Consider the following 47,727-nt stretch of genomic DNA (forward strand, 5'->3'; position numbering starts at 1 on the left):
GCGGGCCCGGAGGATGTCCTCCGGGCCCGCCCCGTTCCCGTACGCCCTACCGCTCGTCCAGCTCCTTGGCGGCCTCCGTCAGGTCCTTCGCGGTGTCGATCGCCCGCCAGTACGCCCCGTGCGGCAGCGGATAGCCGGCCAGCCGGCGTTCGCGGGCCAGCCGGGGGAACGTCGTCCGCTCGTGGTCGCCCAGGTCCGGCAGCATTCCCGTGAACGCGGGAGAGAACACGTACACCCCCGCATTGATCAGATACGGCGACGGCGGCGCCTCGATGAAGTCGGTGATGTGCCCGAACGCGTCCGTCTCCACCGCGCCCCACGGAATCCGGGGCCGCGCCAGCGCCAGCGTCGCCGTCGCGTCGCGCTCCGCGTGGAACGCCGCCATCTCGCGCAGCGAGAACCGCGTCCAGATGTCCCCGTTGGTCGCGTACCACGGCTCGTCCGGCTCGGGCAGCCGCGCCGCCGCGTACTTCAGGCCGCCGCCGCGTCCCAGCGGCTCGGACTCCACCACCGTCGTCACGCGCAGCGGCAGCACCGCATCGGCCAGCCACTCCTGGAGCACCTCGGCCAGATGCCCGCAGGACACCACGGCGTCGGTCACGCCCTCGGCGGCCAGCCAGGAAAGCTGATGGCCGATGATCGGCGTCCCGGTACCCGGGATCTCGACCATCGGCTTGGGGCGGTCATCGGTATACGGGCGCAGCCGTGACCCCTGGCCACCCGCCAGGATCACGGCCTGCGTCGGAAACGTATGCATGCCAGGCACGATAAGCCGTGCCCGGCAGCGGGGAGGGGTGCGTCGGTCAGCTGAACTGGGCGACGCCCGAGGCGAACGAGGTGTCGCAGACGGGGCGCGAGAAGCGGTGCGCGCGCGTCGGGCCGTACTTGTCGACGGCGGCCTTGCCCAGGGTCTTCGCGATGGACATGCAGTGCTTGGCGAGCGACGGGCGTCCCTCGACGGCGCGCTGGAGGTGCGTCAGCGCGACACCCGGGTCCTTGGCGCGGAGCTCCTGGAGGAGCCGGTCGCGCAGGATGTCCTGCGGGGCACGCGGCTTGACGGCGGCCTCGGCACCCTTGGCGTCGGGGACGCTACGAGCCGACGCGGCGAGGAGCTGCGAGTCGGAGTTGCTGGCTGCCCACGGCACGGCGGTGACCGCGAGGGTCCCGGACAGGACCATGACGACGGGCAGTACGAAAGCGAGGGTTCGGCCGATACGGCGCACGGTGTGGGTCACGCAGCGAGCGTAGCGGCCGGTGATGGCGTGGCGACATTACGTCACCCTCGCGGGGGACGGTTCGAGTGTGCTTTTCGAATCGCGTGTTGACGAACGGGAGCGAAATGACCGTTCTGACGGGGAATTCGCCTCCGTCGCTTCAAACGCCTCAGCCGCTTCGAACCCTGCCCGAGACGCGCGGTGGCCCCGCACGAAGATCGTGCGGGGCCACCGTACAGCGTGGGCGACGTCAGTCGGTGAGGCGCTCACCGGTCGACGTGGCGAAGACGTGCAGCTCGTCCGGGCGGGGCACGACGTGCAGCTTGGTGCCCTTCTCCGGGACGGCGCGGCCGCCGACGCGGACGACCAGGTCCTTGTGCTCGCCACCGACCTCGGCGGCACCGTAGACGAAGCCGTCGGCGCCGAGCTCCTCGACCACGTTGACCGAGACGGCCAGGCCGGCCGGGGCCGCCGCGGAGTCCTTGGTGAGCGTCTTGGCGGCGGCGCCGCCGTGCTCGACGATGTCGAAGTGCTCGGGGCGGATGCCGACCGTGACGGTGGTGTCGCCGCGGTTCGCGGCGGCGGTCAGCGCCTCGCGGGAGACCGGGACGACGCTGTTGCCGAACTTCACGCCGCCGTCGGTGATCGGGACCTCGACCAGGTTCATCGCCGGGGAGCCGATGAAGCCGGCCACGAAGAGGTTCGCCGGGCGGTCGTACATGTTGCGCGGCGAGTCGACCTGCTGGAGCAGACCGTCCTTGAGGACCGCGACGCGGTCGCCCATGGTGAGGGCCTCGACCTGGTCGTGCGTGACGTACACGGTCGTGATGCCCAGGCGGCGCTGGAGCGAGGCGATCTGCGTACGGGTGGAGACACGGAGCTTGGCGTCGAGGTTCGACAGCGGCTCGTCCATGAGGAAGACCTGCGGCTCACGCACGATCGCGCGGCCCATCGCGACACGCTGGCGCTGACCACCGGAGAGCGCCTTCGGCTTGCGGTCCAGGTAGTCGGTGAGGTCCAGCATCTTGGCGGCCTCTTCGACCTTCGCCCGGATGTCGGTCTTGTTGACACCGGCGATCTTGAGCGCGAAGCCCATGTTGTCCGCGACGGTCATGTGCGGGTACAGCGCGTAGTTCTGGAACACCATGGCGATGTCCCGGTCCTTCGGCGGCAGGTGCGTGACGTCGCGGTCACCGATGCGGATGGCACCGCCGTTGACGTCCTCGAGACCCGCGAGCATGCGGAGCGAGGTGGACTTGCCGCAACCGGAGGGACCGACGAGGACGAGGAACTCACCGTCCGCGATGTCGATCTCGAGCTGGTCCACCGCGGGCTTCGTGGAGCCGGGGTAGACGCGGGACGCCTTGTCGAACGTGACACTGGCCATGCTGATGCTTCTCCTCCACCGGCAGGAACGTGCCGGACGATCCGTTGTAAGGGAGTGGTCTGGTCCATCGGAGTGAACCTGCAAGGACGCTACCTGGCGGTTTCGAATCTGTCAGTAGTTCCATGGCTGTGAAATTTCTGCACTGTGCCGGGTGCCGGGTTGGTTAGACTGCTCCGACACGCCTCCTTAGCTCAGCTGGCCAGAGCAACGCACTTGTAATGCGTAGGTCGTCGGTTCGAATCCGACAGGGGGCTCCATCGCCAGGCCGGTCTTCCCCGGCCTGGTTTTTTCATGTCTCGCGTTCTCTCGTGCCCCCGCGCCGCGTCAGCGGATAGCACCCCAGGCCGATCAGTGCCGCTGCCAGGTGGCCGATGTCCGTGAAGGTGGGGCGGGTGATCAGGGGGACCGCGTAGATCACCAGGACCGCGAAGAGGTACACGGGGCGCCAGGGCCGGGGCACGTAGTAGGTGAGGACCGCGACCACGCCGGCCAGGGCGTAGCTGACGCCCACGTCGAGGGTGTCGGCCGCGGAGGGCGGGGCGTGGCCGCGGCGGATGGCCCAGGCGAGGATGCCCTCGCTGACGAGGGTGGCGAGGACGTGGGCGGTGGCGGCGACGGCGAGCCAGCGCGGGGTGCCGAGGCGGCGTTCGGCGGGGGCGTGGAAGACGGTGTAGAGGGCGGCGTAGGGGAGCCACTGTCCGCTGTCGATCCAGAAGGCGCTGGCGATGAGGACGCGGACGGGGTGGCGGGACAGCTCGTGGATGTTGGTGGAGCGCCGGCGGAGGAACTCCTCCTCGAAGGCCGGTGACATCTGGTGGACGATCACCGTCGTGACGAAGAGGGCGGTCAGCCAGAGGTAGGTGCCGGGGGCGCTGCGGATCCAGGAGCGGAGGACGCGGAGCCACGAGGCAGGTGCGGCGTGGGGCCGGGCTGGGTGGCCGGAGGGCATGCCCGATTGACGCACGCTCCTACGATCGGGGGTGTGATCGACATTCCGGATGCGCTCATCGCCACTCAGTCCGCATACAACGGGGAGGCGGGCCGGGCGTTCGTGGCCGCGCTGCCGGGGATGGCGGCGGAGTTCCTGGAGCGGTGGGGGCTGCGCCGGGACGGTGCGGCGATGCACGGGGTGTGCGCGCTGGTCCTGCCGGTGGTGCGGGTGCGGGACGGACGGCGGGCGGTGCTGAAGCTGCAGCCGGTGGACGCGGAGACGGCGGGGGAGCCGGTCGCGCTGCGGCTGTGGGGGGCGGCGGGGGCCGGGGCGGTCCGGTTGCTGGAGCACGATCCGGTGACCGGGGCGATGCTCCTGGAGCGGCTGGACGGAAGCCGCTCGCTGGAGGGCGAGCCGGACGCGGACCGGGCGGTCCGGGTGATCGCCGGACTGCTGGCGGAGCTGACGGCGGTGCGGCCGGGGGCGGGTCGTGGAGCCGGGGCCGGGCACGGGCTGCGGGGGCTCGGGGAGGCGGCTGCCCGGATGCTGGCCGCCGCGCCGGACGTGGTGGCGGCGCTGGCGGACGAGGAGGAGCGGGGGCTCGTGCGGGACTGTGCGGCGGCGGTGCGTGAGGTGGCGGAGGAGCCGGGGGACCGGTTGCTGCACTGGGATCTGCACTACGGGAACGTGCTGGCGGCGGAGGGCGGGGCCGGGTGGGTGGCCATCGATCCGAAGCCCTTGGTGGGGGACGCGGGGTTCGAGCTGCTGCCCGCGCTGGCGAACCGGTTCGACGCGGACGCGGTGGGGTCGCGGTTCGACGTGCTGACCGGGGTGCTGGGGCTCGACCGGGGGCGGGCGGTGGCGTGGACGCTGGGCCGGGTGCTCCAGAACGCCCGCTGGTCGGTGGCGGGCGGGGCGCGGCGGCTGGCGCCGGAGCAGGCGGAGATCGCACGCGTGGTGCTGGGCCGGGGGTAGCCGTCGGCGGGGCGCTGTTTACGCTGCCCCCATGATTCGTACCGCTACTCCCGCCGATGTTCCCGCCCTCCACGCCATGGTGTGTGAGCTGGCCGATTACGAGAAGGCGTTGCACGAGGTGCGTGCGACGGAGGAGCAGTTGCGGGAGGCGCTGTTCGGGGAGCGGCCCGCCGCCTTCGCGCATATCGCGGAGTCGGACGAGGAGGGCGAGGTCGTCGGCTTCGCGCTCTGGTTCCTGAACTTCTCGACGTGGCGCGGGGTGCACGGGATCTACCTGGAGGACCTGTACGTACGCCCGGAGCGGCGCGGCGGCGGTCACGGGAAGGCGCTGCTGACGGAGCTGGCGCGGATCTGTGTGGAGCGGGGTTACGAGCGCCTGGAGTGGTCGGTGCTGAACTGGAACGCCCCGTCGATCGCGTTCTACGAGTCGCTGGGCGCGCGTCCGCAGGACGAGTGGACGGTGTACCGGCTGACCGACGGGGCGCTGGCGGAGCTGGGCGGGGCGTGAGGCGGGCGGGGCCCGTCGTCAGGGGATGAGGACCACCTTGCCGATGGTGCCCCGGGTCTCCAGGTCGCGGTGGGCGTCGGCGGCGCGGGCGAGCGGGTAGCTCTGGATCGCGGGGCGCAGGCGGCCGGCGGCGGCCTCGGCGAGGGCGCGGGTCTCGAGCGCGCGCGGTCCGCCGCCCTTGCGGAACAGGCCGGGGCCGAGGACGTTCTCGGAGGTGATGCCGCGTGCTTCGAGTTCGTCGTCGGTGGGGGAGTAGGGGTGTCCGTTGCCGGACCGGCCGTAGATGACGTGCTGCCCGCCCTTGCCGAGGAGGTCGACGGCGGCGCGGGCGGTCGTGGAGCCGACGGAGTCGTAGACGACGGTGGCGCGGCGGCCGAGGGCGTCCAGGTGGGTGCGGACGTGGTCGGGCCAGTCGGGGCGGGTGTAGTCGACGGCGAGGTCGGCGCCGTTGTCCCGGACGCGGGCGGTCTTGGCGGCGCCTCCGGCGAGGCCGATGACGGTGGCTCCGGCGTTTTTGGCGTACTGGACGATCAGGGTGCCGATGCCTCCGGCTGCGGCGGTGACGAGGACGAGGGAGTCGGGGCCGAGCGGGGTGAAGCCGAGGATGCCGAGGACGGTGCGGCCGGTGCCGACCATGGCGACGGCTTCCGCGTGGCCGAGTCCTTCGGGTACGAGGTGGAGCCGGTCGGTGTCGCTGACGACGCACTCGGCGTAGCCGCCGGGGACGTTGCCGAGGTGGGCCACGACGTCGCGGCCGAGCCAGGCCGGGTCGGTGCCCTCGCCGAGCGCGTCGACGGTGCCGGCGACTTCGCGGCCGGGGACGGTGGGCAGCGGGGCGGGCGTGGGGAAGGGGCCTGGGAGGCCTTGGCGCAGTGTGGTGTCGAGGAGGTGGACGCCGGCGGCGCGGACGGCGATGCGGACCAGGCCGGGGCCGGGCCGGGGGGTGTCGACGCGTTCGTAGGTGAGGTTTTCGGCGGGGCCGAAGGCGTGGAGGCGTACGGCGTGCATGGCGGAGTCCCCCGGAGTGGTGTGGGTTCTGGGGTCCCCAGCCTGTGACCTCAAGCGGAGTTGAGGTCAAGCGTGGGCGGGGCGTTGTCAGTGGCGTGCGTCACGATGGGGGGCATGGTGCGCGGTGGTGGTCGGAGCGGTGGTGTGAAGGCGGCGCGGCGGCCGGAGGTGCGGTTGCCGCCACTGGTGGAGTTCGTGGCGGGCGGGCTCGAACCGGACGGGGATTACGACGGGCTGCGGTTCGGGGCGTCGGTGGATCTGGCGGACGCGTCGGGGCGGGGTGCGCGGTTCATGGACTGCGCGCTGGAGGGCTGCGCCCTGGACCGGGCGGGGCTGGCGCGGGCGCGGTTCGTCGATTCGGTGCTGACGGGGGTGCGGGGGGTGGGCACCGATCTCGCGGAGGCGTCGCTGCGGGACGTGGAGGTGGTGGACGCGCGGCTGGGCGGGACGCAGTTGCACGCGGCGGTGCTGGAGCGGGTGCTCGTGCGGGGCGGGAAGATCGATTACCTGAATCTGCGGGAGGCCCGGCTGACGGACGTCGTCTTCGAGGGCTGTGTGCTGGCGGAACCGGACTTCGGGGGTGCGCGGCTGACCCGGGTGGAGTTCCGGGACTGTGTGCTGAGGCGGGCGGACTTCAGCGCGGCGCGGATGGAGGCGGTGGATCTGCGGGCGGTCGCGGAGCTGGACATCGCGCGGGGGGTGGAGCGGCTGGCGGGTGCGGTGATCAGCCCGGTCCAGCTGATGGAGCTGGCGCCGGCGTTCGCGGCGCAGATCGGGGTGCGGGTGGAGGCGTGAGGGGGCGGCCGGACCGGGTCAGAGGCGGGGGAAGCGGGCCTGGAGATCCCAGACGGCCGGGTTGTCGGCCAGGCCCTCGTGCATGTCGGCCAGGTCGGCGATCAGGTCGTGCAGGAAGTCGCGGGCTTCGCGGCGCAGGAGGGAGTGGCTGAAGGTGAGCGGCGGTTCCTCGGGGTCCATCCAGTCGGCCTCGATGTCGACCCAGCCGAAGCGGCGCTCGAAGAGCATGCGGTCGGTGGACTCGGTGAAGTCCAGTTCGGCCTGCTGGCGGCGGTGCGAGCGGTTGCCGCGCGGGTCCTGGTCGATGCGTTCCACGATGTCGCACAGCGCCCAGGCGAAGTCGAGCACCGGCACCCATCCCCAGGCTGTGGATACTTCGCGGTCCTCCTTGGTGTCCGCGAGGTAGACGTCCCCGGAGAACAGGTCGTGCCGCAGCGCGTGGACGTCCGCGCGGCGGTAGTCGGTCTGCGGGGGGTCGGGGAAGCGGCGGGAGAGGGAGTAGCCGATGTCGAGCACGGTTCGATGGTGTCATGCCCGGCGTGTCGCCTGTTACGGGAGCAGCCGCTGCTCCTTGGCGACGGCGACGGCGCCCGCGCGGGTGTCCACGCCGAGCTTGTCGTAGATGCGGCCGAGGTGCGTCTTGACCGTGGCCTCGCTGATGAACAGGGCGCGGGCGATCTCGCGGTTGCCGAGACCCCGGGAGAGCTGGCCGAGGATGTCGCGTTCGCGGTCGGTGAGGGTGGGGCGGGGCGCGCGCATGCGGGCCATCACGCGGCTGGCGACGGGCGGCGAGAGCGTGGTGCGGCCCTGGGCGGCGGAGCGGATGGCGGCGAACAGCTCCTCGGGGCGTTCGGCCTTGAGCAGGTAGCCGGTGGCGCCGGCCTCGATGGCGCGCGTGATGTCGGCGTCGGTGTCGTACGTGGTGAGGACGAGGACATGGGTGCCGGGGCCGGCCGCGATGCGGCGGGTCGCCTCGACGCCGTCGATGCCGGTGCCGAGCTGGAGGTCCATCAGGACGACGTCGGGGGTGAGCCGGGCGGCCAGCGCGACGGCTTCCTCGCCGCTGCCCGCCTCGCCGATGACCTCGATGTCGGGTTCGCTGCCGAGGAGGGCGAGGAGCCCGGCGCGTACGACGGCGTGGTCGTCGCAGAGCAGGATGCGGATGCGGTCGGCGGTCATGCGGAGTCCTGGGGTGGGGGGTCCTGGAGAGCGGGGGCGGCGGGGACGGTGGCGGTGACGACGGTGCCTTCGCCGGGGGCCGATTCGATGGTGAGGGTGCCGCCGAGCTGGTGGAGCCGGGCGCGCATGGCGGGCAGCCCGTGGCCGCGCACCCCGCCCTGGCTTCCGGCGGCGGTGGGCGTGAAGCCGTGGCCGTTGTCGGCGATGTCGAGGACGGTGCGGTCGTCCAGGTGCGTGAGCGTGAGGGCGGCCTCGGTGGCGCCCGCGTGTTCGGTGACGTTGGCCAGGGCGCCCTGGGCGATCCGCAGCAGGGCGGACTGGGTGCGGTCGGGCAGGACGGTGTGCGGGGCGCCCTCGATGTGGCAGCGGACGGTGAGCCTGCCCTGCGCCTGGGCGGTTTCGCGGGCGGCGAGTGCGCGCAGGGCCGCGTCGAGGCCGCCGCCCTCGGCCAGGTCGGCGGGGGCCAGGTCGTGGACGAAGCGGCGGGCCTCGGCGAGGTTGCGTTCGGCGATGCCTCCGGCGGTACGGATGTGGCGTCGGGCGGCGGCCGGGTCGGTGTCCCAGGTGCGGTCGGCGGCCTGGAGGAGCATCTGCTGGCTGGACAGGCCCTGGGCGAGGGTGTCGTGGATCTCCATGGACAGCCGCTGGCGTTCGGCGAGGGTGCCTTCGCGGCGCTCGGTGGCGGCGAGTTCGCGGCGGGTGCGGAGCAGGTCGTCGATGAGCCGGCCCTGCCGTGCGGCCTGGCGCCGCATGTGGACGAACACGGCGGTGGCGACGGCGGCGACTGCGGGCGGGGCGAGTACGAGGTTGGGGTCGAAGCCGTGCGCGAGGCGGAGTTGGGCGGCGACGACGAACAGGGTGAGCAGGGCGACGAGGGCGTAAGCGGCGCGGGGCGGCAGAATGCGCAGCCCGGTGTAGAAGAGCGGCACCGCGCACCAGGCGAAGCTGGGCGCGAGGACGACCACCACCATCCACACCACGACGAGCCCGCCGAGCCAGACGAGGCTGCGGGCGGTGGGGCGCGAGCCGAGCACCGGCCCGATGACGTAGAGCGCGGCCAGGGCGACGGACAGGCCGATGAGCCAGGGGGTGCGGGCCTCACCGGGGTGCCGGAGCAGGAACCGGGCGAGCGAGGCGCCGAGGAGCAGGAAGAACGCGGCGTGCATGAGGAGGGCGAGGGAGCGGGTGTCGCCGTCGTCGGCGCCCCGCTCCGGCACGGGCCGGAGCCCGTCCTCGTACCCCTGAGCCACCTCGTACTCCGATCTCCGGCCCCGAAGGGACCCCCGCTGACCTGCGTGGACATTCCATCGTGACCCCGAAAGGCCGTCCCCGCATCAACCGATCGGCCGATGGGGACGTCAGCCGTCCCGGGCGCCGGGTCGAGCCGGTACGACGACCGTCCGGGGGCGGTCGCGGGCCGACGATGGATGACAGGACGCGGGAACCACCCGCTTCCGTCCCCGCTGAGGAGCCCCTGATGAAGAAGATGTCGCTGCGTACCCGTGTCCTGACCGGTGCCGTCGCCGCCGCTGCCCTCGGGGCCGGCACGTTCGGCGCGATGTCCGCGAACGCGTCCACCCCGGCGGCCGCCCCCGCGACCGCCGTCAAGGCCGACACCGCGCACCGCAACCTCCAGCAGTCGACGCACCTGACGCTCGACGCCGCGACGAAGGCCGCGAAGGCCGCCCTGGACGCGGCGAAGAAGGAGAACCAGCGCGTCGCGGTCTCGGTGGTCGACCGCAACGGCAACACGATCCTGACCCTGCGCGGCGACGGCTCGGGCCCGCAGGCGTACGAGTCGGCCGAGAAGAAGGCGTACACCGCCGTGTCGTGGAACGCCCCGACCTCCGAGCTGGCCAAGCGGCTCGCCCAGGCCCCGAACCTGAAGGACATCCCTGGCACGCTGTTCCTCGCGGGCGGCGCCCCCGTGCAGGTCAAGGGCGCCCCGGTGGCGGGCATCGGCGTCGCGGGCGCCCCCAGCGGCGACCTGGACGAGAAGTTCGCGCAGGCCGGCGTCGCCGCGCTCGCCAAGTAGTACGAACGCGAGCCGGACGGTGATCGCGGTGTTGTGAGCCCGGCGCAGCACCTCCGGATTGCGACATTCCGCACATAGGATCATCCGTGTGGATCATCGAACCCCGGCACGCCGCAGGGCGGCCCGTGCCGCCCTCCCCCTGCTCGCCCTCGCCCTCCTCGCGCCCGCCTGCTCCGGCGGGGTCGAGGGGAAGCCGGGCGCGTCCGGGGTGCGTGATCCGTACTTCCCGAAGCTGGGCAACGGCGGCTACGACGTCACGCACTACGCCCTCACGCTCGACGTGGACCCGGATGAGCAGACCCTGCGCGGGACGGCCGAGATCACCGCGCGGGCCACGCAGGATCTCAGTTCGTTCAATCTGGACCTGGCCGGGCTGACCGTGGAATCGGCGACCGTGGAGGGGCGTCCGGCCGCCGTGAACCGGGCGGGGAACGAGCTGACGCTCCGTACGGACGCGGAGGTCGAGGACCGGCTGCGGAAGGGCGAGACGTTCCGTGCCGTCGTGCGCTACTCCGGATCGCCGAAGACGATCACCGACGCGGACGAGTCCGAGGAGGGCTGGCTGCCGACCGAAGACGGGGCGCTGGCCCTCGGTGAGCCGACCGGTTCGATGGCCTGGTTCCCGGGGAACCACCACCCGAGCGACAAGGCCGCGTACGACCTGACGGTCACCGTCCCGAAGGGGCTCACGGCGGTCTCCAACGGGGTGATGGCGGGTCCGCCGGTCACGGAGAAGGACCGCACCACCTTCCGCTGGCACACCGCCGAGCCGATGGCGAGCTATCTCGCGACGCTGGCCGTCGGGCGGTTCGAGACGAAGACGTCCACGATGGCCGGCGGCGTCACGGTGTTCACGGCCGTGGACCCGGAGGTGGCGAAGGCGAGCGCGCGGACGGTCGGCCGGGTCCCGGAGGTCGTGGCGTGGGAGGCGGAGCACTTCGGTCCGTATCCGTTCTCCGCGACGGGCGCGATCGTGGACCGCGAGGACGACGCGGGGTACGCGCTGGAGACGCAGACCCGGCCGTTCTTCCCCGGCCCGCCTGGCGTCGGGCTGCTCGTCCACGAGATGGCGCACCAGTGGTTCGGCGACTCGGTCACGCCGGAGAGCTGGCGCGACATGTGGCTGAACGAGGGCCTGGCGACGTACGCGGAGTGGCTGTGGGAGGAGGAGAAGAACGACACCCCGGCGGAGGAGTCGTTCGAGGAGGCGTACGAGGACAAGGCCAACTGGGCCTTCCCGCCCGCCGATCCGCCGTCCGCCGCGGCCATCTCGGACGACCCGGTGTACGGCCGCGGGGCGATGGTCATCCACAAGATCCGCGAGGCGGTGGACGACGACGAGGAGTTCTTCGCGCTGCTGCGGGGGTGGACGAAGAAGTACCGGCACCGCAACGTCTCGACGGCGGACTTCACGGCGTATGTGGAGGAGGAGACGGGCCAGGATCTGTCGGACCTGTGGAAGGCGTGGCTGTACGGCGGGAGCCGGCCCGCCGCGGACGGCTGACCGGCTCCCGCTTCTGCTGTCGCTCCCGCGTGCGGGTTACTTCACGTTGACGCCGCTCCAGGCCGCGTCGACGGCCTTGAGCTCGGCGCTGTCGGCGCCGTAGAGGTCGGTCGCCGCCTTCTCGGTGGCGGTGCGGGCGTCCGCGTAGTCGGTGGTGGAGGTCATGTACGCGGACAGGGCCTTGTACCAGATCTGGACGGCCTTGTCCCGGCCGATGCCGGTGACGGTGGAGCCGTCGGCGGTGGGGGAGTCGTAGTCGACGCCGTTGACGGTCTTCGCGCCGCTGCCCTCGGACAGCAGGTAGAAGAAGTGGTTGGCGACGCCGGAGGAGTAGTGGACGTCGAGGCCGCCGACACCGCTGTCCCAGTAGTCGGCCGAGCCGCCGTCCTTGCTGGGCTGGTCCATGTAGCGCAGCGGGCTGCCGTCGCCGTTGATGTCGATCTTCTCGCCGATGAGGTAGTCGCCGACGTCGGTCGCGTTGTCGGCGGAGAACTCGACGGAGGTGCCGAGGATGTCGCTGGTGGCCTCGTTGAGCCCGCCGGACTCGCCGGAGTAGTTCAGGTTGGCGGTGGAAGAGGTGAGGCCGTGGCTCATCTCGTGGCCGGCGACGTCGAGCGCGGTGAGGGCGCTCTTGTTGTCGGCGCCGTCGCCGTACGTCATGCAGAAGCAGCTGTCGTCCCAGAAGGCGTTGACGTACGCGTCGCCGTAGTGGACGCGGGAGTACGCGGCCTTGCCGTCGCCCGCGATGCCGTCGCGGCCGAAGGCGGACTTGTAGAAGTCCCAGGTCTGCGCGGCGCCGTAGTGGGCGTCGACGGCGGCGGTCTGGCGGTCGTCGCCGGTGCCGTCGCCCCAGGTGTCGTCGTCGTCCGTGACGAGGTCGCCGGTGCCGCTGGTGCCCTGGCCCAGGTCGTACGTCTTGTGGCCGCCGCGGGCGCCGTCGGTCAGCTCGAAGCCGGAGCCGGACGCGGTGGTGGTGAGGTCGACCTTGCCGCTGTACTGGCTGTTGCCGACGCCGGCGGTCTCGATCTCCTCGTAGCTCTGGAGGACCTTGCCGGTGGTGGCGTCGGTGATGACGCGCTTGCGGCTGGGGGTGCTGCCGTCCTTCTGGACGCCGGTCCTCACGGATTCCAGGGCGAGGACGGGGGTGCCGCCACCGGCCCAGATCACCTTGCGGGCGCTCGCCGCGGTCTTGATCCCGGGCGTGGTGGACGGCACGGATATGCGGGCGGTGGTGGCCTTGGTGACGCTCTTGAGCGTGCCGCCGGCGCCGGTGTGGGTGACGAGGTCGCCGCCGAGGACGGGCAGCCCGGCGTAGGTGCGCTCGTAGCGGGTGTGGACGGTGCCGTCGGCGTCCTTGATCACATCCCGGGCGATCAGCTTCTCCTTGGCGCCCAGTCCGAGCGCGGAGGCGGTGGAGGAGGCGTCGGACTGGGCGGACTCGATGGCGGCGGTGCGGGCCGAGGCGCTGCTGAAGGCCGGGGCGGTGGAGACGGAGGGGGTGTCGCCGGGGGCGCTCGGGCGGGCGTTCGCCGCACCGGTCTGCATGCCGACGACGACCATCGCGGCCACGGCGGCCAGGGCTGCGGTGCGACGGGTGGTGATGTGGGGGGTCATACAAGCTCCGTTGCTCGTTCCGTGGGGGGTTACGAGCGGGGAGCCTGCCATCGATTGAGCGTTATTGACGGTGCACCAACAATTGCCTCACATTTCCTTGACCAGTTCTTGTCCGACTGAGGCACTGTCATGTCCGTTATCCGGCGGCCTTCGACCGGTCGTGACCGGGTGTCCGGACACACGGGAGCCCCCGGCCGCAGGACGTTCGGCCGGGGGCTCCCGTACGGGCTTGCCGGGCGTCAGAGGCTGACGCCGAAGTCCTGGGCGATGCCGCGCAGGCCGGAGGCGTAGCCCTGGCCCACGGCACGGAACTTCCAGTCGGCGCCGTTGCGGTACAGCTCACCGAAGACCATGGCGGTCTCGGTGGCGGCGTCCTCGCTCAGGTCGTAGCGGGCGATCTCGGCGCCGCCAGCCTGGTTGAGGATGCGGATGTACGCGTTGCGCACCTGGCCGAAGTTCTGGCTGCGGGTCTCGGCGTCGTAGATGGAGACCGGGAAGACGATCTTGTCGACGTCGGCCGGCAGGCCCGCCAGGTTGACGTTGATCTGCTCGTCGTCGCCCTCGCCCGCGCCCGTGACGTTGTCACCGGTGTGCACGATGGTCTGGTCCGGGGTCGCCTTGTTGTTGAAGAAGACGAAGTGGCCGTCGGAGTAGACCTTGCCGCCCGTGTTAACCGCGATCGCCGAGGCGTCGAGGTCGAAGTCGGTGCCGGTGGTGGTACGGACGTCCCAGCCGAGGCCGACCGTGACGGCGGTGAGGCCGGGGGCCTCCTTGGTGAGGGAGACGTTGCCGCCCTTGGACAGGCTTACTGCCATGGGAAGTCCCTTTCATCTGTCGGTGCGGGCTTCGCGGTCACGAAGCTACCGTCACAGGTCATAACGCCGACAGGGGACCGCGAGGTTCCGCGCGCCTTTACTTTCTTTGCCGAAGGGTGCCGGGACGCGCAAAAAGAGGTGACGAACTGCTGGTGGGGCGGGGAACATGGGTGTCATGTCCGGGCCCTATGTCATCCGAGGTTCGGTCTCCCTGCCGGAGGCCGAGCTGATGTGGCGTTTCTCGCGGTCCTCCGGGCCCGGCGGCCAGCACGTCAACACCAGCGACTCCCAGGTCGAACTGCGCTTCGACCTCGCGGCCACCGAGGCGCTGCCCGAGGTGTGGAAGGAACGCGCGCTGGAGAGGCTGGCGGGCCGGCTGACCGGTGGCGTGATCGCGGTACGCGCCTCCGAGCACCGTTCGCAGTGGCGCAACCGCGAGACGGCCGCCGTACGCCTCGCGGCGCTCCTGGCGGAGGCGTCCGCCCCGCCGCCCAGGCCGCGCGTGAAGAAGAAGGTCCCCCGCGGGATCAACGAACGCCGGCTGCGCGAGAAGAAGCAGCGCGGCGATACGAAGAGGGGCCGCTCGGGACGGGACTGGTAGCGCGGTCCAGGACGCGGCGGTGGCTTCCGGCCGCGTGGTCCTCACCCCAGCTGCCGGTACCTGCCCCGGAAGTACGTCAGCGGCCCGCCGTCCCCGCTCGGCACCCGCGCCGCCAGCACCCGGCCGATCACCAGGGTGTGGTCGCCCGCGACCACCCGCTGCTCCGTGCGGCACTCCAGCGTCGCGAGCGCGCCGCCGGCCAGCGGGGCACCGGTGACCTCGCCGCGTACGTACGGGATGTCCTCGAAGAGCAGCCGGTCGCTGATCCGGCCCTTCATCGCGAACCGGCCCGCGATGTGCCGCTGGCTCTCCGCCAGCACGGACACCGCCCACAGCGGCTGCTCCGCGAGCAGGTCGTCCATCCGGGAGTCGTTGCGCAGGCTGACCATGACCAGCGGCGGGTCCAGGGACACGGACATGAAGGCGGTCGCGGTCATGCCGACGTCCTCGCCGCGTCCGCTCTCGTCGAGCGGCGGCTCCTGGGCGGTGACCAGCACCACGCCGGCCGCCAGCCGGGACAGGGCGGCACGGAACTCTTCGTTGCTCACCCCCTCAGCATGGGGGACGGGCTCGGTACGCGGGGTGGGGGGTTTCGTCTGCAACACACCGGGAACGCTAGCCGCGCGTCCGGGGTCCCCGCATCGGGCCAGGGGACCAGCCGGGTCCTAGGACCGCCGGGTTCCGCCACCCCTCTGACCTGCCCCGACCTCTTCCCGCTCGTTTGTGACTTGAGTCACAGACTGCAATATTTGCTGACCCTGTGTACCGAGTGCACAGCTCGCTGTGATTCAGTGGCCGTGACACTGCAGTAAGTACGTCATGTACGTCGATATGAATTCTGGAGTGCTGTCGAGGTCTCGGGGAGTGCGAGCGATGGACGCCGAGTCGGAGCCCTACGTCCGTCTCGCGACGATGCGGCAGCTGCACCAGGCCGTCGCCGATCTCAACACGGCGCGAAGCCTGGCCGACACACTGCAGACCGTGGCCGACGGGATCGTCGCCAATCTCGGCTACGAGCTTGCCTGCGTCAACCTCGTCCGCCCCGACGGCGACCTCGTCGTCGCCGCCCTCGCCGGGAACCACGCCGCCGAGGCCCTGATCACCGGCCGGGTCGGCTCCCGCGCCTCCTGGGAGCGCCGGCTCCTCATGGGCGAGGCGTGGGACGGGCTGCGCTTCATACCGCACACCGAGGGCTGGGTCCTCCTCGACGACGACGTGCCGCAGTGGCACACGGAGGGCCCCGAGCCCCGCTTCGAGGACGAGTGGCACCCGCAGGACCGGCTGTACGCCCCGATGTACGCCTCCGGCGGCGGCTCGGACCTCCTGGGCGTCATATCCGTCGACCGGCCGCGCAACGGACGCCGCCCGGGCGCCTGGGGACGCGAGGCGCTCCATATGTACGCGTCGCAGTCCGCCATCGCGATCAGCAACGCCCGGCTCCGGGCCAACATGCAGCGGGCCCTGGTCCGGCTGGAGCGCGAGCAACAGGCGCTCCGGGCCAGTGAGGAATCCTTCCGCCAGGCATTCGAGTACGCCCCCAGCGGGATGGCGATCGCCGAGCTGGGCGGCGACCAGCAGGGGCGGCTGCTGCGGACGAACGACGCGCTGTGCCGGCTGCTGGGCCGCCCCGCGTCGGTGCTGCGCCGCTACTCCTTCGCCGACCTGGTCCACCCCGAGGACATCGGCACCCTGCTCCGTACCTCCGCCGAGGGCGGCCGGGCCGAGCTGCGCCTGGGGCGGCGGGACGGTTCGTACCTGTGGGTGTCGCTGCGCAACTCGGTCGTCGCGGATACGGCGGACGGGCCGCGCTTCCTGCTGACGCACGTGGAGGACATCGAGGAGCGCAAGCGCCATGAGCTGAACCTCGCCCACCGGGCCTCGCACGACGCGCTCACCGGGCTGCCCAACAGCGCGGAGCTGCGGACCCGGCTCGGCGCCCGGCTGTGCGCCCGCCCGGACGCGGCGGCGACGACCGACGTCGAGGCGTTGGACGCGGCGTACGGGGACGTGGACGAGACGCGGGGGCACTACCCGGTCACCGGCCCGGGTGCGCACCCGTTCGACCACCATGTGCACGCGGTGGCGCCGGACACATCGAAGGACGACGGGGCGAAGGGGCTCGCGGTCCTCTTCTGCGACCTGGACGGCTTCAAGTCGATCAACGACCGCTTCGGGCACCACACGGGCGACGTGGTGCTCATCGAGGTGGCCAGGCGGCTGACCACCTGTGTCCGGGACGGGGACACCGTCGCCCGGCTCGGGGGTGACGAATTCGTCGTCCTCGCGGACGGCCTGGGTGCGGCGGACGCCGCTGACCTGGCGGTTCGCCTGCGAAATGCGATCATTCCGCCCATTCGGGTCGACGGGCGCGCGGTGCGTGTGGGGGCGAGTTTCGGCATCGGCTGGGCGGCCTGCGGGATGACCGCCGAAGAGGTGCTGCGCTCCGCCGACCAGCGGATGTACGTGGAGAAGCGGTCGCGGTCGAAGGTTCACCGCAGGGCAGGCTGACGTTCTTCCGCGCGTCCCCGCCCGGGTTCCCGCCGAGGTCCTTGTCAATTCTTGACATCGGCCATTCGAGGTAGGCTCGGCCGGTCGGCGAGGGCTGGCGATATTCGGCGACGGCTGGCGACATGGTGAGGAGTGACCCAGGGATGGCCGGGAACAACGGCGCGAGCACACCCGAGGACGACGATCCGTTCGGCTACCTCTACGAGGACGGGCAGGCGGCCGGTGCGCAGCCCCCGGGGCAGGGTGGCTACGGCTACCCGGGTCCCGCCGCCCAGCCCGGTGTGCCCCGGACCTCGTACAACCAGGTGCGGACCGTCGGTGAGCGGCAGTACGGGCAGCAGGCGTACGGCTACCCGCCCCAGGCGCCCCAGGGCCAGCCGAACGGGCAGTACGGCCAGCAGAACGGCGCCTACGGCCGGCCGAACCCGCAGTACGCCGCTCCCGAGACGTATCCCGGCGGCGCGGCCACCACGCAGGTGCCGCAGCAGGGCGGTCGCGGCGGTTCCGGCAAGGGCGGTCCGAACACCAAGGGTCTGCTGGTCGCGGCGGTCGCCGTGGTCGCGGTGGTGCTGATCGGCATCGGTGTGGCACTGATGACGAGCGACGGCGACAAGGACAACAAGGCCGAGGCGAACTCCTCGCAGGAGCCCGGCTCCCAGGTCGAGGAGTCCCCCACACCGGAGTCGTCCCCGTCCTCCTCGGCCCCGGCGGAGCTCCCGAAGCAGGACGCGGCCTCGCTCCACCTGGGCGGCTCGGCGCAGCTCGACAACACCGTGAAGGGTGCCAAGAGCGCGAACGGGCAGTACATCAACCTGAACGAGGTGGGCCGGTCGGCGACCTGGACGGTCGAGGTGCCGGAGGCCGGTGAGTACACGCTGTTCGTGACGTACGGCGTACCGGGCAAGGACGCCAAGACCTCGCTGACGGTCAACTCCGAGGACCCGCGCTCCATCAACATGGAGAACTTCGCGCACGCCCCCGAGGGCGACCTGGAGAAGGGCTGGACGACGACGTACGCCTACGTCAACCTCGTCAAGGGCCAGAACACGCTGATGATCTCGTGCAACGAGGGCGACCAGTGCGACGCCAATCTGGACCAGCTGTCACTGAAGGCCGGTCACCAGACCCGCTGACCGTACGGCGTACGACTTTCCGGCCCCCCTCGCCTCCGGAGGCGAGGGGGGCCGGCGCGTTCCCGGTCCGCTCAGCCCATCAGGGCGAGGAACCCGGCGACCGTCGCGGCCATGGCCTCGCGGCCGGGGGCGATGTACTTGCGGGGGTCGACGCCCGTGGCGTTCCCGGCCAGGTGGGCGCGGACGGCGCCGGTGAACGCGGTGTTCAGGGCGGTGCCGACGTTGATCTTGACCATGCCGGAGGCGGCGACGGCCTGGCGGATCTCGTCGTCCGGGACGCCGCTGGAGCCGTGCAGGACGAGCGGGACGGGGACGGCGGCGCGGAGCCGGCCGATCAGCTCGTGGTCGAGGGCGGCGGTGCGCTCGGTCATGGCGTGCGAGGAGCCGACCGCGACGGCGAGGGCGTCCACGCCGGTCGCGGCGACATACGCGGCGGCCTCGTCCGGGTCGGTGCGGACGCCGGGGGCGTGGGCGTCGAGCGGGGCCTCGCCCTCCTTGCCGCCGACCTTGCCGAGCTCGGCCTCGATCCAGATGCCGCGCTCGTGGCCCCAGGCGACGGCCTCGGCGGTGGCCCGGACGTTGTCCTCGTAGGAGAGCTTGGACGCGTCGAACATCACGGAGCCGAAGCCCTCGTCGTGCGCCTGGTGGAGCAGGTCCACGGACTCGACGTGGTCGAGGTGCAGGGCGAGCGGCGCGGAGGAGGTCCGGGCGACGGCGGCGGCGGCCGCGGCTATGGCGGTGAGCCGGCCGCCGTGGAACTTCACGGCGTTCTCGGAGACCTGGAGGATGGCGGGCGCGCCGGCCCGTTCGGCGCCGGTGGCGATGGCCTCCGCGTGTTCCAGGGTGATGACGTTGAAGGCGGCGATCCCGCGTCCCCGGGCCTGGGCGGCGGAGACGAGTTCACCGGTGCTGACGAGCGGCATTGCTGACCTCTGTTGTTTCTCCGGACCCGGCAGGCGGGCCCGGTGCGGGGCGGGGCGCGGCGCTCAGGCCGCCCCCGCTGCGTGTTCCTCGATGGCGACGCGCGGCAGCAGCTCCTCGTACGCCGTGCGGTCGAAGTCGCCCGCGGTGGGGGCCAGCACGGTCGCCGTCGACAGTGCCACCGCCCGGCGCAGCCGGTCCGGCCAGCTCAGGGACTCCACGAGCCCGGACAGCAGCCCGGCCACGGCGGAGTCGCCCGCTCCGGTCGGGTTGCCCTTGACGGGGGCGGGCGGCGAGGCCCGCCAGACGCCGTCCGGGGTGACGGCGAGCATGCCGTCCGGGCCGAGTGAGGCGATGACGCCGTGGGCGCCGCGGCGACGGGCGTCGCGGGTGGCGCGCAGGGGCTCGCGGGAGCCGGTGAGCTGGGCGAGCTCGTCGGCGTTCGGCTTGATCAGGTCGGGGCGGGCGGCGATGCCCCGGCGCAGCGGCTCGCCGCTGGTGTCCAGGAGGACGGGGACGCCGGCGGTGCGGGCGAGCCGGACGAGTTCGCCGTACGCGCCGACGTGGATGCCGGGCGGGAGGCTGCCGCACAGGGCGACGGCGTCGGCGGTCTTCAGCAGACCGGCGTACGCGTCGAGGAAGGCGGCCCATTCTCCGGCGGTGACGTGCGGTCCCGCCTCGTTGAACTGGGTGGTGTCGCCGGTGGCCGCGTCGGCCACGGCGAGGGTGCGGCGGGTGTCGCCGGAGACGGGGACGAGCGCGTCGGTGAGGGTGGCGCTCTGCCGGGGGAGCGCGGCGAGCAGGTCGCGCAGGACGGTCCCGGTGGCGCCGCCGGCGAAGCCGGTGACGACGGTGTCGTGGCCGAGGGCGGTGAGCACGCGGGCGACGTTGAGGCCCTTGCCGCCGGGGCGCTCGGAGAGGTCGGTGACCCGGTGGCTGGAGTGCGGTACGAGGGCGGGGACGGAGTAGGTGAGGTCGAGTGCCGTGTTCAGCGTGACCGTGAGGATCACCGCGGCCGCCCTTTCGCGTTCGGTCCGTGCTGCGCGCTGATTCCTTGCCGGAACGCGCTTTCCGTGCTGGTTTCCCAGGCGATCATGCCAAAGAGCTGGCGGTCGGCCCAGACCCCGGGGCCAACCGCCGTCTCTTCGTTACGTGTCTTCCGGGCGGGTCAGCGCGTCGCGGCCTCGGGGCGGACGATCCACTCGCCCTTGCGCATGACGCCCTTGAGCCGGAAGTCCTCGTCCAGGACGACCAGGTCCGCGTCCTTGCCGGGCTCCAGCGAGCCGACCTTGTCGTAGACGCCGAGGAGCCGTGCCGGGTTGGCGGAGATGGACGTGACCACGTCCTCGACGGGGATGCGGTCGATGGTCACGGCACGGTGGAAAGCGGTGTCCAGGGTGAGGGTGGAGCCGGCGATGGAGTTGCCCTCGACCAGCCGGGCGACGCCGTTCTCGACGTTCACGGCGAGCGGGCCGAGCTGGTAGCGGCCGTCGCCGAAGCCGGCCGCGTCCATGGCGTCGGTGATGAGGGCGACGCGGTCGGCGCCCGCGTGGTGGTAGGCCAGTCCGAGCGCGGCCGGGTGCAGGTGCGTGCCGTCGTTGATCAGCTCGACGGTGATCCGCTCGTCCTCCAGGAGCGCGGTGATCGGGCCGGGCGCGCGGTGCCCGATGCCGGGCATCGCGTTGTAGAGGTGCGTGGCGACGGTGGCGCCGGCGTCGATCGCCTCGACGGTCTGCTCGTACGTGGCGTCGGTGTGGCCGATGGCCGCGATGACGCCGTGCTCGGCGAGCAGCCGTACGGACTCGATGCCGCCGGGCAGCTCGGTGGCGAGGGTGAACATCTTCGCGGTGCCGCGCGCGGCGTCCATCAGCTTGCGGACCTCGGCCGGGTCCGGGTGGCGCAGCAGGACCTCGCTGTGGGCGCCCTTGCGGCAGGGGGAGATGAAGGGGCCCTCGAAGTGGATGCCGGCGAGGTCGCCCTGTTCGACCAGTTCCGAGAGGATGCCGGCGCGCTCGGCGAGGAAGTCCATCTCGCCGGTGACCGTGGAGGCGACGAGGGTGGTGGTGCCGTGCTCGCGGTGGGTGCGGACGCCGGTCAGGACCTCGTCCACGGTGCCGGAGGTGAAGGACGCGCCGCCGCCGCCGTGGTTGTGCATGTCCACGAAGCCGGGGACGATCCAGTGGCCGGAGAGGTCCAGGACCGGGGCGTTCTCAGCCCCGGTGCGGGAGATGCGGGTGCCCTCGACGGTCACCCGGCCGTCCTCGACGGTGCCGGTGGGCAGCACCACCCGGGCCCCTGCGAGAACGGTGCTGTCTGCGCGTCCGGCCATCAGGCGGATACCTCCGTGGAGAGTAGATCCCAGGCGAGCAGCCCTGCGCCCAGGCATCCGGCGGTGTCCCCGAGGGCCGCCGGGACGATGTGGGGCAGCTTCTGGAACGTGACGCGTTCCTCGACAGCCGCACGGAGTGGTGTGAACAAGGTTTCCCCGGCCTCGGCGAGCCCGCCACCGATGATGAGGGTGCGCGGGTCCAGCAGGGTGAGCGCGGTGACGAGTCCGGCGGCGAGCGCGTCGACGGCGTTCCGCCAGACCTCGTCGGCCTTCGGGTCGCCGGATTCGACGGCCTTGGCGCAGTCGGCGGCGTCCGCCTCCGGGTCGCCGGACGCGGCCGCCCAGGCGCGGCTGACGGCGGAGGCGGAGGCCAGGGTCTCCAGGCAGCCGCGCTGACCGCAGCCGCAGTCCGGGCCGTCCGGCCGGATCACGATGTGGCCGATCTCGCCCGCGCAGCCGTGGGCGCCCTCCTCGATCGCGCCGGCGATGCCGATGGCTCCGGCGATTCCGGTGCCGAGCGGGATGAAGAGGAAGCGGTCGGCGCCCTGGCCGGCGCCGATCCTGCCCTCGGCGAGCCCGCCGGTGCGGACGTCGTGGCCGAGCGCCACGGGCACCCCGCCGAGCCGTTCGCCGAGCAGCTGCCGCATGGGCACGTCGCGCCAGCCCAGGTTCGCCGAGTAGACGGCGATCCCCTTCTCCGCGTCGACGATGCCGGGCACGGCGACACCGGCCGCGACGGCGCTCTCGCCGAAGTGCTCCTCGCCGTATGCGCGCAGGTCGGCGGCGAAGGCGAGGATCGACTCCACGACGGCGTCGGGGCCGCGCTCTCTGCCGGTCGCGCGCCGTGCCTCGTGGAGCAGGGCGCCGTCGGCCCCGACCAGTGCGGCCTTCATTCCGGTGCCGCCCACATCGAGGGCGATGACGTGTTTCACGGGAAACAGTTTCGCCCGAGCGACCCCAAAAGGTCTAGTCCACTAGTGCTGTTTGTTGCGCACCCATACAAAATCCCGGTACCGGTTACGGGGAACGGCCCGGTTTGTCGAGAAGGCTGCCCGATCCCGGGCCGGCGTCTGCCCGATCCGGCCCGGTGTCTGCCCGGTTCCGGCTCGATCGGGTCCCGGTTCCGGTCCCGGGAGGGCCTACTCCGGCAGGATCACGCTGCGTGAGAGGTTCCGGGGGCGGTCGGGGTCGTACCCCTTCGACTCGGCCAGGACCACCGCGAGCCGCTGCGCGCGGATCAGGTCGGCCATCGGGTCCGCCGCCCCGTTGGCGACGAGCGTCCCGCCGACCGACGCGACCTCGCCGGCCAGCCCCTCGGGCAGGGCGCCGAAGACCCAGGCCACCCGGTTCGGACCGGTGATCGCGATCGGGCCGTGGCGGTACTCCATCGCCGGGTACGACTCGGTCCAGGCGCCGGCCGCCTCGCGCATCTTCAGCCCGGCCTCCTGGGCGAGGCCGTAGGTCCAGCCGCGCCCCAGGAACGTCCACTGCTCGGCCGCGACCACCGCCTCGTCCAGCGGCTCGGTCACCGCCAGCTCCGCGTCGACCGCCGCCTCGGCGACCGTCTTCACGCCGGCCGGAAGCGGACCGGCCGCCTCCAGGCCCGCCCGCAGGAAGGCGAGCGCGGTCGTCGCGAACCGGGTCTGGACCACTGACTCCTCGTCCGCCCAGTCCAGCACCGCGACCGCGTCGGCGGCCGCCATGACGGGCGTCTCCGGGTCGCCGGTCAGCGCGACGGTCGCGGTTCTTCCGCGCAGCTCGCGCAGGAGGGCCAGCACCTCGCTCGTCGTGCCGGAGCGGGTGATCGCGACCACCCGGTCGTACGGCCGTCCCACCGGGAACTCCGAGGAGGCGTACGCGTCCGTCTCGCCCTGCCCGGCGGCCTCCCGCAGGGCCGCGTACGCGATGGCCATGAACCACGAGGTGCCGCAGCCCGTGACGGCGACGCGCTCGCCCGGCTTCGGCAGTCCCTCGAACTCCGCGCCCGCCTGTGCGGCGCGCCGCCAGCAGCTGGGCTGGGTGGCAATCTCAGATGCGGTACGCGACATGCGGAGCGGCTCCTCGTGCTGGGCGGGTCGGGCGCGACGGGGTGGGCTGGTACGGGAACTGACGTGCCGTCGGTTGAAGGTCTGGACCAATAAGGCCCTTACGTCGAGACCTACTTAGCAGTCGCCACAGGTCCCGTGCAATGCTGCTGCGTTGTGGAAGCGAGACCTCCGTGGTGTAGACCTCTATGCCGGTGGCGGGCAAAATCGCAGCTCACCCGGAGCGCCCCGCACAGACGCGGTAGCCGCGGGCAGTGCGATCGACGAGGATGGACAGAGCTGTGCAGCGGCGTTACTTGGGACTGACGGCGGCTGTCGCCGTACTGGGGATGACGGCGACGCTGTCGGGCTGCGGCGCGGACGGCGGCTCCGGCGATGTGACGCTGAAGCTGGTCGCGGCCGACTACGGCACGAGCGAGGCGAACAAGTCCGACAAGTACTGGGACGGCATCGCCCGCAGCTTCGAGGCGTCCCACCCCGGCATCAAGGTCGAGGTGACCGTCCTGCCCTGGACCGACGTCGACCGCGAGGTCGCCAAGATGGTCAAGGACGGCAAGGCCCCCGACATCGCGCAGATCGGCGCCTACGCGGACTACGCGAAGGCCGGGAAGCTCTACTCCGCCGACGACATGCTGAGCATCCCGACCCAGGCCAACTTCCTGCCGAAGCTGATCGAGGCGGGGCAGGTCAACCGCATCCAGTACGGGCTGCCGTTCGTCGCCTCCACCCGGCTGCTCTTCTACAACAAGAAGCTCTTCTCGCAGGCCGGCCTCGACGCCCCCAAGACCTGGAGCGACATAGCCGGCGACGCCGCCGCGCTCAAGCAGCGCGGGGTGTCCTACCCCTTCGCGCTGCCGCTCGGTCCGGAGGAGTCCCAGGCCGAGACCCTGATGTGGATGCTCAGCGGGGGCGGCGGCTACACCGACGAGGTCGGCTCGTACGACATCGCCTCCGACGAGAACGCCAAGACGTTCGACTGGCTGAAGTCGAACCTCGTGGACAAGGGCCTCGTCGGCCCGGTCGCCCCCGGCGAGCTGAACCGCGCGAAGGCGTTCGAGGAGTTCTCGAAGGGGAAGGTCGGCATGCTCAACGGCCACCCCACGCTGATGGACGAGGCGCAGAAGCAGGGCGTCGCGGTCGGCATGGTCCCGCTGCCCGGCGAGCACGGCCCCACCGCGGGGTCGATGGGCGTCGCCGACTGGATCATGGGCTTCAAGCAGAACGACCACCGGGTCGAGATCGGCAAGTTCTTCGACTTCCTGTTCACCGACAAGAACGTGATCGAGTTCGCCGACATGTACGACATGCTGCCGGTCACCGGCAGCGCGTCCGCGGCCATGGAGGACGACGCCAAGTACAAGCCGCTGCACCAGTTCCTGGCGGCGCTGCCGGAGTCGGAGTTCTACCCGTTCGGCAAGACGTCCTGGGCGGCGGCGAGCGAGTCGATCAAGGAGAACATCGGCAAGGCGGTGCAGCCGGGGGCGAACCCGGAGAGTGTGCTGGACCGGATATCGCGGGACGCCACGCAGGCGGAGGCGGCGGAGTAGCCTCCGCGTTCCGCGGGGGCGGGTCGCGCCATATATTGGCTGATATGACCGCCCACCCCCCGAACGGCCCTGCCGAGTCCGCGCCGCTGTCCGACCGCGATCGCGCGGTGCTGGCGGTGGAGCGGCAGTCGTGGGCGGGGGCGGGGGCGAAGGAGCGGGCGATCCGGGAGCGGCTCGGGCTGTCGCCCACTCGGTACTACCAACTGCTGAACGCGTTGCTGGACGACCGGCGGGCGTTGGAGGAGGACCCGGTGACGGTGAATCGCCTTCGGCGCGTGCGGGAGGCTCGGCGGGGGAGGCGGTAGGGGCGCGAGCGGGCGCGGTACGCCTGCGGCGGGCCTGTTCCCCACCCCGCCCCTTCCCGGCACCGGGGCGCTGCCCCGGGCCCCGCTGCTCAGACGCCGCAGGGGCTTGGTTTCGGGGCGCTGCCCCGGGCCCCGCTGCTCAGACGCCGCAGGGGCTTGATCTGCCTCCCCGCATCGGGGACGCGCGGCGATACGCTCAGGCACATGGGCACCCCACAGACAATCGCAGGCCGCACCGGTCTGGACGCCATCCTCGCCCGACCGGCCGAGGCCCTCGTCGCGCTCGACTTCGACGGGACGCTGGCGGACATCGTGCCGGACCCGGAGCAGGCGCGGGCGCACCCCGGAGCCGTGGCGGCGCTCGCCGCCCTCGCGCCGAAGGTCGCGTCCGTGGCCGTGATCACCGGCCGCCCCGCCGACGTCGCCGTGCGGTACGCCGGGGTCGCCGGGGTCGAAGGGCTCGACCACCTCGTCGTGCTCGGGCACTACGGGGCCGAGCGCTGGGACGCCGTGACCGGGACCGTGCACGCCCCCGCCCCGCACCCGGGTGTCGACGCCGTGCGCGCGGAACTCCCCGGCGTGCTGGCGGAGTCCGGCCTCCGGGACGAGACCTGGACCGAGGACAAGGGCCGCGCCCTCGCCGTGCACACGCGGCGCGCCGCCGACCCGCAGGCCGCGTTCGACGCGCTGCGCGGGCCCCTCGGCGCGCTGGCCGCGCTGCACGGGCTGATCGTCGAACCGGGGCGGCTGGTCCTGGAGCTGCGGCCGCCGGGCATGGACAAGGGCGTCGCGCTCACCGAGTACGTGCGCGAGATCGGCGCCACGTCCGTGCTGTACGCGGGCGACGACCTGGGCGACCTCGCCGCGTACGCGGCCGTGGAGAATCTGCGCACGGACGAGGCGGACCCCGTGCCCGGGCTGCTCATCTGCAGCGGGAGCGCCGAGGTGCCGGAGCTCGCCGAGCGCGCCGACCTGGCCCTGCCCGGGCCCGGCGCGGTCGTGGAGTACCTGCGGGAACTCGCCGACCGGCTCGCCTAACCGCGGCGCAGCGCCTCCAGCTGGTCCAGGAACCACTGCTGCGGCGGCAGCGCGGTGGCCGCCTCGGCCAGGCGCTCCGTGCGGGCGGCCCGTACGTCGTCCGGGAGCGTCAGCGCCTCGTGCAGTGCGTCGGCCGTGGCGGAGACGTCGTACGGGTTGACCGTGAAGGCGTGCTCGCCCAGCTCCTCGTACGCGCCGGCCTCCCGCGACAGGACCAGCGCGCAGCCCTCGTCGGAGACGACCGGGACCTCCTTGGCGACCAGGTTCATACCGTCGCGGATCGGGTTGACGAGGGCGACGTCGGCCAGCCGGTAAGCGGCGAGCGAGCGGGCGAAGTCGTCCTTGACGTGCAGGACGACCGGGGTCCAGGCGGCCGTGCCGTACGTCTTGTTGATCGCGTCGGCGACCTGCTGGACCTCCGCGGTGTACTCCCGGTAGACCGCGAGGTCCTGGCGCGAGGGGTAGGCGAAGGCGACGTGCACGACGCGCTCCCGCCACTCGGGGTGTTCGTCCAGCAGGGTGCGGTAGGCGTGGAGGCCCCGGACGATGTTCTTGGACAGCTCCGTGCGGTCGACCCGGACGACGGTCTTCCGGTCGGGCCCGATCTGCTCGCGCAGGGCCGCCATCCGCTCGTCCACGTCCGCCTCGTGCGCGCGGCTCCGCAGGAATCCGGCGTCGGCGCCCAGGCCGTGGACGCCGACGCGGGTGTGGCCGGTGCCGCCGAGGAACTCCGTGCAGCAGCCGATGAAGGCGTCCGCCCAGCGGCGGGTCAGGAAGGCGGCGCGGTCGGCGCCGAGGATGCCGCGCAACAGCTGCTCGGCGATGTCGTCGGGGAGCAGCCGGAAGTAGTCGACGGGCGCCCACGGGGTGTGTGAGAAGTGGCCGATCCGCAGGTCGGGGCGGAGCTCGCGGAGCATGCCGGGGACCAGCGAGAGGTGGTAGTCCTGCACGAGGACGGCCGCTCCCTCGCCCGCCTCCTCGGCCAGCGCCTCGGCGAAGGCGCGGTTGTAGGTCTCGAAGGAGGCCCACTGCCTGCGGAACTCCGCGTCGAAGACGGGCTCGACGGGCGTCTGGTACAGCATGTGGTGGACGAACCACAGCACGGAGTTGGCGATGCCGTTGTACGCGTCGGCGTGCACCCCGGCGTCGATGTCGAGCATCCGGACGCCCGGCTCGCCGACCCCTCGGCGCACCGCCTCGCGGTCGCCGTCGCCGAGGGCGGCGCAGACCCACATCTTGTCGTCGACGGCGCTGAGGCCGGAGACGAGTCCGCCTCCGCCCCGTTTCGCTTCGAGGGTGCCGTCGTCGCCCAGGGCGTACGAGACGGGGCCGCGGTTGGACGCGACGAGGACCTGGGCAGCGGGCTGGGGGGCGTGCTCGGAGACCATGGCCGGAATCTAGCCCGAACCCGATCCGCCCAAACGTACGAAGTCGGACGGGATGGGTCGTGATCAGGCCGCGTGGCGTGCCACGTACTCCTCGATCTCGCACATGGGCGGCCTCTCCTGCGTGTCCACCGGGTAGGTGTGCGGAACGAATCCGTCCGGTCCCCGTTCGAACTGGGTCAGCGCGGGCCGCACCAGATGGCCCCGGGAGAGCCGCACCTGCGCGGTGCGGTAGATCGCGGCGGCCATCCGGCCGAGCGCCTGGCCGTCCTGGTGGCGGTGGACGCGGACGCCGACGTCCACCTGGGCGAGGGCGTCGAGGCCCACGGTGTGCAGCGCGTCCACGAGCAGGCCGAGCTCGACCCCGTAACCGACCGGGAACGGCAGCCGCTCCAGGAGCGAGCGGCGTACGGCGTACTCGCCGCCCAGCGGCTGGACGAAGCCGGCGAGGAGCGGCCAGTGCAGGTTCAGCAGGGGGCGGGCCACCAGCTCGGTGACGCGGCCGCCCTGGCCCGGCAGCTCGCCGAGCGGCCGGTCGTACATCGCCTTGACGAACTGCACCTCGGGGCGGGCGAGCAGCGGGCCGACGATGCCGGAGACGAAGTCGGCCGAGAAGTCCTTCAGGTCCGCGTCGATGAAGCACAGGATGTCGCCGCTGGTGACCAGGAGCGACCGCCACAGCACCTCGCCCTTGCCGGGGACGGCGGGGAGGCGGGGCAGGATCGCGTCGCGGTGGACGACGCGGGCGCCCGCGCGGCGGGCGACCTCGGCGGTGGCGTCCGTGGAGCCCGAATCGATCACGACCAGCTCGTCCACCAGCGGAACGCGCTCCATCAGCTCGCGCCGGATCGTCGCGACGATGTCCCCGACGGTCGCGGCCTCGTTGAGTGCCGGTAGAACGACGCTGACGCCCGTACCGTTCGCGGCGGTCCGCACACTCGCCGGCGGGTGGTCGGCGGCCGACCAGGAACGCCTGGTCAGCCAGCGTTCGACCTCTTCGAGCACGGTCGATACTCCCTGTATGTGATCCATCTCGCGGTACGGACGGCTATCTCACCCGTCCGGTCCTTCGGTTACAGTCTTGAACAACGCGGACGGCCATCGCATGCCGGGGTCGGTCCGCCGACAAACGCGCGGATCCATGATCCGTCGCCACAGCGCTCATCCAGAGGGACAGAGGGAACGGCCCGTTGAAGTCCCGGCAACCCTCCTGCCGACCGCGAGGTCAGGTGGGGAAGGTGCCAATTCCGTCTCGCGGCGAAACGCGTCGTGAGGAAGATGAGGAGAAAGGGCCTCGCCATCATGGCTGTTGAGACTGTCGCAGCGAACACCGAATCTTCCGTGGACCTCGGTCCCGCCGCGGCCCTTTCCTGCCGCGAGTGCGGTGAACGGTTCGCACTCGGTCCCATTTTCGCCTGCGCGTCCTGTTTCGGGCCGCTCGAAGTGGCGTACGACCTGCCGAGCGGCTCCCCCGACGAGCTGAAGAAGCGCATCGAGGCCGGCCCGAACAACATCTGGCGCTACGCGCCGCTGCTGCCGGTGCCCGCCGACGTGGCCGACAAGCCCAATCTCAACCCCGGCTTCACCAAGCTGGTCAAGGCCGACAACCTCGCCCGCGAGCTGGGTGTGACCGGCGGCCTGTACGTGAAGGACGACTCGGGCAACCCGACGCACTCCTTCAAGGACCGCGTCGTCGCCATCGCCGTCGAGGCCGCCCGCGCCTTCGGCTTCACCACGCTCTCCTGCTCCTCGACCGGCAACCTCGCCGGTGCGGTCGGCGCCGCCGCCTCCCGGGCGGGCCTGCGCTCCTGCGTGTTCATCCCGCACGACCTGGAGCAGGGCAAGGTCGTCATGGCCGCGGTGTACGGCGGTGAGCTGGTCGGCATCGAGGGCAACTACGACGACGTCAACCGCTTCTGCTCCGAGCTCATCGGTGACCCGCTGGGCGAGGGCTGGGGGTTCGTCAACGTCAACCTGCGTCCGTACTACGGCGAGGGCTCCAAGACGCTGGCGTACGAGATCTGCGAGCAGCTCGGCTGGCAGCTGCCCGACCAGATCGTCATCCCGATCGCGTCCGGCTCGCAGCTCACGAAGATCGACAAGGGCCTCCAGGAGCTGATCAAGCTCGGCCTGGTCGAGGACAAGCCGTACAAGATCTTCGGCGCCCAGGCCGAGGGCTGCTCCCCGGTCTCCACCGCCTTCAAGGCCGGTCACGACGTGGTCCGCCCGCAGAAGCCGAACACGATCGCCAAGTCCCTCGCGATCGGCAACCCGGCCGACGGCCCGTACGTCCTGGACATCGCCCGCCGCACCGGCGGCGCCGTCGAGGACGTGAACGACGAGCAGGTCGTGGACGCGATCAAGCTGCTGGCCCGCACCGAGGGCATCTTCGCCGAGACGGCGGGCGGGGTGACGGTCGGCGTGACGAAGAAGCTGATCGACGCCGGCCTGCTCGACCCGGCGCTCACCACCGTCGTCCTGAACACGGGTGACGGCCTCAAGACGCTGGACGCGGTGGCCGACACCTCACAGGCGACCGCCACGATCCGCCCGAGCCTGGACGCCTTCCGCGCCGCCGGACTCGCCACCAGCTGACCACCCGAGAATTCAGGAAGGCACCGCCATGAGCGTCAAGGTCCGCATCCCCACCATCCTCCGCACCTACACCGGCGGCCAGGCCGAGGTTCCGGCCGAGGGCGCGACCCTCTCCGAGGTCATCGCCTCGCTGGAGAAGGACCACCCGGGCATCGCCGCCCGCGTGCTGGACGACCAGGGCAAGCTGCGCCGCTTCGTCAACGTGTACGTCAACGACGACGACGTGCGCTTTGAAGGCGGCCTGGACGCGGCGACCCCGGACGGTGCCGGCGTCTCGATCATCCCCGCCGTGGCCGGCGGCTGCTGAGTCAACGACTCCTCTGCGTCACCGTAATTGCCCCCTCCGCGAGAGAAGCGGAGGGGGCAATTCTGCATGGTTGAGCGGGGTAGAGTGTGGGAAGTCCCCTTCGCTGCCCGTGCCCCTCGCATATGAGAATGCGCCGCGCCACGATCAGAAGCAGCCAATGTGCCCGGGCCTCTTGTTCCATAAGTCACCTTTGCCGGGCCCGACTTGCCCCGCAAGCTCATGAATTCCCCGTATTCGGGCGATCGGTGCTGCGCAGAATTGTCGTCCGATTGACCTGTCGCACAGGGCAGTTGGGCAGATACATTCAGCCGCGGTCGACGCGCTTCGGCGCACACACGTTACAGGGGAGTTAGGCATGGCTCAGGGCACCGTCAAGTGGTTCAACGCGGAGAAGGGGTACGGCTTCATCGCGGTCGACGGTGGTGCGGATGTATTCGTCCACTACAGCGCGATCCAGATGGACGGGTACCGCACCCTCGAAGAAGGTCAGCGGGTCGAGTTCGAGATCTCGCAGGGCCAGAAGGGGCCGCAGGCGGACATGGTCAAGCTCGCCGTCGGCTGAAGCGCGGCACGGCACGTCGGCCGCGACGCCACGCTCGTACGAAGGGTCCGTACCTAGGGGTACGGGCCCTTCGTCGTGCCGGGAGCGCGCCGGGGGCGGTCGGAGGTTGTCCGCACTCCGGCCGGAGGCGCTTGCGCCCTCCCGTCGCCCGACCACCACCCCTCAAGGAGCCTTGGGCGCTTGCACTCAACGGGGTCGAGTGCTAATCATTGGGCTTAGCACTCTCCAGGTGAGAGTGACAGAATTTTTGGACCGGGCCGGTGAGGCCCGCACGCCAGGCGGGGAAGGAACCGCAGGGCACGCAGGCCGTCCGTCGCGGGCGCCACTCGGTCCGGAGCAATCCACCCCTGTCCGGGAGGACCACTTCACATGGCCAAGATCATCGCGTTCGACGAGGAGGCCCGGCGCGGTCTCGAGCGCGGCATGAACCAGCTCGCCGACGCCGTCAAGGTCACCCTTGGCCCCAAGGGTCGCAACGTCGTCCTCGAGAAGAAGTGGGGCGCCCCCACGATCACCAACGATGGTGTGTCCATCGCCAAGGAGATCGAGCTGGAGGACCCGTACGAGAAGATCGGTGCGGAGCTGGTCAAGGAGGTCGCCAAGAAGACGGACGACGTCGCCGGCGACGGTACGACCACCGCCACCGTTCTCGCCCAGGCGCTCGTCCGCGAGGGTCTGCGCAACGTGGCCGCGGGTGCGAACCCGATGGCTCTCAAGCGGGGCATCGAGAAGGCCGTCGAGGCCGTCTCCGCCGCCCTCCTGGAGCAGGCCAAGGACGTGGAGACCAAGGAGCAGATCGCTTCGACCGCCTCCATCTCCGCCGCCGACACCCAGATCGGCGAGCTCATCGCCGAGGCCATGGACAAGGTCGGCAAGGAAGGCGTCATCACCGTCGAGGAGTCCCAGACCTTCGGTCTGGAGCTGGAGCTCACCGAGGGTATGCGCTTCGACAAGGGCTACATCTCGGCGTACTTCGCCACCGACATGGAGCGCATGGAGTCGTCCCTGGACGACCCGTACATCCTGATCGTGAACTCCAAGGTCAGCAACGTGAAGGACCTCCTTCCGCTGCTGGAGAAGGTCATGCAGTCCGGCAAGCCGCTGCTGATCATCGCCGAGGACGTCGAGGGCGAGGCGCTGTCGACCCTGGTCGTCAACAAGATCCGCGGCACCTTCAAGTCCGTCGCCGTCAAGGCCCCGGGCTTCGGCGACCGCCGCAAGGCCATGCTCGGTGACATCGCCATCCTCACGGGCGGCACCGTCATCTCCGAGGAGGTCGGCCTCAAGCTGGAGAACGCCGGTCTCGACCTGCTCGGCCGCGCCCGCAAGGTCGTCATCACCAAGGACGAGACGACGATCGTCGACGGCGCCGGTGACAGCGACCAGGTCCAGGGCCGCGTCAACCAGATCCGTGCCGAGATCGAGAACTCCGACTCGGACTACGACCGCGAGAAGCTCCAGGAGCGCCTGGCGAAGCTGGCCGGCGGCGTGGCCGTCATCAAGGCCGGTGCCGCCACCGAGGTCGAGCTGAAGGAGCGCAAGCACCGCATCGAGGACGCGGTGCGCAACGCCAAGGCCGCCGTCGAGGAGGGCATCGTCGCCGGTGGTGGCGTGGCTCTGCTCCAGGCTTCGGCCGTCTTCGAGAAGCTGGAGCTCTCGGGTGACGAGGCGACCGGCGCCAACGCCGTCAAGCTCGCGCTCGAGGCCCCGCTGAAGCAGATCGCCGTCAACGGTGGTCTCGAGGGTGGCGTCGTCGTGGAGAAGGTGCGCAACCTGCCGATCGGTCACGGCCTCAACGCCGCGACCGGTGAGTACGTCGACATGATCGCCGAGGGCATTCTCGACCCGGCGAAGGTCACGCGCTCCGCCCTGCAGAACGCCGCGTCGATCGCCGCGCTGTTCCTCACCACCGAGGCCGTCATCGCCGACAAGCCGGAGAAGGCCGCCGCGGCCGCTCCGGGCGGCATGCCGGGCGGTGACATGGACTTCTGATCCTGACGGGTCAGCAGTTCCAGCAGTACCAAGACGCCGGCCCCCGGGGATTCGTCCCCGGGGGCCGGCGTCGTCGTGTGTACGGGTACGGGCTCAGCCCGCGTCGAGGCCGTCCACGAGGCGGGTGAGGAAGCGGTCGAACATGGCGTCGGGGGTGACGGGCCGGCCCGCCGTCGCCAGGGCCTCGGCCAGTTCCGGATGGTCGCCGTCGGCCGCGACCTCGGCCAGGTAGAGCGCCTCGGCGGCGTTCCGGCCGGGGTCCTGGGCCGCCCGCGCCCGGCCGACCTCGTAGCCGACCTGGGCCGCCACGAACGAGGTGAGCTGGGCGAAGACCTCCAGACGGGCCGCCCCGTCGAGCCCGCTGGGCCGCAGGGCGGCCAGCGCGCGCTCCACGAAGGCGAGCGTGCGGGGACCCAGGGACCGGCGGGCCTGCACGGCGGCGGGCAGCCAGGGGTGGCGGAGCATGTTCGCGCGCTGGTGGCGGCCGATGGTCTTCAGGTCGGCGCGCCAGTCGCCGGTGAGCGGGTCCGACGTGGGCAGCTCGCCGGAGACGTGGTCGACCATCAGGTCGAGCAGCGTCTCCTTGTCAGGGGCGTAGCTGTACAGCGACATGACGCCGGCGCCCACCTCGGCGGCGACCCGCCGCATGGTGACCGCGTCGATCCCCTCGGCGTCCGCGACGGCGACGGCGGCGGCCGTGATCGCCTCGCGGCTGAACGCGGGTCGGCGCCCGCGCCGGGGCCGGTCCTGCTCCCGCCACAGCACGCGCGGATCGATGCCTCCGGCACCTTCGGTGCGGGTCACGTTGTCAGCCTCTCTCACCCGGGTCGCCTCCGCGGTCCATCCAAGCATCCAGTATTCTCGTACTTAGTACGAGAATGGAGAGCGGTGCTGCCGCGCCGCCGTATGACGTACCGATGGAGGCGAAGATGACCCGACCGACGCACGACGCCCGCCCCCGGGCCGCATGGACGCCGTCGTCCGCGAAGCCGCCGCTCGCCTCCCGGCTGATGCGCGCCTCCTGGCGCGGGCTGCCCGCCGCGCGCCACAAGGTGGGTGTGGAGCGCGGACTGACGGTTCCCGCCGCCGACGGCAGCCCGCTGGTCACCGACCACTACTTCCCGCGCGCCGAGGGCGACTTCCCCACCCTCCTGGTCCGTACGCCGTACGGGCGGGGAGTGCCGTGGTCCCCGCAGTACGGCATCCTCTTCGCCGAACAGGGCTTCCATGTGGTCCTGCAGAGCTGCCGGGGCACCGGTGGCTCGGGCGGAGCGTTCCACCTCTGGCGCAACGAGCCCGCCGACGGCCTGGCGGTGGTCACCTGGCTGCGCGAACAGCCCTGGTTCGACAGGCGGTTGGGCACCGTCGGCCCCAGCTACCTCGGGTACGTCCAGTGGGCGCTGGCCCTCGATCCGCCGCCGGAGCTGAAGGCCATGGTGGTGCAGGTGGGGCTGCACGATCCGTACGCCCTCTTCCACACGGACGGCGTCCTCGACCTGGAGACCGCGCTGGCCGTGGGCGCCGGCATGACGTATCAGCACCGGGGCATGGGCCCGTTCGTCCGGGCGGCCCTGCGCCTCCGGCGCCGGGTGCGTTCCGCCGTCACCGCGCGTCCGCTGCGCGGGGCGTACGCGGACGCGCTCGGCGGGGAGATCCCCTGGCTGGACGACGCGATGGCCCACCCGGACGCGGACGACCCGTACTGGGAGGGCGCGTCCCTGGCCCGGGCGGCGGAAGGGGTGGCGGGCCGGGCGGCCGTGCCCGTCGCCCTGATCACCGGATGGCACGACGCCCTCGTGGACCAGACCTTCGCGCAGTACGGCCGGCTGCGCCGGGCGGGCGCCGAGGCGTCCCTGCTCGTCGGCCCGTGGACCCACACCTCGGCGCTCCAGGCGGGCTGGGCCGAGGTGTTCACCGAATCCCTGGCCTGGCTCCGGGCCCACCTGTGCGCCGACCCGTCCGGTCTGCGCCCGACACCGGTGCGCGTGCACGTGGGCGGCGCGCGGGCGGCGGTGCGCGACCTGGAGGCGTGGCCTCCGGAGGCGTCCACGGCTTCCTGGTACCCGACCGCCGACGGCCACCTGACCCGCCAGGCCCCCACGGACAACGGCCCCCTCGCCTCCTTCCGCCACGACCCGGACGACCCGGTGCCGACGCTGGGCGGTGCGCTGCTCTCCCGTACCGCCGGGGCGCGGGACAACGCGTCGTCGGAGGCGCGCACGGACGTCCTGACGTTCACCGGGCCCGCCCTGGCCGGACCTCTCACCGTCCTCGGCCCGGTCTCCGCCCGGGTCAGCGCCTCCACGGACACGGGGTACGGCGATGTGTTCGTCCGGCTGTGCGACGTGGACCCGGAGGGCCGCTCGACCAACGTCTGCGACGGCCTGGCCCGGCTCCGCACCACGGGGCCGGACCCGGTGCACGTGACGGTCCCGATGACCCCCACCGCCCACCGCTTCGCACCCGGCCACCGCCTCCGCTGGCAGATCAGCCCCGCCCCGCACCCGCGCTACGCGCTGAACCCGGGCACGGGGGAGCCCCGGATCGACGCGACGGAGTTCGTGCCCGTACGGGTGACGGTGCACGCGGACTCGGAGTTGACGCTGTCGGTGGAGCCGACCGGGTAAGGCAATGCGCCTGGCGCCATCTGTCAGTCCTGGGTGGTAGACATACGACTGGCCATCGTGAATCAGGTCCGTAGAATAGATTCAACAAGGAGGTGCTCAGTGGATCTCGTGCTTGTGGGGGAGCGGATCCGCCGCGAACGTGAGCGCGCTGGACTCAACCAGCGTGACCTCGCGCGACGCGCCCAGCTCTCCCAACCGACCCTGACCCGTATCGAGACCGGTGCTCGTCCCAACGTGACTCTCGTGGAACTGGACCGGCTCGCCGTCGCGCTGGGTATCCCGGTGCGGCTGCTCACCAGTGGCGACCCTGTACGAGAGAGGGTCCAGATCGCGGCCAGAACCGACGAGGTGACGGTCGCGGAGCGTGAGGAGGCGCTTCGGCGCACCCTCGAACTGCTTGAATTGGATGCCCGTCTGGACAAGCTGGGGACGAACACCACGCAGCAGCGGAAGCCGCAGGGGCGTGTAAAGGTTCCGGACCAGCAGCTTCCCGGGGAATTGCAGGCCAGTGAGCTGGCCGAACGGGTCCGTGAGGCTCTTCAGCTGGGCTGCGCCCCCGTTGCCGACGTGGACGAACTGATCGAGCAGCTCACCGGTGTCGACACAGCGGTACTGAGGCTCCCGAAGGGCGCCGAAGGATTCACCGCCACCGACCCTGCTCGCGACACGACTCTCATTGCCGTTCGTGCCTGCGACGTGCCCGAACGGCAGCGGTTCAGTTTCGCTCACGAGCTCGGGCACTTGTTGTGGAATGACGGTGCCCAGGTTCATGCGCTGAACGACGGAAGAACCCCGGGTGAGAGGCGTTGCGACGCCTTTGCCCGCAACCTCTTGGCGCCGAGGGAAGGCATCAGATCCTGGCTGGCCGCTGAGAGTTTTCCAGAGGGTGGCCGGATGGACGAGCGTACGGCCGCACTTCTTGCACGCCACTTCCGAGTCAGCTTTCCCGTCATCCTCATTCAGCTGGAGGAGATGTCGCTCGTCACGACCGAGCAGAAGAACGACCTGCGCGGGCCGACCGGCGCGCAGTTGGCACACCGTTACGGCTGGGGCCCGGCGTACGAGCAGGAAAAGGACGCCGCCCAGGCCGTACGGGCTCCCAGGCGCATCCTCGAACGGGCTGTTGACGCCTATCGGCAGAACCTTCTGGGTGTGCGGGCTCTGGCCATGCTCGAAGGATGCAAACCGGAAGAGGCCGAAGCCAGACTCGCGGAAGCCGGCATCGTTCCCGACCCTCCGAATCCCCGGCGGGCCAACCTGTCCCGGCTGGTCGCCCGCGGGCTCGCGAAGCCGGAGTAAAGTAACCCCGCCTGGGGATGTCGAAGGGGTGGGGGCTTGCCCAACCAGCACGCGGAAGCGTCAAAGGAGACGGCTTCGCCGGATCAACACGAACCGCTATGCATTCTGGACGCGGTGATCTGCGTGCACTTCGTCGGTGCGAATGTCCACCGTTTGCTGGTGGACGTTCTCCAGAAGGCGGATCTGACGCTGCTCGTGCCGCAGGAAGTCTGCGACGAAGTCGCGCGCAAGGACAAGAAGTACCCCGGGCTGAAGCTGAAGTGGACGCGACTGACAGGCAGTCGACACGTCCGTGTTCTTCCCGCCCTTGAGGCACGGACAGCCCCGGCTCGTGTCATCGAAGTCTTCGAGGATGTGCGAGGCCGGCAGGTGGAAGACGCCCTGCGGAACTCAAAGGATCTCGGCGAAGCGGTAGTTGTGGCTCACGGAGTGCACTACCAGGACGAGGGGCACGAAGTGATCGTCGCCATCGACGATCAGGGTGGCCAAGCCCTTGCGACCGATCGGGACCTGGAGGTCATGACCGTCGAGGACGTTCTGGTGATGGCCATTGAGTTCGGGCACTTTGCCACCGAGGGTGATCTGAAGAACGTGTACGGCAAGCTCCGGAAGTTCGGCGACGGCCTCCCCTCCTACGGGCAGACGCCGCTGGCCGTTCACTACAAGGAGTGGCATGGCCGGCAGGCGGTGCAGAGCTAGGCACTGTCACTCCGCGCGAGGTTCTGCACGCCCGTCCCCCGCACCCGTTCCTGGCTTGGGTGCGGGGGACAGGCATGTGTCCCCACCTTGCGCCGCTTGCGCAAAAAGCTGACATGGCTACGCACTTCTCTGCGTACTAGTGGAAACATCTCGCGTGCATCTTGTGGGAGGGGTGACGCGCGCCCTACTGTCGCCTCACTCATGACGGTGGCGGTCTCCCCACGCGCGCACGGCCGTTGAGCCCCGTCGTTCCCTCAGAGAAACGGGCATGCGATGTCACGGAAGATCGCCGCTGTCGCGGCGGCGGTGCGAAGACCGCGCCGGGCCGGGCTGTACGCGTCAACGGTCGCCTCGGTGACCGCGGTCGCCGTCGGGTTCGGCGTGCTGGCCGGTGCACCCGCGCTCGCCGGGCCCCGGCCCGTCGCCCCTGCCCCGGTCGTCACGCGCGCCGCCCTCGATCCCGCGCTGGTGCAGGGGCGCGGCGCGAAGGTGGCGTTCGCGGAGCAGGAGGCCGAGAACGCGGTGACCGACGGGACGGTGATCGGGCCGGACCGGGACGCGTACACACTGCCGTCCGAGGCGTCGGGGCGTCGGGCGGTCCAGCTGGCGCCCGGGCAGCACGTGGAGTTCACGCTGCCCGCGGCGGCCGACGCGGTCACCGTGCGCTACAGCATCCCGGACGCGCCGGGCGGCGGCGGGATCACGGCGCCGCTCGACGTCTCGGTGAACGGCCACAAGCGGTCCACGATGACGCTGACCTCGCAGTATTCCTGGCTGTACAACCAGTACCCGTTCTCCAACGACCCGGGCGCCGGGCTCCTCCACCCCGACTGGTGGATCACCGAGTGCGGCTGCGTGCCCGCCGCCACCACGCCCGCCCCGGTCGTGGACAAGCCGTTCCGGCCCAGCCACTTCTACGACGAGCAGCGCCTCCTGCTCGGCCGTACGTACCGCGCGGGCGACACCGTACGGCTGACCGTGCCGGCCGGGAGCCGGGCCGCGTGGACGGTGATCGACCTGCTGGACTCCGAGCGGGTGGGGCTGCCGCACGTCGAACTGCTCGCCGCCAACGTCCTGGCGTTCGGGGCCGATCCGACCGGGCGGCGGGACGCGGCGGGGGCGATCGAGAAGGCGATCGCGTTCGCCCGGCGCGCCCACCTGAAGGTGTACATCCCGCCGGGGACGTACCGGGTGGACCGGCACATCCTGGTGGACGACGTCACGATCACCGGCGCGGGCAACTGGTACACGAAGATCAAGGGCCGTGAGGTCGCCCTCGCCGAGCCCGCCGCCGACGGGTCCACGCACACCGGCGTCGGCTTCTACGGGAAACCGGCGGCCGAGGGCGGCAGCCGCGACGTGCATCTGTCGGGCTTCGCCATCGAGGGCGACGTGCGCGAGCGCGTCGACACCGACCAGGTCAACGCGATCGGCGGCGCGATGAGCGATTCGACCATCGAGGGCCTGCACATCAGTCACACCAAGGTCGGCATGTGGTTCGACGGACCGATGAGGAACCTGAAGGTCTCCGACACCGTGATCGTGGACCAGATCGCGGACGCCATCAACTTCCACACCGGCGTGACCGATTCACGCGTCACGAACACCTTCGTGCGCAACTCGGGCGACGACGGCCTCGCGATGTGGGCCGAGAAGACCACGAACGCCCGCAACACCTTCGACCACAACACCGTGCAGACCCCGGTCCTCGCCAACGGCATCGCGATCTACGGCGGCAGCGACATCACCGTCTCCGACAACCTCGTCGCCGACCCCGTCCGCGAGGGCAGCGCGCTGCACCTCGGCTCCCGCTTCGGCGCCGAGCCCTTCGCCGGGAAGGTGGACCTGGCACGCAACACCACCGTCCGCGCGGGCACGTTCGAGCTGAACTGGAAGATCGGGCTGGGCGCGCTGTGGGTCTACGCCCTCGACCGGAGCATCGACGGCGCCGATATCCGGGTGACGGGCAACGACTTCCTCGACAGCACGTACAACGCGGTCATGCTGGTCTCGGACTGGGCGGTGAAGGACCGGTACGTCATCGAGAACATCCACTTCAAGGACATCCGGGTCGACGGCACGGGCACCTCGGTGCTGAGCGCCCGCGCGGCGGGCGGCGCCACCTTCGAGAACGTGGACGCGCGCAACGTGGGCGCGGTGGGCGTCAACAACTGCGGCTCGTTCAACTTCCCGTCGACCGGTTCGGAGTTCGGCGTCACGGATCTGGGCGGCAACGATGGCGGCTGGCTCGCACCGTGGCTGCTGCCGAACACGCTCACCTGCGACGACCGCCCGGAGGTGGTCCCGCCCCCGGCGCCGTCCGGCTGGTGAGGCGCAAGCGCTAGTCGGTGGCCGGTCCGGGCGGGCCGGCCGCCCCTACGCACGCCTCGTTGCCCTCGGGGTCGGCGAGGACCCAGTTGTGCGGGGCGTCCGTGTCGTTCAGCAGCCGGCCACCGGCGGCCAGGGCCGCGGCTATCCGGCCCTCGGCCTGGTCGTACGGCACCCATACGTCGACGTGGACGCGGTTGCGCTGGGGGCGCGGGGCATCCATCTGCTGGAAGTAGAAGGGGGCGCCGCGGCGACGCGGGTCGACCAGGTCCTCGGGGCTGCCGGCACGGTGCTCGTAGCCGAGCAGGGCGCGCCAGAACGCGACCACGGCGGGGACGTCGAGCGCGTCGACGGTGACCTGCACGGTCTGCGCGAAGGAGGGGTCTGAGGCGAGGCCGAGTGAGCGGGCCGCCTTCGATATATCGCGGGCCAGCCCGACATGACGGCTGGTCATCCCGAAGTACTCATCGGTGAGCGTGATGAGCCGTACGGTGACGCCGTCCCGCCGCACGTCGATGCCCGGGTGGTCGTCGCCGAGGTCGGGGAGCTCGCCGATGGCCTGTACGAAGCGCGCACCGGCCGCGAAGGATCCGCCGGTGCGCCAGTACGCGCACGCGCCCTCGCCGACGATGCGCCAGTCCTCCAGACCGGTGGTCTCATGGAACTGCTGCGGCCCGATGCGCACGGTGGTGTCGATCCCGGAAGTCATAGGCTCAACGTAGCGCGCGGGTCCGGCAACCGCCCCTGCGCGCAGGGAAACCAGCCGCCCACGCGACCCACGGGAGACCTCCGGCATGGCCGTCATCCACCGCACCACCCTGTCGCCGACCAAGCTCGAACTGCTCACCACCTGGCTTCCGACCCGCCCCTGGTACGTGGGCTCCGCCACCCCGTCCCTCGTCAGGTCCGGTGGATTCCGGCTGGACGACCCGCAGGGTGAGGTGGGCATCGAGTTCATGGTGGTCACCGACACCTCGGGCGCCGAGCCGGTGCCGTACTTCGTGCCGCTCACCTACCGGGGCGCCGCACTCGAAGGCGCGGAGGACGCGCTCATCGGCACGACCGCGCACGGCGTGCTCGGGAAGCGCTGGGTGTACGACGGCTGCCACGACCCGGTCCTGGTGGCGCAGCTGCTCGCCCTGCTGGACGGCCGTGCGGAGCCCCAGGCCCAGAGCGTGAGCGACACTCCGGACCCGGCGATCACGCACTCCTGCACGGGCGCCCCCTTCGGCCCGGCGACCCCCGGGGCGACGGACACCCCGGGGGGCACGGACCTGCCCGTCCCGGGTGCGGTCCTCCACGTGAACCGCGTCCTGCGACCTGCCGCCGACGCCCCGGAGGGCGCGAAGGGGCACGTGTCCGGCCCCTGGCGCACGCCGGAGGACGCGGAGGTGCGGGGGGCGTTCGCGGAGGTGCGTGCGGCGTAGCGGCCCGGAGGCCGGAACTCACCGGCCGGCGCGGCCCGGGGGCGACCCATTCGGCGGGCCGGCCGGTGAGCGCAGGGCGCGGGTGAAGGCGTCGTCCCGCGTCCCGCGTCCGGGACCCGCGACCGGGACGCGGGTGGGACGCGGATGGACGTCCCGGTCGGTTCGTCCTCAGTGGCCCGGGATGTCTCAGGGACGGGAAGTCCTGGTGGGACGGGTGGCGGGGTCCCGAGCATGGAGCCCTGTCCGAGTCACGGACTGCCCTGCCGGGGCGGCTCGTGACCGCTTACGAGATGGGGAAACCTTCCATGATCAAGACCGTTCTCCGGCGCGGAGCCGTCGCCTTCGGCGCTGCCGCCATCGCCGTCACCTCGCTCGCCGGCGTCGCCCAGGCCGACGTGGGTGTCGCGTACATCAAGCCCGATCAGCGCGGCGAACCGGTTGTCTGTGTGCAGAAGGCGCTGCAGTTGGCGGGGTACGGGATCGTGCGCGACGGCGTGTACGGGCAGGCGACCTATGCGGCCCTGATCGACTTCCAGCGGCGCAAGGGCCTTTCGGCGGACGGCATCGTCGGTCCGAGGACCGGCGACGCCCTCTACTACGGCTACCTGCTGCCCTCGGGCGAACTGGCCTACGAGGAATACTGCCCCACGATCATGCCCACCACCCACTGACCTGCCCCCGAGGCCCCACCCCCGCCGCCCCCGTGCCGCCACCCGGCACGGGGGCGGTGTGGCACACGCATGTGATCCGGTCTCAAGTGGCCGGAAAGACACCGCCTTTGATCACGGGAGCGTCACACTCGCAACCATTGGCCGTCGGTATCGTGAATTGTGTGGGCTGACGCACGACACGGCCCGCACCGAACCGATGCGTGCCTCCCACCACAAGAGAGCGCGCGCACCATGCCCATCGGCTTTCAGTCGGTCGACTTCGGCTATCGCCGTAGAGTTCCCGTCGTCCAGCGCTTCACCATCGACTTTCCGCGTGGACGGACGGTTTTCCTCGGTCCCAACGGCGCGGGCAAGTCCACCGTCCTGTCGCTGGCCGCTTCGGTGTTGCGGCCGGATTCGGGCACTGTCGCGTACCGGCGGAAGACGACCACCCGGCGGGGTGACCTCGCCGCGTACCGGCGGCACATCGCATGGCTGCCGCAGCAGATCGAGTCGGTGCCCCGGCTGACCGCCCGCGAGCAGGTCGCGTATGTCGGGTGGCTGAAGGGGATGAACCGGCGGGATGCCTGGGACCGTTCGCTCGGCGCTCTCGAACGGGTGGAGCTCGCCGATCTCGCCGACCGGAAGGTCCGCCGGATGTCCGGCGGGCAGCAACGCCGCGTAGGCGTCGCCCAGTCGTTGGTGCACGAGGCCGAGGTCCTGCTGCTGGACGAGCCGACGGCCGGCATGGACCCCCGTCAGCGCCGGGTCTTCCACGAGATCCTCGGCGGCCTCGATCAGCACGTGGTGCTCTCGACGCACGACGTCGCCGATCTGGAGGAGACGTACGACCACGTGGTCGTGCTGGACCACGGCACCGTCCGGTTCGCCGGGGCGGTACGCGACTTCCTCGCCCTCGCCCCGCACGGCGGCCGGGCGCCTCGCTGAGGCCGCCTACTACGCCACCGTCCAGGAGGAGGGGCCGGTATGCGCGTAGCGACAGCGTTGCGTACGACCGGTGCTGTCTGGGTCGCGCCGCTGGTCCTCGGCTGGGTGTGGCTGGTCACCGCTCACGAAGCGTCGAACGAGCCTGCCTACTGGGCGGGGAACACGGTCCTCGTCGGGCACACGCTGCCCTTCTACGCCCCCGCCTGCGCGGCGTTCGCCGCCTGGGAGGCCGGGCGCCTGCGACGGGCCGGCGTGTACCGGCTGGGGGCGGTGCGCGGCAGGTACGCCATCGCCTTCAGCGTGCTGTGGCCGGTGGCGCTGCTCGGGGTGGCGGCGGTCACGACGTGCCTGGTCACCGTGCGCCTGGAGACCGGCGCGGCCCATGACTGGCCGCACCCGGGCGTGCTGGCCATGGCCGGGTATCTCATCGTCGTCCACACGGTCGTCGGGTACGGGCTGGGGATGCTGCTGCCGCGCGTCCTGGCCACCCCCGTGATCCTCGTCGTCGACTATCTGTGTCTCGTCATGCCCGTCACGATCACGTCCCCGATGTGGCTTCGGGAGCTCACCGGCTGGCTCGACGCGCCTTACGGTGACGTCACGATCACGGTGAACCCGGTGGCCCTCGGCGTGCCGATGCTGATGGCCACCGGCTTCCTGGCCGCCGTCCTGGCCGGGGCGGAGATCGCCCGGTGGCGTCGTCACAGGTTCGTGCGGGCAGGCGCAGCGGCTGCCGCGTCCGCTGTCTGCCTCGCTGTGTTCACCGCGTCGGCCGTCGCACCCGTACGGGACTGGACCGGGGACCCGCCGCCGCGCGCACGGACCGACGCCCCGGTGTGTGCCGACGGATCGCCCCGGGTCTGTGTGCCCGTGGAGGCGGCCGACAGCCTGGGCCCGCTGACCGCGGCGTCGAAGGAGGTCGTGCCCCGACTCGTGGCCGCAGGTCTGCAGGCGCCCAAGGAACTCGCCTTCGTCTCCGAGGCGGCCCGCATCGACAAGCGGACGTGGCGGCTCTTCCTCTACAGGGACATGCGCGACGTGGATCTGAAGGCCAGCGTCGCGGCCTCGGCTCTTCCCGTGATCCCGCCCTGCGACACCACCACCGACGTCCAACAGGGCAACGTGGGCGCGCTCGCGGCCTGGCTCATGCTCAAGGCGGGCCTGGACGAGGAGACGATCCGGGGCCAGTACAGCGAGAAGCGGGCCGCCGATCCGCGCCTGGCAGCCGTGGTGCGGAAAGTGACGAAGCTGTCGCCCGAAAAGCAGCTGTCCTGGTACACGCGCAACGTCAGGCTGCTCCAGCAGTGCAAGCCCGCTCCGGAGACCATGCCGGCCGCCCCTCCCGTGGAAGGGTGATCGGATGCTGTGGTGGGTGAGGACTCGCCAGGTCCCGCTTCTCGCGCTCGCCCTCCTGGCGTACGCAGTGGTGACCGCGGCCGCCGGTGACACGGTGGTCTCCCTTCCCTCGCTGGGCAGTGAGGCCGCCAGGCCGCTGGTGCTCTTCGCGCCGCTCGTCGTCTGCATCGGGCTCGCCCACGCGCTCGGCAGCAGGCTCCCGTCCGCCGAGGCTTCGGGGCGCCGACCGGTCGCCCGGTTCGACCAGGCACTGGTCCTGGCGACCGTGCTGACCGCGATTGCGGTCGCGCAGGCCGTCGCCACGCTTCTGGACGCCTCCAGCGCGAGCACCGCAGGGCGCAACACCGCGTTCCTGGTCGGGTTGATGCTGCTGGCCCGCCGGGTAGCGGGTTACCAGGTGGCCGTGATCATCCCCGTCGCCTGGGTGATCACGATGATGCTGATCGGCAATACGGGGGGCAGCGGCGCCACCCAGCCGTGGACGATCATCCTGATGCCTCCGGACCACCTGCCCGCCGTCGTCGCCGCCACGGTGACGCTGGCGCTCGGCGTCGTCTCTGTACCGGGGGCACCGCTGGTACGCGACGCGACCTGAGACAAGGGCTCGATTCACCCGATTCGTGTCATTCTGGGCGGGTCGAGTGGCGCGGAGGTGGCAGTGGGCAGGCGCTGGGGGCGGGTCGTCGGGGCGCCGATGGGGTTGCCGTTGGTTGTCATGCTGGGGACGGCCGTCGTGGACGCGGTGACCGGGCCCGAGTACAACCTGCTGCCTGTGTACGCCGCCGGGCCCGCGATCGCCTCCGCGCGGGGGACCGTGCGCAACGTCGCCGCGATGGGGGGCCTCGCCGTCCTCCTGTGTCTGCTCTTCGCGTGGAAGGCCGACCGCTTCGGGCATCTGCGCATGTGGGTGGCCCTGTTCGCCATCGCGTACGTCACCCTCGCCTCCGCCTACGCGGCCTGGGCGCGCCTCAAGGTGGAGCGGCGGCTCATCGACGTACGGGACGTGGCCCGCACGCTGGAGGACGTGCTGTTCACCCCGGTCCCCCCGGAGCTCGGGCCGGTCCGGTTGGGCACCTCGTACGTCTCCGCCGGCCGCGCCACCCTGATCGGAGGGGATCTGTACGACGTGGAGCCGTGCTCCGACGGCATGCGTCTGGTCGTCGGGGACGTCCAGGGCAAGGGGCTTGAGACCGTTCGCTGCGCCTCGGTCGTCCTGACCGCCTTCCGGGAGGCCGCCCCCGGGGCTCGGGAGCTGGCCGACGTCGGCCGTCGCATCGAAGCGGCGCTGGAACGCAGGACCGACGGCGGGCGTTTCGTGACCGCGATTCTCGCGGAGATCGGGCGGGACGGCGGCCTGGTCGTGCACAACCACGGCCACCCGCCGCCCCTCCTCCGCACGCGCGACGGCGAGGTCGTGTCCGTCGCGTCGGGCGAGCCGGGCCCGCCGTTCGGGCTCACGGGGCTGACCGGCCCCGCCGACCTCCGGGACGGCGGCGCCCGCGCCACCCTGCGCGTCGGCGACCGGCTGTTCTTCTACACCGACGGCCTGAGCGAGGCCCGCGACGACGAAGGGCGCTTCTACCCCGTCCGCGAGCGCGTCGCCCCGCTGCTGGCGACCGGCGAACCCGAGGAGGTGCTCCGTCGTGTCCGCGCGGACGTCGCGGCTTTCACCGGCGGCCCGCCCGACGATGACTCGGCGCTGCTCCTGGTGGAGTTCCGGGGCGGGGTTACAGGCCGGTGAGGCAGAAGGATCCGGCCCCAGGGTCGCGTCCTTGACGAGGCGTCACAGGACCTTGACTTTGCGTGCTCACGCCCCACCCGTGGTGGCTCAGCGCTTGGGGCGGTCCGACCTGGGGATCAGGCCCGCTCGTACGGCGCGGGCCTTGGCGCGGACCTGTTGGGCGGGGAGGGTCGGGGTCTCGCGGGTGGGTTTGCCCGTGCAGGGGCGGCACTTGCCGCCGGGGAGCGCGTCGGCGGTGCCGGGGGCCCGGCACTCGCTGCATTCCAGGGCCCGCAGGACCGGGCGGGGTTCGCGGGCCGGGGGCAGCTTCATCTGGAGGCGCTTGGCCACGAAGGCCGCCGGGTGGTGGATCGGGCCCGGGAGCCCCGCGGTGAGAGCGCGGAGGATGTCGTCCTCCGTGGCGCCCCTGCGCAGCCACTCCGACGCCTGCGGTTCCAGTGCCACGCAGTCGTTGTGCGACAGCGACAGCACGGGGGCCCTGCGGCCCAGCGCCGCCAGCAGGATGAACGCCTTGGAGCGCGTTTCCCGCCGGGTGTCCTCGGGTACGTCGCCCCGGCTGAAGCTCGCCCACCAGGTGTCGTCGCGCGCGGTGCGGGAGAAGAACGTCCGGGTCACCCACAGCAGGTTCACCCCGCTCGCCACGCACTCGCTGCCCCGGCGCAGGTGCCCCGCCTCCTGAAGGCGGTTCAGCGACGTCCGGATCGCGCACTGCCCGTACGGAAGCGTCTTGGCCAGCGCCTTCACGGAGATGTCGGCGCCGTCGCACAGCCCGTCGATGTACGACGCGATGGCCGCGTCACGGGGGTTGAGATGCGTGAAGTCCTGACCCGTACGGGGGCGTTGGTCCGGGGCGGAACGTTTGCCGTAACCGGGGTTCGCCATCGGGTGGTCGGGGAAGGGTGCGCTACTAGACTGGGCGTCAGCCATCAGATCGCTACTTTCATCGGGTCGATCGAGGTGGTCAGGCCCCTGGCGGTGTTGCCACACCGACGGGGGCCGTCTTAGGTCTATGTCCTCGCTGAAGCTAAAGCGTGCCTACCGTCCGTCGCAACTTGATCGCGAAAAGTGAACCCGTGCGGGTAACGGGGGCGGGTGGGTGGGTAAAGACCCGCCCAGCCAATCCATTCAAAGAGCGCTCGGAACTCGCGGCTTGAGCCCCGGGGGCGCGGGACCGTGTATCGAAAGTGGATCTTGTGGATGCCGTGTCGGCATGTCGCTGAGCCGCATCACGCTCTCATCCGAACGTTCGATCGAGCTCGGCCTGCATCGGCGCCTTCCGCTCAACAGCGGCGCGTTTGGATCGCGCAGCGGGCGCAGGGCGTCGGCGGCGGGTCGCTGCCAGTGCAGTTGCAGCGGCCGAGCAGGTTCAAAAGTCGCTGAGCAGGGGAGGCGGCGCTGCCGGGCGGGGGGCCGGAGCGC

General features: G+C 71.5%; 46 protein-coding genes, 1 tRNA gene and 1 riboswitch. Of the genes, 26 read left to right on the forward strand and 21 right to left on the reverse strand.

All coding sequences use genetic code 11. The annotated features are described in order from the left end of the window. Positions 1 to 46: 46 nt before the first annotated feature. The 3 genes from ACN6LM_RS22030 to ACN6LM_RS22040 form a co-directional block, all read right to left on the reverse strand. Positions 47 to 757 (reverse strand): nucleotidyltransferase family protein, encoded by a 711-nt coding sequence (locus ACN6LM_RS22030; protein ID WP_445067096.1) that lies wholly within the window; start codon positions 755 to 757, stop codon positions 47 to 49. A 46-nt stretch (positions 758 to 803) separates the two neighbouring features. After that, the gene (locus tag ACN6LM_RS22035) at positions 804 to 1,235 is read right to left on the reverse strand and encodes a hypothetical protein (RefSeq protein WP_445067097.1); all 432 of its coding nucleotides are present in this window, start codon (positions 1,233 to 1,235) and stop codon (positions 804 to 806) included. Positions 1,236 to 1,464: 229 nt separating this feature from the next. Then, entirely contained in the window at positions 1,465 to 2,601 is a 1,137-nt protein-coding gene (locus ACN6LM_RS22040; protein WP_445067098.1) for an ABC transporter ATP-binding protein, read from the reverse strand. Positions 2,602 to 2,781: 180 nt separating this feature from the next. On the opposite strand from ACN6LM_RS22040, the gene ACN6LM_RS22045 reads away from it, so the two are divergent. Next, positions 2,782 to 2,858 (forward strand) — tRNA-Thr (locus ACN6LM_RS22045). Between the two features lie 32 nt (positions 2,859 to 2,890). Here the strand turns inward: ACN6LM_RS22045 and ACN6LM_RS22050 are convergent. Further along, positions 2,891 to 3,550 carry a rhomboid-like protein gene (locus ACN6LM_RS22050; protein ID WP_445067133.1) on the reverse strand — a complete coding sequence of 220 codons (660 nt, stop codon included), beginning with the start codon at positions 3,548 to 3,550 and terminating at the stop codon, positions 2,891 to 2,893. 33 nt (positions 3,551 to 3,583) lie between these two features. On the opposite strand from ACN6LM_RS22050, the gene ACN6LM_RS22055 reads away from it, so the two are divergent. Both ACN6LM_RS22055 and ACN6LM_RS22060 read left to right on the forward strand, forming a co-directional pair. Further along, a complete protein-coding gene (locus tag ACN6LM_RS22055) occupies positions 3,584 to 4,507 on the forward strand; it encodes an aminoglycoside phosphotransferase family protein (RefSeq protein ID WP_445067099.1) in 924 nt (307 codons plus the stop codon). Between the two features lie 31 nt (positions 4,508 to 4,538). After that, positions 4,539 to 5,015 carry a GNAT family N-acetyltransferase gene (locus ACN6LM_RS22060; protein WP_445067100.1) on the forward strand — a complete coding sequence of 159 codons (477 nt, stop codon included), beginning with the start codon at positions 4,539 to 4,541 and terminating at the stop codon, positions 5,013 to 5,015. Positions 5,016 to 5,033: 18 nt separating this feature from the next. Here the strand turns inward: ACN6LM_RS22060 and ACN6LM_RS22065 are convergent, their stop codons facing one another. Then, positions 5,034 to 6,023: a zinc-binding dehydrogenase gene (locus ACN6LM_RS22065; RefSeq protein WP_445067101.1), complete on the reverse strand. Its 990-nt coding sequence runs from the start codon at positions 6,021 to 6,023 to the stop codon at positions 5,034 to 5,036. A 105-nt stretch (positions 6,024 to 6,128) separates the two neighbouring features. Here ACN6LM_RS22065 and ACN6LM_RS22070 point away from each other — a divergent pair, with 105 nt between their 5' ends. Beyond that, positions 6,129 to 6,818 (forward strand): pentapeptide repeat-containing protein, encoded by a 690-nt coding sequence (locus ACN6LM_RS22070; protein WP_445067134.1) that lies wholly within the window; start codon positions 6,129 to 6,131, stop codon positions 6,816 to 6,818. A gap of 18 nt (positions 6,819 to 6,836) precedes the next feature. Here the strand turns inward: ACN6LM_RS22070 and ACN6LM_RS22075 are convergent, their stop codons facing one another. From ACN6LM_RS22075 to ACN6LM_RS22085, 3 genes are read right to left on the reverse strand one after another with little or no spacing between them, the layout of a single operon-like run. Next, on the reverse strand, positions 6,837 to 7,334 hold the full coding sequence (locus ACN6LM_RS22075) for a hypothetical protein (protein WP_445067102.1): 498 nt from the start codon (positions 7,332 to 7,334) through the stop codon (positions 6,837 to 6,839). Positions 7,335 to 7,367: 33 nt separating this feature from the next. Further along, positions 7,368 to 7,997 (reverse strand): response regulator, encoded by a 630-nt coding sequence (locus ACN6LM_RS22080; protein ID WP_164399409.1) that lies wholly within the window; start codon positions 7,995 to 7,997, stop codon positions 7,368 to 7,370. After that, positions 7,994 to 9,247, reverse strand: coding sequence for a sensor histidine kinase (locus tag ACN6LM_RS22085; protein WP_445067103.1), 1,254 nt, complete (start codon positions 9,245 to 9,247; stop codon positions 7,994 to 7,996). The genes ACN6LM_RS22080 and ACN6LM_RS22085 overlap by 4 nt, the downstream gene beginning before the upstream one ends. 227 nt (positions 9,248 to 9,474) lie before the next feature. Between ACN6LM_RS22085 and ACN6LM_RS22090 the strand changes: the two genes are divergently transcribed. Next, positions 9,475 to 10,032, forward strand: a complete 558-nt coding sequence (locus ACN6LM_RS22090) for a GlcG/HbpS family heme-binding protein (protein ID WP_445067104.1) — start codon at positions 9,475 to 9,477, stop codon at positions 10,030 to 10,032. 88 nt (positions 10,033 to 10,120) lie between these two features. Then, on the forward strand, positions 10,121 to 11,536 hold the full coding sequence (locus ACN6LM_RS22095; RefSeq protein WP_445067105.1) for a M1 family metallopeptidase: 1,416 nt from the start codon (positions 10,121 to 10,123) through the stop codon (positions 11,534 to 11,536). 36 nt (positions 11,537 to 11,572) lie between these two features. Here the strand turns inward: ACN6LM_RS22095 and ACN6LM_RS22100 are convergent, their stop codons facing one another. Together ACN6LM_RS22100 and ACN6LM_RS22105 are read right to left on the reverse strand one after the other, a co-directional pair. Further along, positions 11,573 to 13,150: a M4 family metallopeptidase gene (locus tag ACN6LM_RS22100; protein WP_445067106.1), complete on the reverse strand. Its 1,578-nt coding sequence runs from the start codon at positions 13,148 to 13,150 to the stop codon at positions 11,573 to 11,575. A gap of 239 nt (positions 13,151 to 13,389) precedes the next feature. Continuing rightward, entirely contained in the window at positions 13,390 to 13,965 is a 576-nt protein-coding gene (locus ACN6LM_RS22105) for a TerD family protein (RefSeq protein WP_445067107.1), read from the reverse strand. Positions 13,966 to 14,131: 166 nt separating this feature from the next. On the opposite strand from ACN6LM_RS22105, the gene arfB reads away from it, so the two are divergent. Beyond that, positions 14,132 to 14,566, forward strand: coding sequence for an alternative ribosome rescue aminoacyl-tRNA hydrolase ArfB (gene arfB, locus ACN6LM_RS22110; RefSeq protein ID WP_164401788.1), 435 nt, complete (start codon positions 14,132 to 14,134; stop codon positions 14,564 to 14,566). Positions 14,567 to 14,607: 41 nt separating this feature from the next. Here arfB and ACN6LM_RS22115 read toward each other — a convergent pair whose 3' ends face one another. Next, positions 14,608 to 15,114, reverse strand: a complete 507-nt coding sequence (locus ACN6LM_RS22115) for a flavin reductase family protein (protein ID WP_445067108.1) — start codon at positions 15,112 to 15,114, stop codon at positions 14,608 to 14,610. A gap of 325 nt (positions 15,115 to 15,439) precedes the next feature. On the opposite strand from ACN6LM_RS22115, the gene cdgB reads away from it, so the two are divergent. Both cdgB and ACN6LM_RS22125 read left to right on the forward strand, forming a co-directional pair. Then, on the forward strand, positions 15,440 to 17,074 hold the full coding sequence (cdgB, locus tag ACN6LM_RS22120) for a diguanylate cyclase CdgB (protein ID WP_445067109.1): 1,635 nt from the start codon (positions 15,440 to 15,442) through the stop codon (positions 17,072 to 17,074). A 143-nt stretch (positions 17,075 to 17,217) separates the two neighbouring features. Continuing rightward, complete coding sequence (locus ACN6LM_RS22125; protein WP_445067110.1) at positions 17,218 to 18,207, forward strand: carbohydrate-binding protein; 990 nt, start codon at positions 17,218 to 17,220, stop codon at positions 18,205 to 18,207. A 71-nt stretch (positions 18,208 to 18,278) separates the two neighbouring features. Here the strand turns inward: ACN6LM_RS22125 and ACN6LM_RS22130 are convergent, their stop codons facing one another. The 5 genes from ACN6LM_RS22130 to ACN6LM_RS22150 form a co-directional block, all read right to left on the reverse strand. Beyond that, positions 18,279 to 19,130, reverse strand: coding sequence for a class II fructose-bisphosphate aldolase (locus ACN6LM_RS22130; protein ID WP_445067111.1), 852 nt, complete (start codon positions 19,128 to 19,130; stop codon positions 18,279 to 18,281). A gap of 63 nt (positions 19,131 to 19,193) precedes the next feature. Continuing rightward, positions 19,194 to 20,138 carry a 1-phosphofructokinase family hexose kinase gene (locus ACN6LM_RS22135; RefSeq protein ID WP_445067112.1) on the reverse strand — a complete coding sequence of 315 codons (945 nt, stop codon included), beginning with the start codon at positions 20,136 to 20,138 and terminating at the stop codon, positions 19,194 to 19,196. A 158-nt stretch (positions 20,139 to 20,296) separates the two neighbouring features. Then, positions 20,297 to 21,457 carry an N-acetylglucosamine-6-phosphate deacetylase gene (gene nagA / locus ACN6LM_RS22140; protein ID WP_445067113.1) on the reverse strand — a complete coding sequence of 387 codons (1,161 nt, stop codon included), beginning with the start codon at positions 21,455 to 21,457 and terminating at the stop codon, positions 20,297 to 20,299. Continuing rightward, positions 21,457 to 22,350, reverse strand: coding sequence for an ROK family protein (locus ACN6LM_RS22145; protein ID WP_445067135.1), 894 nt, complete (start codon positions 22,348 to 22,350; stop codon positions 21,457 to 21,459). Before ACN6LM_RS22145 ends, nagA begins: the two co-directional genes overlap by 1 nt. Before the next feature lie 246 nt (positions 22,351 to 22,596). Continuing rightward, positions 22,597 to 23,505: an SIS domain-containing protein gene (locus tag ACN6LM_RS22150; protein WP_445067114.1), complete on the reverse strand. Its 909-nt coding sequence runs from the start codon at positions 23,503 to 23,505 to the stop codon at positions 22,597 to 22,599. A gap of 266 nt (positions 23,506 to 23,771) precedes the next feature. On the opposite strand from ACN6LM_RS22150, the gene ACN6LM_RS22155 reads away from it, so the two are divergent. The 3 genes from ACN6LM_RS22155 to otsB all read left to right on the forward strand — a co-directional run bounded on the left by ACN6LM_RS22155 (position 23,772) and on the right by otsB (position 26,392). Beyond that, on the forward strand, positions 23,772 to 25,049 hold the full coding sequence (locus ACN6LM_RS22155; RefSeq protein ID WP_445067115.1) for an ABC transporter substrate-binding protein: 1,278 nt from the start codon (positions 23,772 to 23,774) through the stop codon (positions 25,047 to 25,049). A 44-nt stretch (positions 25,050 to 25,093) separates the two neighbouring features. Further along, a complete protein-coding gene (locus ACN6LM_RS22160) occupies positions 25,094 to 25,354 on the forward strand; it encodes a DUF3263 domain-containing protein (protein WP_164401777.1) in 261 nt (86 codons plus the stop codon). A 204-nt stretch (positions 25,355 to 25,558) separates the two neighbouring features. Then, complete coding sequence (gene otsB / locus ACN6LM_RS22165; RefSeq protein WP_445067116.1) at positions 25,559 to 26,392, forward strand: trehalose-phosphatase; 834 nt, start codon at positions 25,559 to 25,561, stop codon at positions 26,390 to 26,392. On the opposite strand, the gene ACN6LM_RS22170 is transcribed toward otsB, so the two are convergent. Beyond that, positions 26,389 to 27,780 carry an alpha,alpha-trehalose-phosphate synthase (UDP-forming) gene (locus ACN6LM_RS22170; RefSeq protein WP_445067117.1) on the reverse strand — a complete coding sequence of 464 codons (1,392 nt, stop codon included), beginning with the start codon at positions 27,778 to 27,780 and terminating at the stop codon, positions 26,389 to 26,391. The genes otsB and ACN6LM_RS22170 overlap by 4 nt on opposite strands. Before the next feature lie 63 nt (positions 27,781 to 27,843). Further along, on the reverse strand, positions 27,844 to 28,782 hold the full coding sequence (locus ACN6LM_RS22175) for a glucosyl-3-phosphoglycerate synthase (protein ID WP_445067118.1): 939 nt from the start codon (positions 28,780 to 28,782) through the stop codon (positions 27,844 to 27,846). Between the two features lie 153 nt (positions 28,783 to 28,935). Continuing rightward, a riboswitch (SAM riboswitch) is annotated at positions 28,936 to 29,062 on the forward strand. 17 nt (positions 29,063 to 29,079) lie between these two features. On the opposite strand from ACN6LM_RS22175, the gene thrC reads away from it, so the two are divergent. The 4 genes from thrC to groL all read left to right on the forward strand — a co-directional run bounded on the left by thrC (position 29,080) and on the right by groL (position 33,233). After that, on the forward strand, positions 29,080 to 30,372 hold the full coding sequence (gene thrC / locus ACN6LM_RS22180; protein WP_445067119.1) for a threonine synthase: 1,293 nt from the start codon (positions 29,080 to 29,082) through the stop codon (positions 30,370 to 30,372). Between the two features lie 28 nt (positions 30,373 to 30,400). Next, positions 30,401 to 30,679, forward strand: coding sequence for a MoaD/ThiS family protein (locus tag ACN6LM_RS22185; RefSeq protein WP_018101573.1), 279 nt, complete (start codon positions 30,401 to 30,403; stop codon positions 30,677 to 30,679). A gap of 355 nt (positions 30,680 to 31,034) precedes the next feature. Continuing rightward, entirely contained in the window at positions 31,035 to 31,241 is a 207-nt protein-coding gene (locus ACN6LM_RS22190) for a cold-shock protein (protein ID WP_003967346.1), read from the forward strand. A gap of 369 nt (positions 31,242 to 31,610) precedes the next feature. Next, positions 31,611 to 33,233: a chaperonin GroEL gene (groL, locus tag ACN6LM_RS22195; protein ID WP_136201462.1), complete on the forward strand. Its 1,623-nt coding sequence runs from the start codon at positions 31,611 to 31,613 to the stop codon at positions 33,231 to 33,233. 93 nt (positions 33,234 to 33,326) lie between these two features. On the opposite strand, the gene ACN6LM_RS22200 is transcribed toward groL, so the two are convergent. Further along, positions 33,327 to 34,037 (reverse strand): TetR/AcrR family transcriptional regulator C-terminal domain-containing protein, encoded by a 711-nt coding sequence (locus ACN6LM_RS22200; RefSeq protein ID WP_445067120.1) that lies wholly within the window; start codon positions 34,035 to 34,037, stop codon positions 33,327 to 33,329. Positions 34,038 to 34,162: 125 nt separating this feature from the next. Here ACN6LM_RS22200 and ACN6LM_RS22205 point away from each other — a divergent pair, with 125 nt between their 5' ends. From ACN6LM_RS22205 to ACN6LM_RS22220, 4 genes are all read left to right on the forward strand, one after another. Next, on the forward strand, positions 34,163 to 35,860 hold the full coding sequence (locus tag ACN6LM_RS22205; RefSeq protein ID WP_445067121.1) for a CocE/NonD family hydrolase: 1,698 nt from the start codon (positions 34,163 to 34,165) through the stop codon (positions 35,858 to 35,860). A 99-nt stretch (positions 35,861 to 35,959) separates the two neighbouring features. Further along, on the forward strand, positions 35,960 to 37,159 hold the full coding sequence (locus ACN6LM_RS22210; protein WP_445067122.1) for a helix-turn-helix domain-containing protein: 1,200 nt from the start codon (positions 35,960 to 35,962) through the stop codon (positions 37,157 to 37,159). Positions 37,160 to 37,195: 36 nt separating this feature from the next. Further along, on the forward strand, positions 37,196 to 37,858 hold the full coding sequence (locus tag ACN6LM_RS22215) for a hypothetical protein (RefSeq protein WP_445067123.1): 663 nt from the start codon (positions 37,196 to 37,198) through the stop codon (positions 37,856 to 37,858). Positions 37,859 to 38,131: 273 nt separating this feature from the next. Further along, positions 38,132 to 40,189, forward strand: a complete 2,058-nt coding sequence (locus ACN6LM_RS22220) for a glycosyl hydrolase family 28-related protein (RefSeq protein WP_445067124.1) — start codon at positions 38,132 to 38,134, stop codon at positions 40,187 to 40,189. A gap of 10 nt (positions 40,190 to 40,199) precedes the next feature. On the opposite strand, the gene ACN6LM_RS22225 is transcribed toward ACN6LM_RS22220, so the two are convergent. Beyond that, on the reverse strand, positions 40,200 to 40,895 hold the full coding sequence (locus ACN6LM_RS22225) for a VOC family protein (RefSeq protein WP_445067125.1): 696 nt from the start codon (positions 40,893 to 40,895) through the stop codon (positions 40,200 to 40,202). Positions 40,896 to 40,980: 85 nt separating this feature from the next. Between ACN6LM_RS22225 and ACN6LM_RS22230 the strand changes: the two genes are divergently transcribed. The 6 genes from ACN6LM_RS22230 (at position 40,981) to ACN6LM_RS22255 (ending at position 46,308) form a co-directional block, all read left to right on the forward strand. Beyond that, on the forward strand, positions 40,981 to 41,613 hold the full coding sequence (locus tag ACN6LM_RS22230; RefSeq protein ID WP_445067126.1) for a maltokinase N-terminal cap-like domain-containing protein: 633 nt from the start codon (positions 40,981 to 40,983) through the stop codon (positions 41,611 to 41,613). A 305-nt stretch (positions 41,614 to 41,918) separates the two neighbouring features. Beyond that, positions 41,919 to 42,284, forward strand: coding sequence for a peptidoglycan-binding domain-containing protein (locus ACN6LM_RS22235; RefSeq protein ID WP_445067127.1), 366 nt, complete (start codon positions 41,919 to 41,921; stop codon positions 42,282 to 42,284). Positions 42,285 to 42,515: 231 nt separating this feature from the next. Then, positions 42,516 to 43,211, forward strand: coding sequence for an ABC transporter ATP-binding protein (locus ACN6LM_RS22240; protein ID WP_445067128.1), 696 nt, complete (start codon positions 42,516 to 42,518; stop codon positions 43,209 to 43,211). Positions 43,212 to 43,250: 39 nt separating this feature from the next. Then, on the forward strand, positions 43,251 to 44,567 hold the full coding sequence (locus ACN6LM_RS22245; RefSeq protein ID WP_445067129.1) for a DUF7224 domain-containing protein: 1,317 nt from the start codon (positions 43,251 to 43,253) through the stop codon (positions 44,565 to 44,567). 16 nt (positions 44,568 to 44,583) lie between these two features. Then, positions 44,584 to 45,162: a hypothetical protein gene (locus ACN6LM_RS22250; protein ID WP_445067130.1), complete on the forward strand. Its 579-nt coding sequence runs from the start codon at positions 44,584 to 44,586 to the stop codon at positions 45,160 to 45,162. 120 nt (positions 45,163 to 45,282) lie between these two features. Further along, on the forward strand, positions 45,283 to 46,308 hold the full coding sequence (locus ACN6LM_RS22255) for a PP2C family protein-serine/threonine phosphatase (RefSeq protein ID WP_445067131.1): 1,026 nt from the start codon (positions 45,283 to 45,285) through the stop codon (positions 46,306 to 46,308). Positions 46,309 to 46,395: 87 nt separating this feature from the next. Here the strand turns inward: ACN6LM_RS22255 and ACN6LM_RS22260 are convergent, their stop codons facing one another. Next, positions 46,396 to 47,235, reverse strand: coding sequence for a hypothetical protein (locus ACN6LM_RS22260; RefSeq protein ID WP_445067132.1), 840 nt, complete (start codon positions 47,233 to 47,235; stop codon positions 46,396 to 46,398). Positions 47,236 to 47,727: the final 492 nt, after the last annotated feature.

It is taken from the genome of Streptomyces sp. SAS_281 (assembly GCF_052542855.1).

Bases quoted from the DNA above. Each gene is read 5' to 3' on its own strand.
- ACN6LM_RS22230 (WP_445067126.1), top strand. From the start codon at position 40,981: ATGGCCGTCATCCACCGCACCACCCTGTCGCCGACCAAGCTCGAACTG.
- ACN6LM_RS22030 (WP_445067096.1), bottom strand. From the start codon at position 757: ATGCATACGTTTCCGACGCAGGCCGTGATCCTGGCGGGTGGCCAGGGG.
- ACN6LM_RS22040 (WP_445067098.1), bottom strand. From the start codon at position 2,601: ATGGCCAGTGTCACGTTCGACAAGGCGTCCCGCGTCTACCCCGGCTCC.
- ACN6LM_RS22065 (WP_445067101.1), bottom strand. From the start codon at position 6,023: ATGCACGCCGTACGCCTCCACGCCTTCGGCCCCGCCGAAAACCTCACC.
- ACN6LM_RS22160 (WP_164401777.1), top strand. From the start codon at position 25,094: ATGACCGCCCACCCCCCGAACGGCCCTGCCGAGTCCGCGCCGCTGTCC.
- ACN6LM_RS22080 (WP_164399409.1), bottom strand. From the start codon at position 7,997: ATGACCGCCGACCGCATCCGCATCCTGCTCTGCGACGACCACGCCGTC.
- ACN6LM_RS22125 (WP_445067110.1), top strand. From the start codon at position 17,218: ATGGCCGGGAACAACGGCGCGAGCACACCCGAGGACGACGATCCGTTC.
- ACN6LM_RS22105 (WP_445067107.1), bottom strand. From the start codon at position 13,965: ATGGCAGTAAGCCTGTCCAAGGGCGGCAACGTCTCCCTCACCAAGGAG.
- ACN6LM_RS22260 (WP_445067132.1), bottom strand. From the start codon at position 47,235: ATGGCTGACGCCCAGTCTAGTAGCGCACCCTTCCCCGACCACCCGATG.
- ACN6LM_RS22100 (WP_445067106.1), bottom strand. From the start codon at position 13,150: ATGACCCCCCACATCACCACCCGTCGCACCGCAGCCCTGGCCGCCGTG.
- ACN6LM_RS22130 (WP_445067111.1), bottom strand. From the start codon at position 19,130: ATGCCGCTCGTCAGCACCGGTGAACTCGTCTCCGCCGCCCAGGCCCGG.
- ACN6LM_RS22245 (WP_445067129.1), top strand. From the start codon at position 43,251: ATGCGCGTAGCGACAGCGTTGCGTACGACCGGTGCTGTCTGGGTCGCG.
- groL (WP_136201462.1), top strand. From the start codon at position 31,611: ATGGCCAAGATCATCGCGTTCGACGAGGAGGCCCGGCGCGGTCTCGAG.
- nagA (WP_445067113.1), bottom strand. From the start codon at position 21,457: ATGGCCGGACGCGCAGACAGCACCGTTCTCGCAGGGGCCCGGGTGGTG.
- cdgB (WP_445067109.1), top strand. From the start codon at position 15,440: ATGGACGCCGAGTCGGAGCCCTACGTCCGTCTCGCGACGATGCGGCAG.
- ACN6LM_RS22060 (WP_445067100.1), top strand. From the start codon at position 4,539: ATGATTCGTACCGCTACTCCCGCCGATGTTCCCGCCCTCCACGCCATG.
- thrC (WP_445067119.1), top strand. From the start codon at position 29,080: ATGGCTGTTGAGACTGTCGCAGCGAACACCGAATCTTCCGTGGACCTC.
- ACN6LM_RS22255 (WP_445067131.1), top strand. From the start codon at position 45,283: ATGCTGGGGACGGCCGTCGTGGACGCGGTGACCGGGCCCGAGTACAAC.
- ACN6LM_RS22225 (WP_445067125.1), bottom strand. From the start codon at position 40,895: ATGACTTCCGGGATCGACACCACCGTGCGCATCGGGCCGCAGCAGTTC.
- ACN6LM_RS22170 (WP_445067117.1), bottom strand. From the start codon at position 27,780: ATGGTCTCCGAGCACGCCCCCCAGCCCGCTGCCCAGGTCCTCGTCGCG.
- ACN6LM_RS22150 (WP_445067114.1), bottom strand. From the start codon at position 23,505: ATGTCGCGTACCGCATCTGAGATTGCCACCCAGCCCAGCTGCTGGCGG.
- ACN6LM_RS22155 (WP_445067115.1), top strand. From the start codon at position 23,772: ATGGACAGAGCTGTGCAGCGGCGTTACTTGGGACTGACGGCGGCTGTC.
- otsB (WP_445067116.1), top strand. From the start codon at position 25,559: ATGGGCACCCCACAGACAATCGCAGGCCGCACCGGTCTGGACGCCATC.
- ACN6LM_RS22050 (WP_445067133.1), bottom strand. From the start codon at position 3,550: ATGCCCTCCGGCCACCCAGCCCGGCCCCACGCCGCACCTGCCTCGTGG.
- ACN6LM_RS22205 (WP_445067121.1), top strand. From the start codon at position 34,163: ATGACCCGACCGACGCACGACGCCCGCCCCCGGGCCGCATGGACGCCG.
- ACN6LM_RS22240 (WP_445067128.1), top strand. From the start codon at position 42,516: ATGCCCATCGGCTTTCAGTCGGTCGACTTCGGCTATCGCCGTAGAGTT.
- ACN6LM_RS22235 (WP_445067127.1), top strand. From the start codon at position 41,919: ATGATCAAGACCGTTCTCCGGCGCGGAGCCGTCGCCTTCGGCGCTGCC.
- ACN6LM_RS22185 (WP_018101573.1), top strand. From the start codon at position 30,401: ATGAGCGTCAAGGTCCGCATCCCCACCATCCTCCGCACCTACACCGGC.
- ACN6LM_RS22220 (WP_445067124.1), top strand. From the start codon at position 38,132: ATGTCACGGAAGATCGCCGCTGTCGCGGCGGCGGTGCGAAGACCGCGC.
- arfB (WP_164401788.1), top strand. From the start codon at position 14,132: ATGGGTGTCATGTCCGGGCCCTATGTCATCCGAGGTTCGGTCTCCCTG.
- ACN6LM_RS22190 (WP_003967346.1), top strand. From the start codon at position 31,035: ATGGCTCAGGGCACCGTCAAGTGGTTCAACGCGGAGAAGGGGTACGGC.
- ACN6LM_RS22070 (WP_445067134.1), top strand. From the start codon at position 6,129: ATGGGGGGCATGGTGCGCGGTGGTGGTCGGAGCGGTGGTGTGAAGGCG.
- ACN6LM_RS22145 (WP_445067135.1), bottom strand. From the start codon at position 22,350: ATGAAGGCCGCACTGGTCGGGGCCGACGGCGCCCTGCTCCACGAGGCA.
- ACN6LM_RS22090 (WP_445067104.1), top strand. From the start codon at position 9,475: ATGAAGAAGATGTCGCTGCGTACCCGTGTCCTGACCGGTGCCGTCGCC.